This is a genomic window from Gallintestinimicrobium sp. (genome assembly GCF_046968865.1).
Taxonomy (GTDB): Bacteria; Bacillota; Clostridia; order Lachnospirales; family Lachnospiraceae; genus Gallintestinimicrobium; species Gallintestinimicrobium propionicum.
The window spans coordinates 1-57,671 of the sequence record NZ_JBKVPW010000018.1; the positions used below are offsets into that span (position 1 = coordinate 1).

Annotated in this window: 53 protein-coding genes and 1 other annotated feature (1 of these 54 running past the window's edge); of the genes, 35 read left to right on the forward strand and 18 right to left on the reverse strand. The window is 48.8% G+C overall.

Annotated elements, in window-relative coordinates; all coding sequences use genetic code 11:
- Both ACLTOQ_RS13720 and ACLTOQ_RS13725 read left to right on the forward strand, forming a co-directional pair.
- Positions 1-323, forward strand: a 323-nt coding sequence (locus ACLTOQ_RS13720) for a DUF4316 domain-containing protein (protein WP_412319664.1), incomplete at its 5' end; no start/stop codon positions are given.
- A gap of 4 nt (positions 324-327) precedes the next feature.
- Positions 328-537 carry a transposon-transfer assisting family protein gene (locus tag ACLTOQ_RS13725; RefSeq protein WP_257349104.1) on the forward strand — a complete coding sequence of 70 codons (210 nt, stop codon included), beginning with the start codon at positions 328-330 and terminating at the stop codon, positions 535-537.
- 192 nt (positions 538-729) lie between these two features.
- Here ACLTOQ_RS13725 and ACLTOQ_RS13730 read toward each other — a convergent pair whose 3' ends face one another.
- The 4 genes from ACLTOQ_RS13730 to ACLTOQ_RS13745 form a co-directional block, all read right to left on the reverse strand.
- Positions 730-1,125: a hypothetical protein gene (locus ACLTOQ_RS13730; RefSeq protein ID WP_412319666.1), complete on the reverse strand. Its 396-nt coding sequence runs from the start codon at positions 1,123-1,125 to the stop codon at positions 730-732.
- 63 nt (positions 1,126-1,188) lie between these two features.
- Positions 1,189-2,526: a relaxase/mobilization nuclease domain-containing protein gene (locus tag ACLTOQ_RS13735; RefSeq protein WP_412319668.1), complete on the reverse strand. Its 1,338-nt coding sequence runs from the start codon at positions 2,524-2,526 to the stop codon at positions 1,189-1,191.
- Positions 2,487-2,816, reverse strand: a complete 330-nt coding sequence (locus tag ACLTOQ_RS13740; RefSeq protein WP_002584958.1) for a plasmid mobilization protein — start codon at positions 2,814-2,816, stop codon at positions 2,487-2,489. Before ACLTOQ_RS13740 ends, ACLTOQ_RS13735 begins: the two co-directional genes overlap by 40 nt.
- 199 nt (positions 2,817-3,015) lie before the next feature.
- Positions 3,016-3,372, reverse strand: coding sequence for a helix-turn-helix domain-containing protein (locus ACLTOQ_RS13745; RefSeq protein ID WP_412319669.1), 357 nt, complete (start codon positions 3,370-3,372; stop codon positions 3,016-3,018).
- Between the two features lie 173 nt (positions 3,373-3,545).
- Between ACLTOQ_RS13745 and ACLTOQ_RS13750 the strand changes: the two genes are divergently transcribed.
- Genes ACLTOQ_RS13750 through ACLTOQ_RS13760 form a run of 3 tightly spaced genes read left to right on the forward strand, consistent with a single transcriptional unit; the run spans position 3,546 to position 5,615 of the window.
- Positions 3,546-3,731: a helix-turn-helix domain-containing protein gene (locus tag ACLTOQ_RS13750; RefSeq protein WP_412319670.1), complete on the forward strand. Its 186-nt coding sequence runs from the start codon at positions 3,546-3,548 to the stop codon at positions 3,729-3,731.
- 43 nt (positions 3,732-3,774) lie between these two features.
- Positions 3,775-4,449 (forward strand): response regulator transcription factor, encoded by a 675-nt coding sequence (locus ACLTOQ_RS13755; RefSeq protein ID WP_333635347.1) that lies wholly within the window; start codon positions 3,775-3,777, stop codon positions 4,447-4,449.
- Complete coding sequence (locus tag ACLTOQ_RS13760; protein ID WP_412319671.1) at positions 4,425-5,615, forward strand: ATP-binding protein; 1,191 nt, start codon at positions 4,425-4,427, stop codon at positions 5,613-5,615. The genes ACLTOQ_RS13755 and ACLTOQ_RS13760 overlap by 25 nt, the downstream gene beginning before the upstream one ends.
- Positions 5,616-5,699: 84 nt before the next feature.
- Here the strand turns inward: ACLTOQ_RS13760 and tnpC are convergent, their stop codons facing one another.
- The 3 genes from tnpC to tnpA are packed head-to-tail and all read right to left on the reverse strand — an operon-like array spanning position 5,700 to position 8,065.
- On the reverse strand, positions 5,700-7,235 hold the full coding sequence (tnpC, locus tag ACLTOQ_RS13765) for an IS66 family transposase (RefSeq protein WP_412318804.1): 1,536 nt from the start codon (positions 7,233-7,235) through the stop codon (positions 5,700-5,702).
- Positions 7,236-7,283: 48 nt separating this feature from the next.
- Positions 7,284-7,652 (reverse strand): IS66 family insertion sequence element accessory protein TnpB, encoded by a 369-nt coding sequence (tnpB, locus tag ACLTOQ_RS13770; protein WP_412318803.1) that lies wholly within the window; start codon positions 7,650-7,652, stop codon positions 7,284-7,286.
- Between the two features lie 14 nt (positions 7,653-7,666).
- A complete protein-coding gene (gene tnpA / locus ACLTOQ_RS13775) occupies positions 7,667-8,065 on the reverse strand; it encodes an IS66 family insertion sequence element accessory protein TnpA (RefSeq protein ID WP_412318802.1) in 399 nt (132 codons plus the stop codon).
- A gap of 193 nt (positions 8,066-8,258) precedes the next feature.
- Here tnpA and ACLTOQ_RS13780 point away from each other — a divergent pair, with 193 nt between their 5' ends.
- The 7 genes from ACLTOQ_RS13780 (at position 8,259) to ACLTOQ_RS13810 (ending at position 13,987) form a co-directional block, all read left to right on the forward strand.
- The gene (locus tag ACLTOQ_RS13780; protein WP_195998850.1) at positions 8,259-9,134 is read left to right on the forward strand and encodes an ABC transporter ATP-binding protein; all 876 of its coding nucleotides are present in this window, start codon (positions 8,259-8,261) and stop codon (positions 9,132-9,134) included.
- Positions 9,131-10,207 (forward strand): ABC transporter permease, encoded by a 1,077-nt coding sequence (locus ACLTOQ_RS13785; RefSeq protein WP_412319672.1) that lies wholly within the window; start codon positions 9,131-9,133, stop codon positions 10,205-10,207. Before ACLTOQ_RS13780 ends, ACLTOQ_RS13785 begins: the two co-directional genes overlap by 4 nt.
- Positions 10,208-10,665: 458 nt before the next feature.
- Positions 10,666-11,103, forward strand: coding sequence for a sigma-70 family RNA polymerase sigma factor (locus ACLTOQ_RS13790; RefSeq protein WP_178512065.1), 438 nt, complete (start codon positions 10,666-10,668; stop codon positions 11,101-11,103).
- Positions 11,087-11,329, forward strand: coding sequence for a helix-turn-helix domain-containing protein (locus tag ACLTOQ_RS13795; protein WP_002604473.1), 243 nt, complete (start codon positions 11,087-11,089; stop codon positions 11,327-11,329). The genes ACLTOQ_RS13790 and ACLTOQ_RS13795 overlap by 17 nt, the downstream gene beginning before the upstream one ends.
- A 476-nt stretch (positions 11,330-11,805) precedes the next feature.
- Positions 11,806-11,976, forward strand: a complete 171-nt coding sequence (locus ACLTOQ_RS13800) for a transposon-encoded TnpW family protein (RefSeq protein WP_083428149.1) — start codon at positions 11,806-11,808, stop codon at positions 11,974-11,976.
- A 92-nt stretch (positions 11,977-12,068) separates the two neighbouring features.
- Positions 12,069-12,221: a hypothetical protein gene (locus ACLTOQ_RS13805; protein ID WP_195409883.1), complete on the forward strand. Its 153-nt coding sequence runs from the start codon at positions 12,069-12,071 to the stop codon at positions 12,219-12,221.
- Positions 12,218-13,987, forward strand: a complete 1,770-nt coding sequence (locus ACLTOQ_RS13810) for a recombinase family protein (protein WP_195409882.1) — start codon at positions 12,218-12,220, stop codon at positions 13,985-13,987. The genes ACLTOQ_RS13805 and ACLTOQ_RS13810 overlap by 4 nt, the downstream gene beginning before the upstream one ends.
- Before the next feature lie 138 nt (positions 13,988-14,125).
- Here the strand turns inward: ACLTOQ_RS13810 and ACLTOQ_RS13815 are convergent, their stop codons facing one another.
- Positions 14,126-15,508: an MATE family efflux transporter gene (locus ACLTOQ_RS13815; protein ID WP_412319674.1), complete on the reverse strand. Its 1,383-nt coding sequence runs from the start codon at positions 15,506-15,508 to the stop codon at positions 14,126-14,128.
- A gap of 226 nt (positions 15,509-15,734) precedes the next feature.
- Between ACLTOQ_RS13815 and ACLTOQ_RS13820 the strand changes: the two genes are divergently transcribed.
- The gene (locus ACLTOQ_RS13820) at positions 15,735-16,898 is read left to right on the forward strand and encodes an MFS transporter (protein ID WP_349174321.1); all 1,164 of its coding nucleotides are present in this window, start codon (positions 15,735-15,737) and stop codon (positions 16,896-16,898) included.
- Between the two features lie 264 nt (positions 16,899-17,162).
- Complete coding sequence (gene spo0A / locus ACLTOQ_RS13825; RefSeq protein ID WP_021915438.1) at positions 17,163-17,681, forward strand: sporulation transcription factor Spo0A; 519 nt, start codon at positions 17,163-17,165, stop codon at positions 17,679-17,681.
- Between the two features lie 78 nt (positions 17,682-17,759).
- Here spo0A and ACLTOQ_RS13830 read toward each other — a convergent pair whose 3' ends face one another.
- Together ACLTOQ_RS13830 and ACLTOQ_RS13835 are read right to left on the reverse strand one after the other, a co-directional pair.
- Positions 17,760-18,443: a potassium channel family protein gene (locus ACLTOQ_RS13830; RefSeq protein WP_412319676.1), complete on the reverse strand. Its 684-nt coding sequence runs from the start codon at positions 18,441-18,443 to the stop codon at positions 17,760-17,762.
- 127 nt (positions 18,444-18,570) lie between these two features.
- Positions 18,571-19,875 carry a TrkH family potassium uptake protein gene (locus tag ACLTOQ_RS13835; RefSeq protein WP_412319678.1) on the reverse strand — a complete coding sequence of 435 codons (1,305 nt, stop codon included), beginning with the start codon at positions 19,873-19,875 and terminating at the stop codon, positions 18,571-18,573.
- A 188-nt stretch (positions 19,876-20,063) separates the two neighbouring features.
- On the opposite strand from ACLTOQ_RS13835, the gene ACLTOQ_RS13840 reads away from it, so the two are divergent.
- From ACLTOQ_RS13840 to ACLTOQ_RS13850, 3 genes are read left to right on the forward strand one after another with little or no spacing between them, the layout of a single operon-like run.
- On the forward strand, positions 20,064-20,540 hold the full coding sequence (locus ACLTOQ_RS13840) for a MarR family winged helix-turn-helix transcriptional regulator (protein ID WP_118495935.1): 477 nt from the start codon (positions 20,064-20,066) through the stop codon (positions 20,538-20,540).
- A 7-nt stretch (positions 20,541-20,547) separates the two neighbouring features.
- Positions 20,548-22,281 carry an ABC transporter ATP-binding protein gene (locus tag ACLTOQ_RS13845; protein ID WP_412319681.1) on the forward strand — a complete coding sequence of 578 codons (1,734 nt, stop codon included), beginning with the start codon at positions 20,548-20,550 and terminating at the stop codon, positions 22,279-22,281.
- Positions 22,281-24,158, forward strand: a complete 1,878-nt coding sequence (locus tag ACLTOQ_RS13850; protein ID WP_262585821.1) for an ABC transporter ATP-binding protein — start codon at positions 22,281-22,283, stop codon at positions 24,156-24,158. The genes ACLTOQ_RS13845 and ACLTOQ_RS13850 overlap by 1 nt, the downstream gene beginning before the upstream one ends.
- A 120-nt stretch (positions 24,159-24,278) precedes the next feature.
- Here ACLTOQ_RS13850 and ACLTOQ_RS13855 read toward each other — a convergent pair whose 3' ends face one another.
- Entirely contained in the window at positions 24,279-25,718 is a 1,440-nt protein-coding gene (locus ACLTOQ_RS13855; protein ID WP_337562771.1) for a TrkH family potassium uptake protein, read from the reverse strand.
- A 9-nt stretch (positions 25,719-25,727) separates the two neighbouring features.
- On the reverse strand, positions 25,728-27,086 hold the full coding sequence (gene trkA, locus ACLTOQ_RS13860) for a Trk system potassium transporter TrkA (protein ID WP_412319683.1): 1,359 nt from the start codon (positions 27,084-27,086) through the stop codon (positions 25,728-25,730).
- Between the two features lie 163 nt (positions 27,087-27,249).
- Positions 27,250-27,533, forward strand: a binding site (T-box leader).
- A gap of 232 nt (positions 27,534-27,765) precedes the next feature.
- On the opposite strand from trkA, the gene ACLTOQ_RS13865 reads away from it, so the two are divergent.
- The 9 genes from ACLTOQ_RS13865 (at position 27,766) to ACLTOQ_RS13905 (ending at position 35,976) form a co-directional block, all read left to right on the forward strand.
- Positions 27,766-30,429, forward strand: a complete 2,664-nt coding sequence (locus ACLTOQ_RS13865) for a valine--tRNA ligase (RefSeq protein ID WP_412319685.1) — start codon at positions 27,766-27,768, stop codon at positions 30,427-30,429.
- A 297-nt stretch (positions 30,430-30,726) separates the two neighbouring features.
- On the forward strand, positions 30,727-30,894 hold the full coding sequence (locus ACLTOQ_RS13870) for a hypothetical protein (RefSeq protein ID WP_021915429.1): 168 nt from the start codon (positions 30,727-30,729) through the stop codon (positions 30,892-30,894).
- A 12-nt stretch (positions 30,895-30,906) separates the two neighbouring features.
- Positions 30,907-32,316 (forward strand): tetratricopeptide repeat protein, encoded by a 1,410-nt coding sequence (locus tag ACLTOQ_RS13875; RefSeq protein WP_308728077.1) that lies wholly within the window; start codon positions 30,907-30,909, stop codon positions 32,314-32,316.
- Between the two features lie 191 nt (positions 32,317-32,507).
- Positions 32,508-32,840: an anti-sigma factor antagonist gene (locus ACLTOQ_RS13880; protein WP_021915427.1), complete on the forward strand. Its 333-nt coding sequence runs from the start codon at positions 32,508-32,510 to the stop codon at positions 32,838-32,840.
- A 124-nt stretch (positions 32,841-32,964) separates the two neighbouring features.
- Positions 32,965-33,417: an anti-sigma F factor gene (gene spoIIAB, locus ACLTOQ_RS13885; protein WP_262585816.1), complete on the forward strand. Its 453-nt coding sequence runs from the start codon at positions 32,965-32,967 to the stop codon at positions 33,415-33,417.
- Between the two features lie 3 nt (positions 33,418-33,420).
- Complete coding sequence (locus tag ACLTOQ_RS13890; protein WP_021915425.1) at positions 33,421-34,158, forward strand: SigB/SigF/SigG family RNA polymerase sigma factor; 738 nt, start codon at positions 33,421-33,423, stop codon at positions 34,156-34,158.
- A gap of 186 nt (positions 34,159-34,344) precedes the next feature.
- The gene (locus tag ACLTOQ_RS13895; RefSeq protein WP_021915424.1) at positions 34,345-34,971 is read left to right on the forward strand and encodes a stage V sporulation protein AA; all 627 of its coding nucleotides are present in this window, start codon (positions 34,345-34,347) and stop codon (positions 34,969-34,971) included.
- A 14-nt stretch (positions 34,972-34,985) separates the two neighbouring features.
- Positions 34,986-35,462 carry a stage V sporulation protein AB gene (locus tag ACLTOQ_RS13900; protein WP_262585814.1) on the forward strand — a complete coding sequence of 159 codons (477 nt, stop codon included), beginning with the start codon at positions 34,986-34,988 and terminating at the stop codon, positions 35,460-35,462.
- Positions 35,463-35,514: 52 nt separating this feature from the next.
- Entirely contained in the window at positions 35,515-35,976 is a 462-nt protein-coding gene (locus ACLTOQ_RS13905) for a SpoVA/SpoVAEb family sporulation membrane protein (protein ID WP_262585813.1), read from the forward strand.
- Positions 35,977-36,191: 215 nt separating this feature from the next.
- Here ACLTOQ_RS13905 and ACLTOQ_RS13910 read toward each other — a convergent pair whose 3' ends face one another.
- Positions 36,192-37,553 carry an MATE family efflux transporter gene (locus tag ACLTOQ_RS13910; protein WP_412319689.1) on the reverse strand — a complete coding sequence of 454 codons (1,362 nt, stop codon included), beginning with the start codon at positions 37,551-37,553 and terminating at the stop codon, positions 36,192-36,194.
- Between the two features lie 248 nt (positions 37,554-37,801).
- Here ACLTOQ_RS13910 and ACLTOQ_RS13915 point away from each other — a divergent pair, with 248 nt between their 5' ends.
- The 4 genes from ACLTOQ_RS13915 to htpG all read left to right on the forward strand — a co-directional run bounded on the left by ACLTOQ_RS13915 (position 37,802) and on the right by htpG (position 44,891).
- On the forward strand, positions 37,802-38,887 hold the full coding sequence (locus tag ACLTOQ_RS13915) for a PTS transporter subunit IIC (protein WP_412319691.1): 1,086 nt from the start codon (positions 37,802-37,804) through the stop codon (positions 38,885-38,887).
- A gap of 83 nt (positions 38,888-38,970) precedes the next feature.
- On the forward strand, positions 38,971-41,097 hold the full coding sequence (locus ACLTOQ_RS13920) for a hypothetical protein (RefSeq protein WP_412319693.1): 2,127 nt from the start codon (positions 38,971-38,973) through the stop codon (positions 41,095-41,097).
- 429 nt (positions 41,098-41,526) lie between these two features.
- Positions 41,527-42,537, forward strand: a complete 1,011-nt coding sequence (locus ACLTOQ_RS13925) for a peptidyl-prolyl cis-trans isomerase (RefSeq protein WP_262585808.1) — start codon at positions 41,527-41,529, stop codon at positions 42,535-42,537.
- Between the two features lie 308 nt (positions 42,538-42,845).
- Positions 42,846-44,891 carry a molecular chaperone HtpG gene (gene htpG, locus ACLTOQ_RS13930; RefSeq protein ID WP_412319695.1) on the forward strand — a complete coding sequence of 682 codons (2,046 nt, stop codon included), beginning with the start codon at positions 42,846-42,848 and terminating at the stop codon, positions 44,889-44,891.
- A gap of 379 nt (positions 44,892-45,270) precedes the next feature.
- On the opposite strand, the gene ACLTOQ_RS13935 is transcribed toward htpG, so the two are convergent.
- The 4 genes from ACLTOQ_RS13935 to ACLTOQ_RS13950 all read right to left on the reverse strand — a co-directional run bounded on the left by ACLTOQ_RS13935 (position 45,271) and on the right by ACLTOQ_RS13950 (position 48,724).
- Entirely contained in the window at positions 45,271-46,539 is a 1,269-nt protein-coding gene (locus ACLTOQ_RS13935) for a peptidoglycan-binding protein (RefSeq protein ID WP_412270010.1), read from the reverse strand.
- A gap of 291 nt (positions 46,540-46,830) precedes the next feature.
- Positions 46,831-47,655: a hypothetical protein gene (locus tag ACLTOQ_RS13940; RefSeq protein WP_412319697.1), complete on the reverse strand. Its 825-nt coding sequence runs from the start codon at positions 47,653-47,655 to the stop codon at positions 46,831-46,833.
- Complete coding sequence (locus ACLTOQ_RS13945) at positions 47,640-48,359, reverse strand: ABC transporter ATP-binding protein (RefSeq protein WP_262585803.1); 720 nt, start codon at positions 48,357-48,359, stop codon at positions 47,640-47,642. The genes ACLTOQ_RS13940 and ACLTOQ_RS13945 overlap by 16 nt, the downstream gene beginning before the upstream one ends.
- Entirely contained in the window at positions 48,356-48,724 is a 369-nt protein-coding gene (locus ACLTOQ_RS13950) for a GntR family transcriptional regulator (RefSeq protein ID WP_021914612.1), read from the reverse strand. The genes ACLTOQ_RS13945 and ACLTOQ_RS13950 overlap by 4 nt, the downstream gene beginning before the upstream one ends.
- 177 nt (positions 48,725-48,901) lie before the next feature.
- On the opposite strand from ACLTOQ_RS13950, the gene ACLTOQ_RS13955 reads away from it, so the two are divergent.
- Genes ACLTOQ_RS13955 through ACLTOQ_RS13965 form a run of 3 tightly spaced genes read left to right on the forward strand, consistent with a single transcriptional unit; the run spans position 48,902 to position 54,744 of the window.
- Complete coding sequence (locus tag ACLTOQ_RS13955; protein ID WP_412319699.1) at positions 48,902-52,462, forward strand: DUF5717 family protein; 3,561 nt, start codon at positions 48,902-48,904, stop codon at positions 52,460-52,462.
- 12 nt (positions 52,463-52,474) lie between these two features.
- Positions 52,475-53,893, forward strand: a complete 1,419-nt coding sequence (locus tag ACLTOQ_RS13960) for a DUF5716 family protein (RefSeq protein ID WP_412319701.1) — start codon at positions 52,475-52,477, stop codon at positions 53,891-53,893.
- 20 nt (positions 53,894-53,913) lie between these two features.
- Positions 53,914-54,744: a hypothetical protein gene (locus ACLTOQ_RS13965; protein WP_021914615.1), complete on the forward strand. Its 831-nt coding sequence runs from the start codon at positions 53,914-53,916 to the stop codon at positions 54,742-54,744.
- A gap of 97 nt (positions 54,745-54,841) precedes the next feature.
- Here the strand turns inward: ACLTOQ_RS13965 and ACLTOQ_RS13970 are convergent, their stop codons facing one another.
- A complete protein-coding gene (locus ACLTOQ_RS13970; RefSeq protein WP_412319703.1) occupies positions 54,842-55,660 on the reverse strand; it encodes a histidinol-phosphatase HisJ family protein in 819 nt (272 codons plus the stop codon).
- A gap of 215 nt (positions 55,661-55,875) precedes the next feature.
- Here ACLTOQ_RS13970 and gap point away from each other — a divergent pair, with 215 nt between their 5' ends.
- Complete coding sequence (gap, locus tag ACLTOQ_RS13975) at positions 55,876-56,895, forward strand: type I glyceraldehyde-3-phosphate dehydrogenase (protein ID WP_117959476.1); 1,020 nt, start codon at positions 55,876-55,878, stop codon at positions 56,893-56,895.
- A 131-nt stretch (positions 56,896-57,026) separates the two neighbouring features.
- Positions 57,027-57,671, forward strand: partial view of a phosphoglycerate kinase gene (locus tag ACLTOQ_RS13980; protein WP_021914618.1) — the 5' portion only. The gene runs 582 nt beyond the window's last position; only the first 645 of its 1,227 coding nucleotides appear in the window; the start codon lies at positions 57,027-57,029; the stop codon falls past the right edge of the window.

Below are 57,671 nucleotides of genomic sequence, written 5' to 3' on the forward strand. Positions count from 1 at the left end.
AGGCTTATGCCATAGCCGCCGAGCAGCCGCAGCGGGATAATCCCTTAAAGCACGTTGAGGACATTGTAGAGCAGAACGACAACAACTTTGACGGGATTATCAATAATACGCCGCAAACGCCCACCGTCGCGGATTTGGAGCAGCGGGCAAAGGCGGGCGAAGCGATTTCCGTTACCGACCTTGCGAAAGCGGTAAAAGCCGAGAAACGGGAGCAGCCGCAAAAGAAACCGTCCATTTTGAAGAAGCTGGACGAGTACAAGAAACAGGCGGCGCAGCAGCCGAAAGACAAGCAGAAAGAGCAGAAAAAAGATTTGGAGGTTTGATAGTATGAATATCCGCTTTACCATTGAGGAAGAAAACATAATTGCGATTTACGCCGAGGACAGCCGGGAAAGGACGATTGATAATATCAACTCTGCCATGCCCTACATGGACGAGGATATGAGCCAACTTGCCGCCGCAGCAGTAAACAAGCTGCAAGCCATGACGGACAGCGCATTTTCCGAAACTGTCTTTACTCTCACCGACGATGAATAAGCCTTAACGAAACAGGGGCGCGGTTGCCGATTGCCGGCACCGCGCCCCGTTCTTTTTTGCTTTTTCGTGGAACATTAGAGAGGTATTTTTTGAGGTTTGAGTATAAAGTATCGTCCATGCCGCTTTCGCGCTCTGGAAGCCGCAGAAACACAGGCATTTTCAGCCCTTAACGTTCCACTTGCTACCCTTGTTTTATGCCTTATCTCTTGCCTTGATATGGAGAAGCAGCATGACGATAAAAGCAAGCCCGCAGACCACATAAAACCAAAGTTGATCTGCATTGGAGATAATAAACGCCAGCAGCCCGAAAATGACCGCCCAGGCAGCGGACAGCAGCACCCCGATTACCCAAAATCCAAAACGTGTTTTTTGGAGAAACAGCAGCAGCGCGAATACAGCCGCGCCGATCAGCACGCACAAAGCGGGGTGCAGCGTGAGAAAGTGATTGCAGCACACGCCGGATATAATACCGAGGGCGATACTGTCAAAAACAATGATATGCCCGATAAAAAGCCCCACTACCATAAGGATAAAGCTAACTACAAGACCGATTATTAAATAGGCTCCCGCCGCCGCTAAATAGCCCATATATACACTTCCTTTGTTCTTTGAATACAGTTTGATTGTAACAGGTTTTTGTGAAAAAATCTATTAGCCCCGTTCCTGTTCTTTTGCCTTGCTTTGGGACGGATATAGAATACTGTCAACGTTCTTTTTGATAATGCCGTATTCCTGCATTTGCTTCTTGGCTTGCCGATAATCCTCATACAATTTGCTTTTCCTGTCGTTTAAGCTGCTATACTCCTTGCGCAGCGCGGCGAGATCGGGCAGCTTCTTTATCTGCATTTCCTTTAATGCCCTTGCCGCAGCTTCAAACAGGATAATTTCGCTTTCATGCCCCCGCAGATACTTTTCCTTGTCCGGCGATTTTCGGTATTCATCGTAAATCGGTTTTAACTGTCGGTATGTGGTGGTGTGCTTGATAAGCAGCGACAAATCAGACATACGCTGTTCCACTTCCTTAACCGCCTTTGCCGCCGCGTCATGGGCGGTCATAATATCGGCTATCTTGCTTTCAAGTTCGCTATAATACTCAATCTTGTTTTCGGTTAGGAAGTTCATGCTTTTAGCAGCCTGTTTCAGATTATGGATTTTTGCCCACCGTTCATAGCCCGCCGACTGTTGGGCTTTGATACTGTTTTCAAGATCGACGACAAGCCGGATTTTCTTATCTTCCCGCAGCGTTTTTGTTTTGGCAACATACACGCCCTTGATACGCTCCTTTATCGCTTCTTCCGTATAGGCCGCGCCGAGCGTCTTTGTGCGGGTAAACCGTTCCTGTCCGGCAGCGCGAAAGGAAATGTATTTGCCCTGTTTGATTTCATACCCCATTTCCTGCAAGCGGCGCAGCAGTTCGTCAAAATCTTTCACTTGGGGAATGAGAGTATCTATCGCCGTTTTCAGCTTTGCTTTGTAGCTTGTCCCTTGCTTTTCGGCGGTGTATTCTGCATAGCTTTTTCCCTTGTCCTGTCCCGGTACGACGACGGATAGCCCATGCTCTTTACATATCCTGTCGCTGGTGCGCCGGATAAAGTGATAGCTTTGCTTGTTGGAATGGTACTTTTTGTAGTCAACGAAGCTAACCGCGTTGAAAATCAAGTGATTATGCAGATGGTCTTTATCGACGTGAGTTGTCAAAACAAACTCATACTTGCCGCCTAATACCGCCCCGGCAAGTTCCATGCCGATTTTGTGCGCTTCTTCCGGTGTGGTTTCTCCCACCGCAAAGGATTGTATCAAGTGCCGCCCTAAATGTGTGCCGCGATCTCCGGCAGCTTCCCGCGTCCATGCAAACTCAATATCGGCGGTTTCCAGCCCGCAGCCGAAAGAGGACGCAAGCAGCTTCCCGTCTGTCTTTTCGGGATTTAAGATATAGTCTATCGCAGCCTTTAAGGTTGATTTAATAGGGTGCGTCTTTGTAACCGCCATATCTCGTCCACCGCCTTTTTAATGTCCTCTATATCCTGCCTGTAAACCGTCCCCGTCGCATTGGCGCGTTTTGCAATTTGGTTGATGTTCCGGCTCACCGCTTGCAGTTCCCGGATATATGCTTTTGTGTCGCTTCGGTCAACGACAAGAATATACCCGTCTATCGCCATTTTACGGAAGTATGCCCCATACTGCTTTATGGGAAGCTGCTTCATCTTCTCGTCGATCAGCCGCTTTTCTTCTTCCGTAACGTAAAACTTCATCTGTATATTTCTCTTTCGGTTTTCCATTTCCGCACCGCCTTTCGGTATAAGGGTTTGGGATTATCCCAACAAGCACTTTTCGCAAACGGGTACTCGTTTGCTGTGCTTGCTATCTACTCCTTATCCCGTTTCAAAGGCAGCGTTTGTTGCACTCTCTTTCTAATTTGGCGCAAAAAAAGATTGCAGCCCCTATGCGCTGCAATCTCCTGCTTCCCATATTGTGAGGTTAGTCCTCTGCTTGTTCGACTTCTGTTATCTCCCTTGCCGTTGCGGTTACAATCCGTATGCCTTTATCGCTCATACCGTCCAGCAGCGCGTCAAGCTGCCGCCGCCCGGTGGATTTCGCCGCGTTGCTGTTCGGAAAGAAAAATTGATCTACCGAAATATGATACCGCGTTACAAGGTCATAGAACACTTGCAAACTCGGCTGTTGTCCCTTGTTCTCGATATTCGCAAGGTATCGCGGGGAGATATATAACTCGTCGCTTACCTTTTTCCGGCTTTCGCCGTATTCTTTTCTCGCGGCTTTTATGGCTGCCCCGAAAGCCTTAAAATCGTACAATGGTACAGGTCTTTTTGCCATTATTCATTCACCCTATTACATTTTACTGTTCACCTTTCTTTCTGGATATGTCTATATAGTTCCCATAGTTGACTTAAATAATTCCTATTATTCACGTTCAGTCTATTGCTATTGTTCGTTTGACCGTATATAATATATCATGGTAGGTTTTGAACAGAAAGGACGGGTACAAAATGGAATACGCTTCATGCGCGGAAGCAGCGGAAAAGTGGGGGATTTCCCAAAGACGAGTACAGAAACTTTGCGAGGAAAACCGCATACCCGGCGCGGTAAAGTTCAGCCGCATTTGGTTGATACCAAAAGACGCGGAAAAGCCTGTTGATGGGAGAAGAATAGACAGTAAGATAATTGATAAATAGTTGAAAAATGAGCACTACACTTAATTGTTAGGAGGTGTGTAAAGTGGGAGCAAAAATCTTAATCGCTGACGATGAAAGCGACATTGTTTCTATGCTCGGCAGCTTTTTTGAGAGCAAGGGCTTTCGTGTCCTGCCCGCTTTCAATGGTGCAGAAGCACTAAAGCAAGTGGAAAAACAACCGGATATTATTTTGCTTGACATCAATATGCCCGGAACAGACGGGTTAGAAGTTTGCAAGCGTATCCGCGATCACATATCCTGCCCGATCCTTTTTCTGACTGCTCGAATCGAAGATACAGATAAGGTAAAAGGCTTTACTGTTGGCGGCGATGATTACATTGTGAAGCCCTTTTCACTTATGGAACTTGAAGCGCGGGTGCGCGCTCATCTGCGCCGGGAAGCACGACACAATTTTGAAGCACAAGTCAAGTTTTCCGGTGATTTGACGATTGACTATTCAGAACGTTGCTTGTTCTTTGGCGATAAGCGTGTCGGTCTTGCAAAAAAGGAATTTGATATTGTGGAACTGCTTTCTCAAAATCCAGGACAGATCTTTGATAAAGAACGGATTTATGAGCGTATTTGGGGTTATGACAGCGAGGGCGACAGCAGCGTTGTGGCAGAGCATATCCGCAGGATACGGACTAAAATTGCTGCATATACCGACCATATATATGTTGAAACGGTTTGGGGGTGTGGATACAAATGGGTCAAGTAAATTGCCTCAAGCACTATTTATCTCTCCGAAAAAGCCTTGTTCTCTATGTAATTGCCTTTGTTGTGCTCGCAGTCTTTCTATCCGTAACGACTTTTTCGATCTGTGGCAGCATTGCCGAAGGTATCAGAGCATCTTATCCCCCGTTCGGCGAAAAATATTATTTGACGAATGAGCAGGGGGAACAGTTGGGTGACGGCGCTTACATCGGGACAGTGCCCGTCCCGATGTCTAAAGAGGACGAGCGTACCATTGCGCTACTGGAGAAACTTCCCATTGTTGCAACTCCTATCTATTCTGCATTCTGTATTATCGCTGCTGCGCTGCTGTTTTACAGAAACAGGCTGAAAAAGCCGCTTGCGGAACTGCGGACTGCTTCTGAAAAAATAGCGAACAATGACTTGGACTTTTCAATCGGCTATGATAACAACGATGAATTGGGACAGCTTTGCGCGTCCTTTGAAATCATGCGGACAACCCTTGCGGACAATTTCTCTAAAATGTGGCGGCAAGTTGAAGAACGAAAAGCACTCAACGCCGCTTTTGCTCACGATTTGCGTACCCCTCTAACAGTACTAAAAGGCTATAACGAAATGCTGCAAGCCAGCGACAATTCCCAAACGAGGGAAACCGCCGCCACAATGGGAAAGCATATTTCCCGTATGGAAAACTATGTAAGCAGTATGAGCAACATTAGGCGTATGGAAGATACGCAGCCGGAGTACAAGTTGATTGACTTACAACCGTTGGTATCTTCTTTGTATGACAGTGCAAAAATCATTTGTACGAAAAACGGAAAAGAGTTGATTTTACAAAATGACATATCTGTTTTGCAGCTATCTCTTGACAGTGCATTTATCTCACAGGTATGCAACAACTTGATTTCTAACGCTGTGCGGTATGCCCGGACTTTAGTAACAATATCTTTCACCTTGCATGACAACGGTTTGCTGCTTTCCGTATCGGACGATGGGAATGGTTTTGATAAAGACAGCCTACAAAAAGCTGCAAATCCGTACTTCACAGGGGAAAGCAACCATTCCGAGCATTTCGGACTTGGGTTATATATTTGCAAGCTGCTTTGTGAACACCATAACGGCTATTTGCAAATTCGGAATACCGTCAACGGAGCGAATGTATCTGCCTATTTCAAATCTCCCACTTTGTAGATAAAAAGTAGATATTTCGTAAGCGTCAAATAAAACAGTGTATAGAAAAATAACCGTCAGCCTTTTATACTAAAAGGTCAACGGTTATCGACAGAATTCTTTTACCAGAGGATTCCAAGGTAGATAATCATCCAGATATTCAGGATGTTCAAGAAATGCACTCCCCGGCATGTCGGACAGGATATATTTTATATATTTCATCGGGGCAAGCCCGTTCGCTTTTGCTGTCTCTACCAGTGTATAGATTCCTGCACTGGCTTCCGCCCCTTTCGGGCTGCCAGAAAACAGCCAGTTCTTTCTGCCGATTACAAAGGGGCGGATACAGTTTTCTGCAAGAGAATTGCTGATGGAACAGTTTCCGTCCTCCAGATAATGAAAAAATCCTTCACGGTTATTTAAGGCGTAATGAAAAGCTTTTGAAAGTTTGGATTTCGGCAGCTCTCCGATGGCACTTTTTTCTGCCCACGACCAAAAAGCCTCGAGAAGCGGTTTCTCGCGGATAAGACGTTCTTTTTTCTTCTGGTCAGGAAAAAGCGCCTCCAACTCTGACTCTATGCCAAAGACTTGATTCAGACGGAGGATTGCTTCCGCAGGTTTTGATGCTTCCGGAGTATGGATGTCTTTGGGGAGCGCATCCACAAAAGCCCGGCGCAGGTGCGTGTAGCAAAGGCATCTTTTTACTCCTGAAACTGCATTGTATCCGGAATAAGCGTCTGTATGGATATAACCTTCATATCCCTTCAGAAACACTTCCGGATATTTCCCGCCTCGTCCAGGCCGGTACTCGAAGTAGCGGATGGGGGTCACGGCATCCTTGATGCTGCAGTAAACCCACATATAAGAATCTGACGTATTTTTCCGTCCTGGTTCTTTCAGCACTTGTACATGTGTTTCATCGATATGAAGATATCTCTGTTTCAGAAGTTCCTGCTTAAGACGGTGAACGATGTGTATAAGCCAGTCCCGGTAGACAACCAGAAGCCAGTTTGACAGGGTCGCTCTGCTTAAACATAATCCCAAGGCCTCCCATTCTTTTTCCTGCCTGTACAATGGAATGCCTAATTCAAACTTCTGGTGGATGAGCCAAGCGATTGTAGATGCAGATGCCAGAGAATGCAGAACGGGAGGATATGGTACCGGAGCCTTCTCCATATAAGGAGTTCCATTTTTCCGGCATGACCTGCATTCATACGTTTCCCGGTAATGGTCGATTACCTTGAGCTTTGCAGGGATAAACTGAACTTCCGTGCGGACGAATTCTTCCCCGACTTTCACCATCGTACTTCCGCAGTTATCGCAGACCTGTTCCCTTTCATCCAGGGTATGAAGTACTTTTCTGTGAGGGAGATTTTTCACCAGTTCTTCCCGCTGGCCGGCGTATTTCCTTTTGCGGAGATGTTTCTCCACCTCGACAAGATCCGGTTCATGTGCGTCAGAATCCGCACAGGCTTCGATCTCATTAAAAAGAGACATCTGACCCTCGATTTCGAGAGTAGATGCCTTCTCGGATTTTGTTCCATAAAGTTTACGGGTCAGGAAATCAACCTGCTCTTTCAGGAGCCGGATCTGCTGTTTCAGTTCTTTGATATGATCTTTGTACTCCTGTTCCGTAGCTGACATAACCAGAAAACCCTTTCGTTTCGATAGTGTTATTATATCATGAAACCGTCAGATTTCCCAGTATTTCCAGGGATTTTCAGCGTTTCCAGACTTATGCGGAAGCCATTTTTGAACCGCCTTGGGTTGCTCCGGGTTCAAACCTTCCAGAAGCCAGCGGAGCTGCTGGTCAGAGATCTGTTTTGCTTCTTCGCCGGTCCGCGGCCATTGGAGACGTCCGTTTTCGTACCGTTTGTATAAAAGGCAGAAACCGTCTCCCTCGTAATGGACCGCTTTGATCCGGTCAGCCCGCTTTCCACAGAACAGGAATAAGGAATTGCTGTAGGGATCCAGTTTGAAGTTGTACTGGATGATATCAAGTAAGCCATTGAGCTGCTTTCGCATATCGGTGTAGCCGCATCGGATATAAATTTTCTCCACATGGGAAAGATCTCCTAACATGACTGCACGGCTTTCAAAATGTTTTCCAGCATCTGGGCAGATGTGCATTCATAAAGTTCCACTGTTATGGATCCGATATGAAGTATGGCTGCAGGAGTGGAACGGGAAATGCTTCTGTCCGGAAGTGAAAGCTCCGCAAACTCAGCCGAGGATTCCGTTAAAACAGCTGACTGTTGGTCTGTACACATGTGGATGCCGTTTTTCTTGCGGGGCAGTTCTTCCAGGGCGAGCTTTCGAATTTTGGAAAGCCAGTAATAATAACTTTTTAAAGGGATATCATGCTGTTCACACCAGAGCTGATTTGTCAGTCCAGAAGCCCTGCATTGCCGTATCACATCCAGCCAGTATTGAAGTTTCACCTGTTTGTCTGGGGTCAAAGAAGAAAGATCCATAAGCCTGCTCCTTGGATTAGATTTAGAGTTTTTAGAGTCAACTTCCAAAACTCTAATCAATAGTTTACAGGCAATATCCAGAGATTTCGATACACCTTCTTATTTGACGCTTACGATATTTCCCCTTTATACTCTCCATGAAAACATATGGAGAGTATTTTTATTGCTCCCTATGGAGAAAGGAGCGTTTTTTATGGAATTAAAGACAATTGGTCTGACAAAAAAGTTCGGCTCTAAAACGGCTGTGAACGCCTTGAACATCACCTTGACAAATGGCGTTTACGGTTTGCTGGGCGCAAATGGCGCAGGAAAAACAACGCTTATGCGGCTACTCTGCAATATTCAAACGCCTACTTCCGGCAAAATCCTGCTGAATGGCAGGAACATTGTTGAACTGGGTGAGAAATATCGAAACCTCTTAGGCTACTTGCCGCAGCACTTCGGGTATTACCCCGACTTTTCGGCGTATGACTTTTTGATCTACGTTTCGGCTCTGAAAGGATTGGACGAAAAGGCGGCGCGTAAGAAGTCAAAAGAGTTGCTGGAAGCAGTAGACTTATCGAGGGAAAGTAAGCACAAAATCAAAACTTTTTCGGGAGGCATGAAACAGCGTTTAGGAATTGCACAAGCCATGCTCAATGACCCCCGCATTTTGATTTTAGACGAGCCAACGGCAGGGCTTGACCCGAAAGAGCGCGTCCGTTTCCGCAATTTGATCAGCGCCTTTTCCAAAGACCGCATTGTAATTCTGTCTACGCATATTGTTTCCGATGTGGAGTTTATTGCAGAGGAAATCATTATGATGAAATCCGGTCAGATCATTCATTTTGGAAATCCGCAGGAGATTACTTCTGAAATCGACGGTCAAGTATGGGAATGTACGGTTCCGACTGCCTATGCGGAAAAATACGCGGCTGCCTACAATACAAGCAATCTGCGTAACATCAGCGGAAATCAGACAATCTTACGGATTATTGGAGATCGTCCGCCTATGGAAAATGTGGTAAGGGTGCAGCCTACTTTGGAAGATTTGTACCTGTTCTATTTCAAAGGGGGTTGTGAAGAATGAAAAAACTAATTCTTTTTGAACTGCGAAAAGTATTTTCAAAGCGTTTATCTTTGATTGTTCTGGTTGGAATACTTCTGTTTTCTGTCTTGATTTCTTTTTCTACCTATCAAAACAAATATGCTTTTGACGGTGTAAGTGCGGAAGGTTCAGGTAAAACGGCAGTAGAAATCGACAAGGAAATTGCCGCGAAATACGAGGGAATATTGACCGACGAAAAAGTACAGCAAATGATGAATGATTTTGCGCCGACCCATGATCTGCATGGTCTCAATGCGATGTACCTGTATCAAAACGCTACACAATCCGCCGCCTTTTCCCGATTTTCTGATAAAGAGGGAAATTGGAACGGATTAAGTGTTTCTGATGTGTTCGGTAATGAAGAAATCAAAATTGGCTATGTAGATGGTTGGCTTTCAACAAGTAAAAACATGGTGCGGGTTTTTATCGTGCTTGCTCTTGCGGTTATCATCATGCTTGCTCCGATTTTCTCCGGCGAGTATGAAGGCGTTGACAATATCATATTGACAAGCAAATACGGCAAAACCAAATGCGCTACTGCAAAGATAGCAGCAGGTATTCTTACCGCCATTCTCACTACCGCGCTGGTTGCGGCTTTTAACTTGCTTCTTGCTCTTATCTTTTACGGAACGGAAGGGCTGGATTGTAGTATTCTATTCGCTCCCAGCGACTATGCAGAGGGGTTCATTCCTTTCAATATCACTTGTGGAACGTTGCTAAAATATCAAATCCTTTTGGCGTTTACCTGTACTCTCAGCGTAACGGGAATTACGCTGCTTATATCTGCAATCAGTAAAAATCAGATTGTAGCTTTCGTTGCGTCTATGGCAATTTTTCTTTTTCCGGTTTTGCTGCCAATCACAGAAGCAAATCCGTTGTTCCGCTTGATTGGGCTTTTACCTTTGTATCATGTGCAAGCCGTTTCGCTCTTATCAGTGGAGCAAATGAATAACGGTATGCTGTATGCGGTGTGGGCAATCCCGACAGCATTGGTCTTTTTAGGAATTGGCGCAGTTATCTCTCGCCGTGTATTTGCAAAGCACCAAGTTTCATAAATCATTCGCACAGAGCCGCTAACAGCAGATTTGCGCGAAGTTAGAGAACAGCGGCCTTGAAATATCAAAATCAAAGCCGCCGTTTTCCTTTTTGAAAAATGGATTTACGGGGGGTGTATTAAAGTCGCCCTTTTTTAAGGACATGGCGGTATCTTGGAGGTATCGCCGTGTTCCTTTTCTTGCGACACAAATCGACAATTTTTAACTTATCAAAAAAAGCCTTTATCCGCCAGCGGGATATTTTGGCTATGAGTATGAACTGTCAGTACATCTAAATATTGCTCACAATTCCTTTGCGCTCGTCCGCGTCTTGCGGACGGGCGCATTTTGTTTTTTTCAACTTTTTTGTGAAATGCGCACTAAAGAGCCATCTCCCGAACGGGTACGGAGCGAAAGGGGCAGAGAGGACAAGCCTTTAACTCCCGTCCTCTACTCCACGCGGGAAGGAGGTGAACTCTATGGAGCTATCTTCTTCCGACAAGGAAAGAATACAACATCAGTACGACGCATTAGCAAAGAAAACTTTGGTTGGCGAAGCGAAAAGCCACCGCCGCACTCTTGCGAAACGCGCAGCACGCGAAGTACCTTTTTCGGATTTGAGCGAAAGCGAACTCGCGCAGCTTTTCACAACGGACGAATACGAAAGCGATTATTTCCGTTTTCAAGTGTCCGGCTTTGATGTACTCGTCAAAAATGAACTGCTTGCCGAAGCCCTTAACGCTTTGCCCGAAAGGAAACGCGACATTATCCTTTTGTCCTACTTCTTGGATATGAGCGACGCGGAAATTGGCGAACTGCTGAATGTTGTACGCACGACGGTTTTCCGGCACAGGAAATCCGCGCTTGCGAAAATCAAACAGTATTTGGAGGGAAAAGCAGATGATGAATACCGTTAGGAAATCTGAAAATCTGTTGCCGTTCCCTGTCATTTCCGCAGCGGCAAACGGCGACACAACCGCCATGTGCGCGATCTTGAAGCATTACGAGGGTTACATAGCGAAACTTTGTACCCGAACGCTGAAAGACGACGCGGGCAATACTTACTCCTATGTGGACGAAGAAATGCGTAACAGGCTGCAAGTGCGCCTTATTACCCGCACTCTTGCGTTTCATGTAGGCTAACTCTTTAAGCCCATGCGGGGAGCGTGTACCCCTTTCCACGCTTCCCGTTATGGGCTGTTTGTCGTTCCGTAAAAGCATATCGGAAACGGTATGCTTTTACAGGCTGACAAAGCCTTATTGTTCCTTGTCAAAGAAAGCCCGCAAGATAACGGCGGCGCAGAATAACAGGCAAACGAATACATACCGCTTATATCGAGCCGAACAGCGGGTACGCCAGGACAGCTTTTCACACAGGGAAAGCCGAGCGAGAAATACCGCGCTGCAAAACAGGTTTAGCAGCTTGTGGGCGACGACATATAGGCGGGACGAAACGCCTTTATAGCCATAGTCCGAGCGTTAAGAGCGTCGCAGGCATTGGGTAAAGCTGCCTTAAATGAGCAGGGGTGAAACTCCCGCGGTGCTGCCGCTGACAGCCGTTCGTTTCTGCCTTTCGTTTTTAATCTTTTTGTTATCCCACGAAAGGGGGATTTTACATTATGGAACAAATGAAGCAAACAACAAAATCCCCGGTTGTGCGCGAATACAAAATCGGGGATATTACCTATATTGTCAAAGCCGTTGTTAAAGACGGTGTAAAAGAGGACGCCGCGACAAAGGTACGCCGCTTAATCCAAAATGACTTAAACCGGGGAAAAAGCCCGGTATAATGCCGAAAATGTAATCCTATTGCAGACGGACGACGGGTTTTGTGGTATAATATACATAACCTGTTTGTCCGGCTGTCGGAATAGGAGGTAACATGAAACAGTCGGATAAATTAACCGCATACTATGTTCGTGCGGTGCATAAAACAGATATTTTGTACCTTGACAATCAAATGCAAAGACTTCTTTATCACGCAGCCCCCAACGGGTATGCAGCACTTACCGCGAAAGGCGGTGAGCGCAAATGACAAAGACATTTTCTTTTCAGCAGATTGCTGTCCCCAAAGTGTTAAGCGAAGAAGTCCGCGAAGCCATTTCAAATAATGTCTTGCAATTCTATGTGCGCGATCAGCAGCAGGAAGCACAGGACGAGGGCATAACGGCTTTATATGAACGCCTTTCACAAGAGGACAAATTAGAGGGCGAGAGCAACAGTATTGCCAACCAAAAGAAGATTTTGGAACGGTACTGCCGGGAGCATGGAATTACCGCTTATCGACATTATGACGAGGACGACGGGTATTCCGGTACAAACTTCAACCGTCCCGGATTTCAACGTATGCTTGCCGATATAAAAGCTGGAAAAATCAAGCGCGTTATCGTCAAAGATATGTCCCGTTTCGGGCGTGATTATCTGCAAGTCGGTTTCTACACCGATATGCTGTTCCCCGATTTTGGCGTGCATTTTATCGCGGTCAATGACGGAGTTGACAGTACGCGGGGCGAAAACGAGTTTACCGCAATCCGCAACGTGTTCAACGAAATGTATGCCCGCGACACTTCAAAGAAGATACGCGCTACTTGGCAATCAAAGGGAAAATCCGGCGAACACCTTACTACAATCCCGCCTTATGGCTATATGAAAGACCCCAACAACAAAAAGAAGTGGATTATTGACGAGGAAGCCGCAGCCGTTGTGCAGCAGATTTTCGCATTGTGCGTTTCCGGCATGGGACCGACACAAATTGCAAAATGGTTAGAGAAAAGCGAAATCCTCAATCCTACTTTCTATTGGTTGTCAAAGGGTATGAAAGTCGGCAACAAGCCGAAGCCGGGGGCAAACCCGTACAAGTGGACGAATGAAACGGTTTCCCGTATGCTTGAAAAGATAGAGTATTTAGGGCATACTGTAAACTTCAAAACCCGCAAGCAATCCTACAAGAGCAAAAAGAAGTTGTGGAACGACCCGTCCGAATGGGTGATCTTTGAGAACACGCAGCCGCCGATTGTAGAGGAAAGTGTATTTCTCATTGTGCAGAACATACGAAAATCCCGCCGCCGCCCCACCAAAATGGGCGATATGGGTATTTTCTCCGGGCTGCTTTATTGTGCAGAGTGCGGCGGTAAAATGTATCAATGCCGAGCAACGAACTTCACCGAAGAACAGAAATATTTTATCTGTTCAACCTATCGGAAAGGCAAAGACTTGTGTACGACCCATTCAATCAAAAATGTTGTTCTGTATGAAATCGTCTTGAAAAATCTACGGGAAGCAATCGACTATGTAACAGAGTATGAAGCCGAGTTTGTGCAGGAAGCAGCAGACAGCCGTTTGCGAGAGCGCGACGTTGAGTTTTCCCGCAAGCGCGAAACACTTTCCAAAGCCGAAAGCCGTATTGCCGAGTTGGATAATCTGTTTAAGCATTTATATGAGGACAATGTAACCGGGAAATTGTCTGACGAACGGTTTATCAAAATGTCCCATGATTACGAATTGGAACAGAGCAATCTAAAAGCTATGGCAGAAGTGCTACGGGAAGAAATCAAGCAGCAGGAAAAACAAAAGACCAACGTTAAAGCGTTTATCAGCGCGGTAAAGAAGTACACCGATATGCAGCAGCTTGACGCTGCTATGCTACGGGAGTTTATAGATCGTATCGAAGTTTCCCATACCGACAAAAAATCCAAGACAAGGGAAATCACGATTGTATATAACTTCATCGGTGCATTTGATTTTGAACGGGCGAAAGAAAAAGCCCAAAATACAACTCAAAAACAGCAAAGAACGGCATAGCCGTTTGGCTACACCGTTCCTTGCTAAAATGTTTTCTTAATTCACCGCCCCATTATGGTGGCAATTTTTTTTAGAGCAACTGTTATATGAAATTGTTATGCTGCAAAAATGTCTCTGAATGAAACGCAGGTTATAGCTTTACCGGCCCACCGCTGCATTGTCCTGTCCCATCCGTTTTAACTCCGGCAATACAGTGCAGAGCATTGTGATAAAGCAGAAGCTGCCGCCGATGACGTTGGACACCGGTTCGGCAAGGAAAACACCAGCTGTGCCCATGTGGAGTGTATAGGGCATCAGATAGGTTAACGGAACGACAATAAATACCTTTCGGAGCAGGGAGAAAAAAATCGCCTGCTTCTTTTTATTTAAGGATTTAAAGGTTGTCTGACCGATATACTGCAGATCCATGAAAATAAAAGCGGCAAAATATTGTTTCAGCGCAGGGATGGCATCGGCAACCAGCACAGAGTCGGAGCTGAAAATCCGGATCAGCATACCGGGGGCGAGGATGATCAGGCTCCACATGATGGCAGTATAGCCAAAGGCCATGAGTGCCATGACAATACCGGAGTTTTTGACTCGGGACGGACGGCGGGCACCGTAATTATAGCTCAGGATAGGAGAGGTTCCCTCCGTGAGCGCGTAAATCGGCGTTTCCACGAGCTGCCGCACGCTGGAAATGATGGTCATGACGGAAATATAGATATCCCCGCCGGTGACGGAAAGGACGTTGTTACAGCAGATCGTAACAAGGCTGTTGGTCAGCTGCATGACAAAGCCGGATGTACCGAGGCTGACGATATTCTTTGCATAGCCGCTACATTGGGAAAATTCTGTTTTCCGCAGAAAGCGAACCCTCAGCTCCGCCCTTTTCGTCAGGAAAAGCAGGACGAACGAGGCAGAAAGCAGCTGGGAGAGCACGGTTGCAACTGCAGCGCCCTGCACGCCGAGGCCGAAAACAAAAATAAAGAGAGGGTCAAGGAGCAGATTGGCAGCTGCGCCGATGGCGACGGAGCACATACCAACAAGGGAATATCCCTGTGCGTTGATAAAAGGATTCATGCCGACTGCGATCATGGAAGGCAGCGTGCCGATGAGATAGAGCATCATGTATGGATATGCATAGACTAAAGCATCTGCAGACGCGCCGAAGAGCACCAGAAGGGGGCGGGCAAAAACAAGACCAATCGTCATCAAAAAGGTGGCACTGACACATACCATTGTAAAAGATGTGTTCATAATGCGGTTTGCCTGTTCTGTTTCCTTTTTTCCACGGTAAATGGAAAAAAGCGGAGCACCGCCGCTTCCAAAGAGATTGGCGAATGCGCTGAGGATGACGATCAGCGGAAAGCACAGTCCCACTGCGCCGAGGGCGGCTGTGCCGCAGCCAGGGATACGGGCGATATAGATACGGTCTACGATGTTATAGAGCAGGTTCAAAATCTGGGCAACCAGCATGGGGAGGGCCGCTCCTAGAATGTTTCCGGTTACGGTTCCGTTTTCAAAATCAATTCGTTTCATAAGTCGGGAGCTTCCTTTTCTTTCGTATTCGTTTTCCAGTATAGCAAGCTCCGGAGGGAAAGTAAATTCCGAGTTATAGGTTCCCGACCGGAATCTCTTAACACCAGGAATAAAATTTGAAATTTCCGTCATCAGGAAAAGAAAAGGATAGCGGAAAGATCTGGATTGGTGTATGATGAGGAGCGAGTTACTGTTTTTAAATTTTATGACAGGAGAAAGAAGAAAAATGTACTTATTTTTGCTTGCGTTGATTTATATTGCATTTATCAGTCTGGGACTGCCGGATTCGCTGCTTGGCTCCGGCTGGCCGGTCATGCACGCAGAGCTTGGTGTGCCGGTGTCGTATATGGGGATCATTTCAATGATCATTTCCGGTGGGACGGTTGTATCGAGCCTGTTTTCGGACAAAATGACCCGAAAATTTGGAACCAGAATCGTAACGGTTGCCAGCGTATTTCTGACCGTTATTGCACTGTTTGGATTTTCCTTTTCTTCGCAGTTTTGGATGCTGGCCGTTTTTGCAGTGCCCTATGGATTGGGAGCAGGTGCGATCGACTCGGCGTTGAACAACTATGTGGCGCTTCATTATAAAGCGAAGCATATGAGCTGGCTGCACTGCTTCTGGGGTGTGGGCACAATTGTCAGTCCGTTTATCATGGGCTATGCGCTGACGAACCGGACGTGGAACAGCGGCTATCGCATTATTGGATTTTTGCAGCTGGCCATTGCCATTCTTTTACTTTTGACGCTGCCGGTCTGGAATATCAACAAATCTGCAACGGAAACTGCTGGAAAGAGTGTCGGACTGGTAGGTGCGCTGAAAATCAAGGGCGTTCCCTTCCTGTTGCTTGGATTTTTTGCGTATTGTGCACTGGAGGCAACAGCAATGCAGTGGGCGAGCACCTACTTTGTAGAGGTAAAAGGAATTTCTACAGAGCGTGCGGCAACCTTTGCAGCTCTGTTTTACATCGGTATTACTTCCGGAAGATTTGCAAGCGGTTTTATTACGGATAAGCTTGGTGACCAGAAAATGATCCGACTGGGAACCGGAATTTTAATTTGCGGTATCCTGGTGCTGTTTCTTCCGATTGCGTCCTATCAGGCGGCGTTTGCGGCATTCCTTGTGATCGGGTTTGGCTGCGCACCGATTTATCCCTGCATCATTCATTCTACCCCGTCCAATTTTGGAGCAGAGAACTCCGGTGCGATCATCGGCATTCAGATGGCGAGCGCATACATTGGAACGACGTTTATCCCGCCGATTTTCGGTATCCTTGGAAATTCCATCGGATTTTTCATCCTGCCGCTATATCTGCTGGTGTTCGTGGCGCTGATGATTACGATGGTTGAGGTGACCTTCCGGATCACAAAAAACAGAAATTCTCTGTAAAATCGTGGTTTTTCGCCAATTTTTGTAAAAAAAGGAGTCAGAAATTCTCGGAAAGAGGAATTTCTGGCTCTTTTTTTGCGATGACAGTTTCTTGCAGGATCCAGCAGAATCAGCCTATAATGATGCCTGTAAAGAGGAAGCAAACCGGTATTGCGAAAGGAAAAAAGATTGAAAAAAAATTTTTTCAATCGCGAGATTTGTGTCTGTGCGCACTTGATACAAACTCGACCTACGCAAAAAACGTGCGCAGAAATGAGGAAAACTATGGAACAGCTCAGCCTTACAGCAGGAAAAGAAAAAGAAAACGTGGTTCAGATTCTGACCGATTTGATGGAACATAATAGAGAATTTCAGATTATGATTACCGTTCCCGCCAGAGCGGCAGGCGAAGAAAACTCCCTGGAATATGTACAGGCAAAAGAAGTGCCCAAACGGGACCTGGAACGGGATGTCACGAACATGATCCATGACATCGGCGTACCGGCGCATATCCGTGGATATCAGTATCTGCGCGAAGCAATTCAGATGTCAGTCAAGGACATGGATATGCTCGGCTCGATCACAAAGACGTTGTATCCGGAAATTGCGAAAAAGTATGAAACGACACCGAGCAGAGTCGAGCGCGCCATTCGCCATGCGATCGAGGTTGCGTGGAACCGCGGCAGGATGGAGACGTTGGACGCGCTGTTTGGATATACGATTAATACGGGAAAGGGAAAACCGACCAACTCGGAGTTCATCGCGCTGATCGCGGATAAAATCCGGTTGGCGTACCGGGAGTAGATGTCCTCCAGTGTTGGCTGCGTCCCGCGCTGTGTACCGCACTGACGGAGTGCGCTGTCTACATGCAACCTGTACGTGTTACTCCTGCTTATCTATCCAGCGGTCAAATCGGGAAAGACTCTCCTTGCTGCCGGACAGGATCAAAATGTCGCCGGGGCAGAAGCGGTAGTTTGGATCGACGTGCTCGATCACCTGACCGTTATGCTCGATGGCGATGATGTTTAGACCAAACCGGGCTCGCAGATTCAATTCAACGACAGATTTCTGAACGAGGGCATCCGGGACGGACAGCTTGGTGATATTCAATTTTTCACTCAGCTGGATAAAATCCAGGACCCGGGAGTTGGAAAGCCTGGTTGCCAGGCGAATTGCCATATCACGTTCGGGATAAACGACCTGTGCGCCGAGGCGTTTTAAAATCTCGCCATGCTCCGGGCTGGTGGCTTTGGCAATGACAGTCGGAATACCGAGGCTGACGAGATTTAATGTCGTCAGGATAGAGGATTCCATATGCTCGCCGATGCAGACGACCGCAATATCGCAGTTCTGGATACCGGTTTCTGTCAGGGTTTTTTTGTCCAGGGTATTGACAACGAGTGCATTTTCGGTCAGTTCCCGCATCTCACGGACCCGCTCTTCTTCGCGATCCATGACAAGCAGCTCTGCGCCGGAGCGTTCAAGCTCTGTCGCCAGCGCTTCCCCGAAGCGCCCAAGTCCGATAATACCGTATGCAATGGCATTTTTTTTCTTTTTTCCAAACATAATATCCTCATTTCTGAGCGGTTCGCTCGCATATTTTTCCAATAAGTTATGCAAAGATCTGCGCGGTATTCCTGAATTGTGATCTTGCGCAGTGCTGGCAGAGTCTCTGCGTGCCGTGGACGGTCACTCACCCGATGGCAATTGTCCCTTCCGGGTAGCGGACGCGTTCCCCGATCGTAAAGTACCACAGGGATGCAACAGTCAGGGGTCCGAGTCTGCCGATGTACATCATAATAATAGAAAGAATCCGGCTCTGAGCGCTCAACTGTGGTGTGATGCCGGTGGAAAGACCGGAGGTGCTGAAGGCACTGATCATTTCAAACAGTACATCCCGCAGGGAAAGCTGCGGATCAAAGATCAGCATCAGATAGGAGGCTGTCATAACCAAAAAGACAGCGAGCATACTGATGACGGAGGCCTTGCGGAATGCGTCCTTTGGGATCGCGCTGTGGAAGGCTCTTTCGGAATGGTTTGTTGCTGCGGAATAGATGCCGGAGAGCAGGACAAAAAATGTGGTGGTCTTGATGCCGCCGCCGGTGGACGCGGGAGAGGCCCCGATAAACATCAGTCCGGAAACGACCAGCAGACCTGCAGTAGAGAAATCGCCGAGGTTATAAGTGGAAAAACCGGCTGTCCGGGCGGAGACGCTGTAGAAAAAAGCGCCGATCCAACTGATATTCTCTGTGAGTTTTAATAAAAGTGTTCCGAAAAGCAGCAGGGCAAATGTCGTGCTCAGCACAACCCGTGTGTGCATTGACAGGCGTTTCCAGGAAAAGTGTTTCTGGGGCAGCTCAAAAATGACCGGAAAGCCAATGCCGCCGGCGATTACCAGAGCACAGGTCACGAGATTTAGAAGCACATCCTTCTGATATGGAATCAGGCTTGTCCCGTTTCCGAGCACGTCGAAGCCGGAATTGTTAAAGGAAGCAACCGAATGAAACAGGCTTAAGCCTATGGCGCGAGGCAGCGGATAATCCCGGAAAAAGACAGGAAATGAAAGAAACGCGCCCAAAAGCTCAATGAGAAGAGTCGTATAAAAGATTGCTTTGACAAATCGGATCAGGCCTTTGCCGGAATCCAGGTTCATTGCATCACGGATAACACGGCGTTCTTTCAGATTGACCTTTTTGCCCATTGCGAGCATGATCCCGACACCGATGGAAGCGACACCCAGTCCTCCGATCTGGATCAGGCAGCAGAGGACAAACTGACCAAAGGGTGAAAAGGTACTGCCGGGGTCGATGACGTTTAAGCCGGTTACACAGACTGCGCTGGTGGCAGTGTAAAGCGCGTCAAGATAGGGCAGTGCGATACCGGGCTGCAGGCTGCAGGGCAGTATCAGTAAAAGGGAGCCAAGCAGGATGCAGAAAAGAAAACCGAGGGCAATGATACGCCCGGGGGAAAGCTTTTTCAAAAAGGTTGTCAAAGGCATAGGTTAAAAATCTCCGTTAAAATATAAAAATCAAAAAAGACACTGTGGAACCATGGATATCATTATAAGCTATTTCGAAAAAAAGTTACAGTAAGGAAATCGGATTTTTAAGATTTTCTTGACAACAGAGTCAATCATGCATATACTTAACAAGTAAACAATTAACTAGTTAACAAGAGGGAAATGCGATGGAACAAGAACAAAATGCGAAGCACTGCGGGAATCCGACACCGGAAGGCAGGCTGTCATTTCTGTTTCGACGCACGGATCGGCAGCTGCGCCGTTGTATTGAAAAAAAGGTGAATCATACGGGAGTCTATCAGAGTCAGCACCGGCTTTTGATGCACTTAAATCATCATCCGAACTGTTCCCAGATCGAAATTGCGCGTGAAATGGAAATTTCGCCGGCGGCGGTTGCAGTTTCCTTAAAAAAGCTGGAAAGCGGCGGATACATTATGCGGGAAACCACAGAGTCTGACAGCAGGACACACCGGGTGACGATCACCAAAAAAGGACGCAGTGTCATTGAACGGAGTGAGCAGATGTTCTGGGAAACGGAAAAAGCGATGTTTGAAGGATTTTCAGAAGAAGAAATGCAGAGTCTCCAGCAGTTTTTAGAACGAATTTATGAAAATCTGCTGCGGGATCAGCAAAAGGAGGAATAAGGATCAAATGAAACGTTACGGAAAATATATCAGGCCCTACTGGTATGCGTTTATACTGGGACCGCTTCTGATGCTGACGGAGGTAGCAGGAGAAGTACTGCTTCCGTCTTTTATGGCGGATATCATTAATGTCGGGGCAGCCAATCATGATGTAGGCTACATCCTTCAGAAGGGAATGATCATGATCCTGACGGCGTTCATCATGATGGCCGGCGGCGTTGGAGGAGCATGGTTTGCATCGGTTGCGGCGATTAACTTCGGCGCAGGGCTTCGAAAAGATGCGTTCAAAAAAATCCAGACCTTTTCGTTTTCGGAGATCGACCGGTTCTCCACGGGCTCTCTGGTTACGCGTCTGACCAACGATATCACACAGGTGCAGAACCTGATCATGATGGCGCTTCGAATGATGCTTCGCGCCCCCGGCATGCTGATCGGCGCGATTATTATGGCGTTTTTGATGGATCGGGAGCTGGCGGCGGTATTTCTGATCGTTCTGCCGGTTATGACAGTAGTGATCCTTTTGCTTTTACGCATTGCATATCCGAGATTTGAGTTTATGCAGAAAAAGCTGGATGCTCTAAACTCCAATATTCAGGAGGTACTGACGAATGTGCGGGTCATCAAGTCCTTCGTCCGTGAGGATTATGAAAGTGCCCGTTTTGAAAAGTCGAACGCAGAGCTAAAGGAATCCAGCTTAAATGCATTTAAGATCGCAGTTGCACAGATGCCGCTGATGATGCTGTTTATGAACCTGACAACGCTGGTTGTGGTATGGCTTGGAGGCAATCAGATCCTGGGCGGAAAGATGCAGGTCGGTGATCTGACGGCGTTTACAACCTATATTGTGCAGGTGCTGATGTCCCTGATGATGCTGGCAATGGTATTTTTGCAGAGTTCCCGGGCATTCGCGAGCGGACGCAGGATTAACGAAGTGATGGATACACAAGTGAGTCTGACAGACGATCATGCAGCCTATCCGGAAGCAGTTGTAAAAAACGGAAAGATCGAATTCCAGAATGTTTCCTTCCGATATTACAAAGACAGTGCAGAAAAAGTGCTGGATCAGATCAATCTGACGATCGAGCCGGGACAGATGATCGGTATCATCGGATCGACGGGCTGCGGCAAAACAACGCTGGTGTCCATGATTCCGCGTCTGTACGATGTGGATGAGGGAAAGGTTTTGGTGGATGGCATCGACGTTCGGGATTATTCCCTGAATCATCTGCGGGAGGGCGTTGGTATGGTGCTGCAGAAAAATGTACTCTTTTCCGGTACGATCGAAGAAAATCTGCAGTGGGGCGATGAAAATGCTGACAAAGACCAGATTCGGGAAGCTGCAGAAAGTGCACAGGCGGAAGGCTTTATTCAAAAACTGGCAGATGGATATGATACGGAGCTTGGTCAGGGCGGCGTAAACGTTTCCGGCGGTCAGAAGCAGAGACTGTGTATCGCGCGGGCACTTTTAAAACGTCCGAAAATATTGATTCTGGATGACTCCACGAGTGCGGTGGATACAGCGACAGAAGCAAGGATTCGGGAAGCTTTTTCCACGACGCTGAAGGAGACAACAAAGCTGATTATCGCACAGCGGATCGGCTCCGTGATGGAAGCGGATCAGATCATCGTGATGGACGGGGGAAAAATCGTCGGGCTTGGCAAACATGAAGCCCTTCTGGAAACCTGTAAAGCCTATCAGGAAATTTACGACTCCCAGATGAAAAAGGAGGTGATCGCATAATGGACGAGCAGAGAAAGAAAAGACTGATTGCCAAATACAGCAAGAGCAGCGCAAAGAGGCCTGAAGGATTCGGCGGTCCCGGAGGCCCGGGAGGTCCAAGACCTGGTCCTGGCGGTGGAAAAATGAAAGTCAAAAAGCCGCAGAATACCAAAAAAGCGATTGTGCGTCTGATGGGATATCTTTCTGAAGATAAGGGACGGCTGATTTTCGTCTTTTTCTGTGTCATTGCCGGGACGATTGCGAACCTTGCAGGCTCCTATATGCTGCGTCCGATCATCAACGGATTGACCGGGGAGGGCAGCAGTGCGCAGAAGCTTCTGCATTCGCTTCTGACCATGGCAGGAATTTATATCATCGGTGTCACAGCACAGTATCTGCAGCAGCGGATTATGATCGGCGTTTCCCAGGGTGCACTGGAAAAAATCCGAAACGATTTATTTGTGAAAATGCAGCATTTGCCGGTTCGGTTTTATGATACGAACAACCACGGCGACCTGATGAGCCGTTATACGAACGACCTGGATGCGGTCGGAGATATGTTGAACAACACCGTGCTGCAGATCATTTCCAGCGTGATCACTGTAGTCGGAACCCTCGGACTGATGCTCTACACGAACGTGTGGCTGACAATTGTGACGGTTGTGATGGTTCCGCTCATGATGAAAGTAGGCGGAGCAGTGGCAGGAAAGAGCCGGAAATTTTATCAGGCGCAGCAGGCAGCGATCGGTACTTTAAACGGTTATATCGAAGAAACGATGACGGGACAGAAGGTTGTAAAGGTGTTCTGCCATGAAAACGTTGCGGAGGAAGAGTTTGAATACTTAAACGACGATCTTCGCGGAAAACAGATTTTCGCTCAGTTTTTTGGAGGAATCATGGGACCGGTCATGGGCAACTTAAGCCAGGTCAGCTATTCCCTGACTGCGATGATCGGTGGTATATTATGCGTGCTGCAGGGCTTTGATATTGGCGGTCTGACTGTATTTGTCAACTATTCCAGACAGTTCTCCAGACCGATCAATGAGCTGTCCATGCAGATGAATACAATCTTTTCCGCTCTTGCGGGTGCAGAGCGTGTGTTCCAGGTGATGGATGAAGCGCCGGAAACTGCAGACGCAGCGGATGCGGTTGTTTTAAATCCCTGCAAAGGACATGTGGAGTTAAAGGATGTGACGTTTGGCTATGTGCCTGGTCATACGATTTTGAAGCATATTTCCCTGTATGCGAAACCGGGACAGAAGATCGCGTTTGTCGGCAGTACCGGCGCGGGCAAGACGACGATCACGAACCTGATCAACCGGTTTTACGAGATCGACAGCGGAGAAATCCTGATGGATGGCGTGGATATCCGCAAGGTTGGACGAGAAAACCTGCGCAGTAATATCGCAATGGTGCTGCAGGATACGCACCTGTTTACCGGAACGATCCGGGAAAATATCCGCTATGGCAGGCTGGATGCGACCGATGCAGAGGTCGAGCAGGCGGCAAAAATGGCCAGCGCACATTCCTTTATCATGCGTCTGGAAAACGGATATGATACGATGATCGAGGGAGATGGCGCAAACTTAAGCCAGGGACAGAGACAGCTGTTAAACATTGCCCGTGCGGCAATTTCCAAGGCGCCTGTCCTGATCCTGGATGAGGCAACATCCTCTGTCGATACGAGAACCGAGCGACATATTGAGCATGGTATGGATCGCCTGATGGCAGAACGGACAACCCTTGTCATCGCCCACAGGCTTTCCACTGTTCGAAACGCGAATGCGATCATGGTATTGGAAAACGGCGAAATCATCGAGCGCGGCGATCACGATCAACTGCTGGAACAAAAGGGAAGATATTACGAGCTTTATACCGGCAAGAAACAGCTGGCGTAAAAGATTTTAAAACAAAAAAGAACCAGGCTGCAGCCTGGTTCTTTTTTTGTCTGCGTCGCGGCAATGCAAACTCGCTGTGAGTGCGCAGAATAATCTGATTTTATTTCGCCTGGAAGCGGTTTAAAATCGTTTCCAGGTATTCGGTACGAATAACAGCAGCAGCGGGAACAGCTCCAGGCGTCCGGCAAGCATGTCGAAGATCAGGACAAGCTTGGAAAAGTCGGAAAACATGGAAAAGTTTCCGCTCGGACCCACCAGGGAAAGACCGGGACCGATGTTGTTGAGTGTCGCAGCAACTGCAGAAAAGTTGGTGATAAGATCGAAGTTATTCAGCGCGATCAGCAGCATGGAAAAGGCAAAAATAAAAATGTAGACGCCCATGTAAACATTTGTGGAGCGGACAACCTCGTGCTCGATCGCCTTGCCGTCAATCTGGATGCGGCGTACACTCCTGGGATGCAGCAGCTGGATCAGTTCTTTTTTTACCGTTTTCAGTAGGATCAGGATGCGGGAAACCTTAATGCCGCCGCCGGTACTTCCGGCACAGGCACCGACAAACATCAGCAGGACGAGGATGGTGCGGGAAAACTCCGGCCACAGGTCAAAGTTTGTTGTGGCATAGCCGGTTGTTGTAATGATGGAAGCAACCTGGAAAATCGTCTGCTGGAATGCCTGTGCAAAGCTGCTGAAATATCCGCGTACATTGAAGGTGATCGCAAGCGTTGCTGCAGCGATAATCAACAGATAGGCACGAACTTCTTCACTTTCCCATGCCTGTCTGAATTTACGGATCAGGATCAGGAAGTAGGCGTTAAAGTTGATGCCGAACAGGATCATAAAGATCGTGATAATGACCTGACAATAGGTGGAATAGCCTGCAATGCTGTCGTTTTTGATGCCGAAGCCGCCGGTGCCCGCCGTGCCGAGGGAGAGCGTGATGGAATCAAACAGCGGCATGCCGCCAAACAGCAGGAGGAAAATCTCAATAATTGTCAGGACAATGTAAATCATGTACAAAATTTTTGCAGTGGATTTTACCTTCGGAACCAGACGGGTAACGGAGGGACCCGGGCTTTCTGCCTTCATCAGGTTCATATGGCTGCCGCCTGTGAGGGGAATCAAAGTCAGCAAAAAGACCAGAACACCCATACCGCCGATCCAGTGCGTAAAGCTGCGCCAGAACAGCAGACAGTGAGGAAGCGCTTCCACGTCTGTCAGAATGCTTGCACCGGTTGTTGTAAAGCCGGAAACGGTTTCAAACAGCGCATCGACCGGATTGGGAATATAACCGGAAAGTACAAAGGGAAGTGCACCGACACAGCTTAATACGATCCAGCAAAGTGCAGTCGTGGCAAACCCCTCACGCAGGTAGAATACACGGTTTTTCGGCTTCCTTATAACCAAAGGAAGACCGATCAGCAGGCATAACAGGACAGCAGCAACGAGTGACCAGCCGCTGCTTTCCTGATAGATCAGGGCTACCAGACAGGAGGGAAGCATAAAGGCCGCCTCCAGATTTAAAATCCAGCCGATAATATAAAAAATAATAGAATAGTTCATCGGGCGTACCTATTTTCTCAGGATATCCAGGATATCGCCGAGACCTTTCTGAGTGGTAACGATGATGACAGTGTCACCGACCTGGATCGTATCCTGACCACGGGGAATCCAGGTTTTACCCTTTCGGTTGATGCTGCCGATCAGCAGGTTGGATTTTAATTTCAGCTCTGCCAGCGGAATATCCGTGACGGCAGAGGTATCATGGATGGCAAATTCCAGCGCCTCTGCGCGTCCGTCCAGAATTTGATACAGCGTCTCGACGTTACTGCCGATGGAATTGGACATCGCGCGGACATACTGTAAAATATAGTCTGCCGTCAGATGCTTAGGATAAATGACGCTGCCGATATCGAGGTTGTTGATAATCTCGGTAAAGGCGATTTTTGTCACCTTTGTGATGAGTTTTGCGTTGGAGTTTGCCTTGGCGAACAGAGAAAGCAGGATATTCTCCTCATCCAGACCGGTTAAGGTCAAAAAGGATTCCGCTTCGGAAAGACCTTCTTCCAACAGCAGCTGCTTGTCCGTTCCGTCTCCATAGATGATGGTGGAATCAGGTAAAAGCACGCTCAGCTGTTCGCAGCGGTCACGGTTGTTTTCCACGATGCGGACGTTGATATTCATCGCCTGCAGGAGGCTTGCTGTGTAATAGCCGAGCTTTCCGCCGCCGACGATCATCGCGTTTTTGACCTGACCGGTTTTAAAGCCGATGTGTTTGAAAAAGGTGGAGGCATTCTGCGGGGAAGCGATGATGGACAAGAGATCGTTGTCCCGCAGGATAAAATTACCATCCGGGATCGCGATCAAGTCGCCGCGCTCTACGGCGCAGATTAAAATGTCGCTGTTTGTATGGGAGCCGATCTGGCTGACCGGCATGTTATTTAAGTGAAACTCCGGTTTGATGCGGAATTTTAACAGCTCCACGCGTCCTTTTGCAAAGGTGTCGATCTTGATCGCGGAGGGAAAACGCAGCAGACGGGAAATTTCCGTTGCGGCGGTCAGCTCTGGATTGATAATCATGGAGATGCCGAGCTTTTCCTTGATGAATCCGATTTCCTTATTATAAATCGGATTGCGGACGCGGGCAATGGTATGGCAGTTGCCCGCCTTTTTGGCAATCAGGCAGCAGAGCAGGTTTAATTCGTCGGAACCGGTCACTGCAATTAACAGATCGGCTTCTTCAACGCCCGCCTCCTGCTGGATATTGACGCTGGCACCGTTTCCAAGAATGCGCAGAGCATCCAGCTCTTCCGGGATGGAGGAGAGCTTCTGGGAGGATTCATCTATCAGTACGACATCGTGTTTTTCAGCGGAAAGCAGTTCCGCCAGTGTCAGGCCGACCTTGCCGCAGCCAATAATAATAATTTTCATGTTAGCCTCATCTTTTGAACTTGTTATTCGTCGTGTGTAAGGAGCAGATAGGGACTACTCCCACTCACTAGCACTCATTATAGCACGACGCAAATTTATTGCAATTGCAATAAATATTCTTGACAAAAATTTAATTCTTCCCTATAGTGTACATAGTACACGGACAAAGATGAGGAAGAAGAAGAGTACGTTTACCCGGCTGACAGAGAGGGTCCCGGATCGCTGAAAGGAGACCTGAGCAAAGGAGAACGGAATGTGGCTTTGGAATCGGAGAGCTGAATGCGCAGCTGCGTGGTAAGCTTTCACGGTAGTCCCCGTTATCGGACAGCGGTTCTAGAGGAATGACCGCGACAAGATTCCGAAACAGCTGGCGGCGCAGTCTCTGCAGCAGATCAGTTTTTCCGGAAAACAAAGGTGGTACCGCGTTTGGATTCAGACGCCCTTTGACAGAGTTTTCTGTCGAAGGGCGTTTTTTTATCGTATAGGAAACTTCGTTTCCATAAGATAAAAAAAGCTCCGCGAGGATGCGCACTCGGCGCAAGGGTAGATGGTTGCCGAAGCAACCGCGCCTCGGCGCGAGAATGTGCCAAGGCACATTCTTTTTCATTCGCAGGATTTCTGATTTTTTCTCTCGGCGTCCCAAAGCCCTATAGCGGCAAAAATGAAAATGGAGGAAACAATGAGCAAGGAACTGGCAAAAACCTATGATCCCCATGGCATTGAGGATCGTCTGTACCAGAAATGGCTGGATAAGAAATATTTTCATGCGGAAGTAGACGAGAGCAAGAAACCGTTTACCATCGTCATTCCGCCCCCGAATATCACAGGACAGCTGCATATGGGGCACGCGCTGGACAATACCATGCAGGATATTCTGATCCGTTTTAAGAGAATGCAGGGATATAATGCGCTCTGGCAGCCCGGAACAGACCATGCAAGCATTGCAACAGAGGTTAAAATTATCGAGACCCTCAAAAAAGAAGGCATCGATAAGCGTGACCTCGGCAGAGAAGGATTTTTAAAGCGCGCCTGGGAATGGAAAGAGGAATACGGTGGGAGAATCATCAATCAGTTAAAGAAGCTGGGATCCTCCTGTGACTGGGACAGACTCCGTTTCACGATGGACGAAGGCAGCAATCAGGCTGTTACAGAAGTATTCTGCCGCATGCACGAAAAAGGCTGGATTTATAAAGGAAACAGAATCGGCAACTGGTGTCCTGTCTGCAAAACTTCTATTTCTGATGCAGAGGTTGTATACGAAGAACAGGCTGGTCATTTCTGGCATATCAAATATCCGCTGATCGATGAAAACGGAGAGGTAAGCACGACAGAATTTCTGGAATTTGCGACCACCCGTCCGGAAACCATGCTGGGCGACAGTGCGGTTGCAGTTAACCCGTCCGACGAGCGTTATCAGCATCTGGTTGGCAGAAAGGTTCTGCTGCCGATTGTAAACCGTCAGATTCCGATCGTTGCGGATTCCTATGTAGATATGGAATTTGGTACCGGCGTTGTAAAGATCACTCCGGCACATGACCCGAATGACTTTGAGGTAGGAAAACGTCATAACCTGGAGCAGATTAATATCTTAAATGATGATGCAACCATCAATGAAAACGGCGGTAAGTTCGAAGGCATGGATCGCTATGAAGCGAGAAAAGCCATTGTGAAGGAATTAGATGATATGGGTCTGTTAGTCCGGATCGAAGACTACAGCCATAATGTAGGCACCCATGACCGCTGCGGCACGACTATCGAGCCTATGATCAAAAAGCAGTGGTTTGTAAAGATGGACGAGCTGATCAAGCCCGCAGTAAAAGCAGTTCAGGATAAGGAAATCCGTCTGATTCCGGAGCGCATGGAAAAGACTTACTTCAACTGGACGGACAACATCAAAGACTGGTGTATTTCCAGACAGCTGTGGTGGGGACACAGAATTCCGGCTTATTACTGCGATTCCTGCGGCGAAACCGTGGTAGCGCGCACCGAGCCGACTGTTTGCCCGAAGTGCGGCGGCACACATTTTACACAGGATCCCGATACGCTGGATACCTGGTTTTCATCCGCGCTGTGGCCCTTCTCCACTCTCGGTTGGCCGGAAAAGACGAAGGAGCTGGAATATTTCTATCCGACTGATGTGCTTGTAACTGGTTACGATATCATTTTCTTCTGGGTTATCCGTATGATTTTCTCCGGATATGAGCAGATGGGCGAAAAGCCGTTTAAAACAGTACTGTTCCACGGACTTGTAAGAGACTCTCAGGGACGCAAGATGAGCAAATCCCTCGGAAACGGTATCGATCCGCTGGAAATCATCGACAAATACGGTGCGGACGCACTGCGCCTGACGCTGATCACCGGCAATGCGCCCGGCAACGACATGCGTTTCTACATGGAGCGTGTAGAAGCGAACAGAAACTTTGCAAACAAGGTATGGAACGCATCCCGTTTCATCCTGATGAATATGGAAGGCAAAGAAGTTCCTGCGGATGCGTCTGCGCATCTGGAGCCTGCCGATAAGTGGATTCTCTCCCGTTTGAATAACGTCGTAAAAGAAGTGACCGACAACATGGAAAACTTCGAGCTGGGTGTTGCCGTACAGAAGGTTTATGACTTTATCTGGGATGAATTCTGCGACTGGTATATCGAGATGGTAAAACCCCGTCTGTATGCGACGGACGATGCCGACAGCCAGAACGCTGCACTGTGGACGTTAAAAACTGTCCTGATCGACGCTTTAAAACTTCTGCATCCGTATATGCCTTTTATTACCGAAGAAATCTTCTGCACCCTGCAGTCCGAAGAGGAATCCATCATGATTTCCTCCTGGCCGGTTTATCAGCAAGAGAGACACTTCGAGAAAGAAGAGCAGGAGATTGAAATCCTCAAGGAAGCTGTCCGCGGCGTCCGCAACGTCCGTACCAGCATGAACGTTCCGCCTTCCAGAAAAGCCCATGTTTATGTGGTAAGCGACCAGAAAGAGCTGCAAAATACCTTCGAGGAGGGCAAGCTGTTCTTTGCATCCCTGGCGAGCGCATCCGATGTGACCTGTCAGGCGGACAAGACAGGTATCGCAGAGGACGCGGTATCCGTTGTGATCCCGAACGCAACCCTTTATATTCCATTTGCAGAGCTGGTTGATCTTGCAAAAGAGATCGAGCGTCTGGAAAAAGAAGAGAAGCGCCTCGAGGGCGAGCTTTCCAGAGTAAATGGCATGCTGCACAATGAGCGTTTCATGAGCAAGGCACCGGAAAGCAAGATCGCAGAAGAGCGCGGCAAGCTGGAAAAATACACGCAGATGATGGAACAGGTAAAAGAACGGTTAGGTCAGCTGTGCAAGTAAGCGGGAAGATGCATGCTTTCAGCGAAATATGGTTTTCTTATTAAGTTTTTTATTAATAGGAAAGTGCAGGGCGGTTTTGTAACAAAAGCAGAGCCGCTCTGTTTTTGTTCATGCAACGCTGCATTCCTCTAAACCGGACGGGATTGCAGCATGTCCGCAGTTTCTGACGGAAAAACGCGAAAATGCGAAGTGCTTTCCTGAATTTCCGGAAAAATTAGATTGATTTTTTTGTGTGCCCTGCGTATTATAATGGTATTGAATCCATGAGGATAAGAGCAGATAAGCGGGAGGATGCGCATGATCAACTTTGAAGAAGAATTGAAAAAGTTCCATCCCAGCCTTGAAATCGATGAGGCGGAGGATGTGATTATAAACCACAATATGACAGACTTTACGGATATTCTGGTAGACATGGTCAAAGAGCAGGAAAAAGAAATGGCCGATGCCGCCGGGAAGAAAGAGTAAAGGAGCAAATATATGCAGTGCTATAATTGTGGAGCAGATCTGACAGAAAAGAATTTCTGCACGAACTGCGGGGCAGATGTTTCGAGATATAAGAAGCTTCTGAGCATTTCCAATTATTATTATAATGACGGTCTGGATAAAGCCGGTGTCCGGGATCTTTCCGGTGCGATCGAGAGTCTGAAGCTGTCGTTGAAATTCAACAAATATCATATCGAGGCGAGAAACCTCCTGGGATTGATTTATTTTGAAATGGGCGAGACCGTTCCGGCGCTGAGTGAATGGGTCATCAGCAAAAACCTCCGCCCGGAGAAAAATATCGCGGATGATTACATCAACGCCGTACAGAAGAGCCCGACGCAGCTGGAAGAGTTTGCACAGATGAGCCGGAAATATAATCAGGCGCTCAACTACTGTTATCAGGACAGCAAGGATTTGGCGCGGATTCAGTTGAAAAAGGTGCTTTCCGACCATCCGAATTTTGTACAGGCACATCTGCTTTTGGCGCTTTTGTACATGGATGCGGCGGACTGGGAGAAAGCGCGCAAGGAGCTGACCCGCTGCCTGCGGATCGACTGCGCGAATACGACGGCGCTTCGGTATATGCATGAAGTGGACATTGCGTTAAAAACCGATGATGACGGGAAATTTGTCCGCAAACAGGGAAAGGGCGAGGAAGTCGTCAAATACCAGAGCGGCAATGAGACGATTATTCAGCCGATCAGCCAGATAGAACCGAAAAAGAGCTTCGGGTGGCTGTGGGGAACGCTCGCAGGTCTTGCGGTCGGTGTAGCGGTATCCTGGTTTTTGATCCTGCCTGCGCGGGTACAGATCGCACAGACGGAGTTAAACAATAAGCTGACAGCAGTCGGGGAAGAAGCCGACCGCAAAAATGCAGAGATTTCCAGCTTAAATCAGCAGATAGAGACGCTGACTAAGGAAAATGACGAGCTGACGGCGCAGAACGGCAAGCTGTCCGGCGCGGACGGCAGCATGAGCGCGGTAGAAGCGCTGTTGAATGCAGCAAGTGTCTATATGGAGACGCCGGACGATATCGAAGCACTTTCCGAAGCGGTGGACAAGATCAGCCGCGATGCGATGGAGAGCAGCGACACCTCCGAGGCGGCGCGTAAGCTCTATCAACAGCTTTTGCAGGACACTGGCACAGACCTTGCAGCGAACTATTATGACACCGGCTACAAGGCATATCGTTCCGGGGATTATGAGACGGCGATTGAAAACCTGACGAAAGCGGTTTCCTATGATGAGACGAACAGTGAAGCGCTTTATGCGCTGGCAAATTCCTATCGCGACAACGGCAACAAGCGCCAGGCGAAGGAAACCTACCAGAAGGTAATTGAACTGTTCCCGAACACGGAAAAAGCAACCCAGTCCCAGCGCGCGCTGGATCAGCTGGACAATTAAAAGGCGACAATTTAAAAAGGATTTTACAAAAGAGGATGAAAAGCACAATAGCTTTTTGTCCTTTTTTTGCTATCTACGGATTCAGAATGTTTGCAGATTGCCGTGCGGCAATTCGGGGATAGCTATTTCACGGTTAAGGTCCCCAAGCCGTTTGTGCCTGCACGAAATTTATATAGAAAAAGGAGAGTAGCATGGAAGAGGATTATAAAATTATCGATCACTATCTGATGATCCGCCTGCCGGAAGAAATCGACCACCACAGTTGCAGCGTGATCTGCAGGAGGGCGGATCACATGATGTTGGACAACAGCGTCAGCCACATCGTGTTTGATTTTTCCGACACAAAATTTATGGACAGCTCCGGCATCGGCGTACTGGCGGGGCGTTACCGCAAGATTTCCTGTTTTGGAGGCAAGGTGTATGTAATTCACGCCAACCGGCGCATCCGGAAAATTTTGGAAATGTCGGGCATCGGCGATATCGTGGAGATGATAGATCAGGAAGAAAAGATTGAAAAACAATAGAATGTACGCTCTGCGAGCATTCTATTGTCATGAATAAAATTTTTCAATCGCGAGATTTGTGTCTGCGCGCACTTGACACAAACTCGGCATGCGCAAAAAGCGTGCGCAGAAATGAGAGGAAAGCATGAATAACATGAAAGTGGAATTTGAAGCCCTGCCGGAAAACGAAGGCTTTGCGAGGGTTGCTGTAGCGGCGTTTTTGACGCCCTTAAATCCGACACTGGAGGAGATCGAGGACGTCAAAACTGCCGTTTCGGAGGCAGTTACAAACGCAGTCATCCACGGATATAAGGAGCAGGGAGGAACGATTGAAATTTCCTGTGTGCTGGAAAAGGATCTTTTGAAAATGGAAATCACCGATCAGGGCTGCGGGATCGAAAATGTGGAACAGGCGATGGAGCCGATGTTCACGACGCGCCCGGATCTGGAACGTTCCGGTATGGGATTTTCTTTTATGGAAGCGTTTATGGACTGCCTGGAGGTGGAATCGACCGTGGGGAAGGGGACGCGTGTGATTATGGAAAAAAAACTGGGAAATGCGCCGTGGGTCAGTGATCCGGATCAAGAAGAGGAGTAGCACATGGAAATATCAGTATTGATCGAAAAGGCGCAGGCAGGAGATGCGTCTGCCAGAAAAATACTGATAGAAGAAAATCTGGGACTAGTTCACCATATTGTGAAACGGTTTGCAGGGCGGGGATACGAGGTAGAGGATCTGTTCCAGACCGGAACGATCGGACTGATGAAAGCGATTGATCATTTTGATTTAAGCTACGATGTCAAATTTTCTACATATGCGGTTCCTCTGATTGCAGGAGAGATCCGGCGTTTTCTGCGCGATGATGGACCGGTCAAGGTCAGCCGGTCATTAAAGGATGCGAATTATAAGCTGCGGCAGGAGGCTGCGCGCATTCAGACGCAGGAGGGACGCGACCCGACGCTGCGCGAGCTGTGTGAAAAAACAGGAATCGCCTATGAAGACGCGGTCATGGCGGTCGCTGCAGCCGGGGAGGTTGAATCGCTGTCAAAGCCGGTCTATGAGGGGGATGGGAAAGAGATCGCGCTGATGGATCAGCTTGCGGCACGGTCTGCAGACAACACCTGGGAGGACGCAGAAAAGAACCGGCTGGTAGACCGGATGCTGTTAAAACAGCTTATAGACGAGCTTCCCGAACAGGAAAAAATCCTGATCCGGCTGCGCTACTACGAGGATCAGACGCAGGCCCAGATCGCCAAAAAACTCGGTATCAGCCAGGTGCAGGTTAGCCGGATGGAAAAGAAAATCCTGATCCGCATGCGAGAGCGGTCGGGGGTGTAGGACAGCGATGAGGACTGCATAGCTGTAGAAAGCGCTCGGCGGCAGCGATGGCAGCAGGGCAGTGCGTAGAACCAGCTGGCGGCAGATGGTACGATTTTTGCAGACAGCCCGAAAAAGAAAAAACGTCTGATCTGCATAACTTTTTTTGCCCGGGTGCATACTGTGTGAAACAGGAGGAACATACAGATGCCGAAAGAAGTGCTGTATTTAAAGCTTGAGCAAAACGCAGAGCTGTCCGGTGAAAGCGTGCATATCAGCGATCTTGGAAAATTATATTGTAAAACGCAAAGCGTGCAGAATCGATGCAGAACGCTTCCTGTTTTCCGATTTGAGGAAAAAGATAAGGGGCGCCGGGTGGTTAGCGCGCTTTTTGTGATTTCGCTTTTGCAGCAGGACAATCCGAATCTGGAGGTGGAAAGCATCGGCGCGCCGGAAACGGTGGTGGAGCAGGTAAAAGTCAGTCGTTATCCGGGCTTCTGGCAGGTGTGCAAAATCGTCTTTGTCTGCTGCATCTGCTTTTTTGGCGCAGCGTTTACGATCATGGCGTTTCATAACGACATCGGGATTCGCGAGGTGTTCGGGCAAATTTACGAGCTTTTGACCGGACAGGAGCCGCAGTCGGTTACAGCGCTGGAAATCGCGTATTCGATCGGGCTGGCACTTGGCATTTTGGTGTTTTTCAACCATATCGGTGGGAGGAGGATTACGTCCGATCCGACACCGATCGAAGTGGAAATGCGTAAATATGAAACGGACGTCAATCAGGCATTGACAGAAACTGCAGATCGGGAAAAAAAGACGCTGGACGTCTGAAAGGGGGGAAAATTGTGATTTTATCGAAGCTTTTGCCGGTGGTTGTCGGACTGGGCGCAGGCATTCTCGTTTCGGCAGGCGTTTTTACGGTGCTGCTTTCGGTAGGACTTGTGCCACGCTTTGCAGGAAAGACCCACACGGGGGAAAAAATTTTTCTGTACGAGGAAATGGTTGTCTTTGGAACGCTCGTCGGCTGTCTGGCAAGTGTATTTCCGGGTGCAGTAATTTTTGGCAGGGAATGGTTGCAGAAAAGGTTGGAAGCGGGAGCAGCTTTTGAGTGGCTGGTTCTGACGGCGGAAGCCCTGACCGGTCTGTTTGCCGGAATTTTCGTCGGCTGTCTGGCACTTGCAATTGCAGAAATGCTGGACTCCATTCCGATTCTGACGCGTCGGATCGGTTTTCGGCACGGACTCGGGCTGATGGTGATTTCCATTGCGATGGGAAAAGCGGTTGGAAGCCTGTTGTATTTCTGGCATCCTATTTTTCGGTAAAAACTCCGTTACAAACGGTGAATCGTGCAGCAGATTCGGAAAGGAACAGCATATGGAAAAGTATCAGGCAGACCAGTCTTTTCAGAAACAGTATGAAAAATATGTCAAACAGGTGACGCCGACACACAATCTTGCATTGCAGATGCTGCATGCATTTGTGACGGGCGGTATAATCTGCACGGTAGGACAGATTATTTTGAACGTTGCGAAGTCAAACGGATTGGACGATGCGGCAGCAGGAAGCGTGTGCGCGATTCTGCTTGTTCTGGCGAGCGCACTTCTGACCGGCTTTAACATTTATCCGTCTCTGGTAAAGTGGGGCGGGGCGGGGGCGCTGGTTCCGATTACCGGTTTTGCCAATTCCGTAGCCGCCCCGGCGATTGAATTTCAGAAGGAGGGACAGGTATTCGGAATCGGCTGCAAAATTTTTACGATCGCCGGACCGGTTATTTTGTATGGAATTTTTGTCAGCTGGGTGCTTGGACTGATCGGATGGATCGGTTCACTTTTATAATTTTCCTGCGAGCAGGAAATCAGTCTGCAAAAATGCTGCGGGTGAATGTTGTTGAAACGATGCCGTTCACCCGCGCCATTCGCAAAATCGCAGCTTCGCTGCTCCCCGCTGCTTCGCAGCTTCTTTTGCTCATGAAATGGCGCTCCCCTCGTGCCTTCTTACAGACTGATTTTTCTGCGAGCAGGAAATCAGGCTGCAAAAAGGCACGGGTGAACTTAGTCGATCACATGGTGCTGGAGCCACTTGCGGGAGTGGAAGCGGAGCATGAAAACGACCGCACGCACGCTCCAGTCTGCGAACATGCCGATCCAAACCGCGATGGGACCGAAGCCACAGAAGCGGCATAAAAAGATGCATAGGCTTACCCGGCACAGCCACATGCTGGCACAGGAGGTAATCATGGAAAATTTCACATCGCCGGCTGCGCGCATGCCGTAGGCGGGAATAAAGGAAAGCACCCACGAAATCGGTTTGGTGATGGTAATAAATGCGACCATCTGCAGGCAGAGGCGGGCGCTTTCTGCTTCCATGCCGCCGAGGATAGTGATCGGCTTTGCGAGCAGATAGACGACGGCACAGGAGATGAGGATGACGATTTCCGAAAGCCAGGACAGCCTTTTGATGTAATAAATCGCTTCATCTTTCCGTTTTGCACCGATACACTGACCGACGACGGTCATCAGTCCGATGCCGACACCCATGGCGGCGATTCCGTTTAATGCCTCCAGGATACTGGTCATTGCCTGCGCGGCGATGGCAACCGTACCGAGAGTGGAGACGGTTGACTGAATGGCGAGCTTACCGAACTGGAACATGCTGTTCTCAATTCCGGATGGAATGCCGATGAATAAAACGCGTTTGATCAAAGACCAGTCCGGACGGATAGAAAAGTAGTTGCGTACATAAATCTGTTCTGCAGGGTTTCTCAGCTGCCAGATCACGACGATCGCACAGAAAATACGGGAAACCAGGGTGGAAATTGCCGCGCCGGCGACGCCCATGCCAAAGACGAAGATCAGGATCGCATTTCCTCCGATATTTAAGAAGTTGGAAAGGATGGAAATCGTCATAGGACCTTTGGTGTTGTTTTGTGCACGCAAAATGGAAGCACCTGCATCGTATAGACCGATGAATGGGAACGACAAAAGTGTGAAGAAAAAGTAAATCTGGGAGTTTGCCATAACGTCCGTGTCTACAGTGCCGAAAATCAGACGAAGCAGCGGAAAACGGAAGATCAGGCATAAAAGCGACAGCGAACAGGAAAGGACGAGCATAACGAAAAGCACCTGCTCTGCGGAACACTTCGCCTTTTTCAGGTTCTGACTGCCGAGGTACTGGGAGCAGAGGATCGCGCCGCCTGCCGCCAGCGCGGAGAGCGCCTGAATCACTAAAATGTTGATTGCATCAACGAGAGAAACTGCGGAAATTGCAGCGGAGCCGACGTTGCTGACCATCATCGTGTCGGCGGTTCCCATCAGGGAAGACAGAAGCTGCTCGACCATGATGGGGACAAGCAGCGTCCGAAGCTGTTTATTGGTGAAAAGATGTTGTGTTGCTGTTTGTTTTTTTGTGTTCACGAAAAAATCATGCGCCTCCTGAAATATTGGAAAAGTCTGCGGAAAATAAAAACCTTCTGTATCATAGCAGAAAATAAAATGGATGAAAATAGGGAAAACAGCTCATTTTTTACAGAAGAAGAATGCCTTTTATGCTGTTAGAAAAACTACAGATGTGGTAAGATGAAAAAGATACTACTGTGGCACCCTTCCGGGAAAGAGTGCCGGCAGAAATTGGATGAAAAATCCGGAGACATGAGGGATGAGAGATGAATGAGAAAGTACAACAGACAGAAACCGGAAATGCGCTGCAGCGTTTCCTGAAACGGAAAAATATTATTTTTTCGGCAAAACGTTATGGAATCGACGCGTTGGGCGCGATGGCGCAGGGATTGTTTGCATCGCTTTTGATCGGTACAATTATCGGAACGCTGGGAGAGCAGATCGGAAGTCAGGTGCTGGTGGACGCCGGAGGCTTTGCAAAAAGCGTGGCCGGACCGGCGATGGCAATTTCGATCGGCTATGCACTGCAGGCACCGCAGCTGGTGTTATTTTCCCTGCTTGCAGTCGGGGCGGCAGCCAATTCGCTGGGCGGGGCGGGCGGACCGCTTGCAGTTTTGATCGTTGCAATTGTGGCGGCGGAATGCGGCAAGGCGGTTTCCAAGGAAACGAAGATTGATATTTTAGTCACGCCTCTGGTGACAATCCTTTCCGGAGTGCTGCTGTCGATGTGGTGTGCGCCGACAATCGGAGCTGCTGCGAGCGCAGTCGGAAGCCTGATCATGTGGGCGACGGAGCTGCAGCCGTTCTTTATGGGTATTTTGGTATCGGTTATTGTAGGTGTTGCGCTGACGCTGCCGATCAGCTCTGCAGCGATTTGCGCGGCGCTGAACTTAACCGGGCTTGCCGGGGGTGCGGCAGTTGCGGGCTGCTGTGCGCAGATGGTCGGCTTTGCGGCGATGAGTTTCAAAGAAAACAAGTGGAGCGGACTAATTTCCCAGGGATTGGGCACAAGTATGCTGCAGATGGGCAATATCGTAAAAAATCCGCGCATCTGGATTCCACCGACGCTGGCGGCAGCCATCACCGGACCGATTGCGACCTGTCTGTTCCAGCTTCAGATGAACGGACCCGCAGTTTCCTCCGGAATGGGAACCTGCGGACTGGTGGGACAGATCGGCGTTTATACCGGCTGGCTGGAAGAAATTGCAGCGGGCAGTCGGAGTCAGATTACAGCGTTTGACTGGATCGGCATGATCTTGATCTGCTTCGTGCTTCCGGCGGTGCTGAGCCTGGTGTTTGGACAGATTTTAAGAAAAATCGGCTGGATCAAAGAAGATGACCTGAAGCTGTAAAGCATTTGGACAAGAAGGCAGCATTCAGATAAAAGCGTTATCAGAGGAAAGACTGCTGCATTTACGGCAGAAAAGGAGGGTATATGATTTCTGAAAAAAAGAGCGGAGCGCCGTACTTAAACGTCTGGTTTGGTAATTTCTACCGACCGGCGTATGACGATCAGGCGTTTGTCGCAGAGGGGATGGAGCTGTTAAAAAAGTTCGGCTTCAACAGTGTTTTGCTCGATTCCAAGGACTGGGAGGATTTTCGGGAACGCTATGAGGGAAAGCCTGCGAGCCAGTATGTCGGCATGCAGGAGTTTATGATGGAGCAGATCAAAAAGCAGGGGATGAGCCATACATTTCTGGCGATTTATCTGAATGCAGATAACCTGTATCCGAATATTCGTTTTAGCCCGCCGGTGTTCGGGGAATCTGTTGTGACGGCAAAAGGCAATGACGGTCGCTGGTATCGTTATTGGTCGGAGAAAGCGCAGGAGACGATGACGGAGCACGTTTCACAGCTTTTAGAGATGTACGGTGAAAATATGACCCGGATCGAAGTGGACGGAAAAGAAAGGAAACCGCTGTGCAGCATGTGGGACCCGGTCGTTGCACCGAGCTTCGATGAGGATGGAAAAAAGCGCTATCGCAGCTGGCTTGAAAAACGCTATAACGGAGATATTGAAACCTTTAACCGTTTCTATAAAACGGAAGCAAACAGCTTTGAAACGATCGAACCCGAGCAATACTGGTTTGAACTGCGTTATCCTGGAAAAAATGGTTTTTCGGAAAAAGAGCTGGAAGACCGGGATGAAAAATGCCGCGTATGGATGGACAACCAGCGCTGGAAAAGCGACGAGCTGGTGCTTTATTTTGAAGCGATGCAGAAAAAGCTCCATGCACTTGATCCGCAGCTGTATCTGTGCCCGGATTTGAGCCAGTGGGGATATTTTTTGAACGTGGATGGAAGCTTTTTAACCGGTGCAGGGCTTTCTGATCTGTGGGATACGGCGGTGCGAGGCGCTGATTTTTACCGGATTGCCCCGTATGTGGATGCGGCGCATTTTATTTCTGTGCCGGTGCTTCCAAACGGCGACCCGGACTGCTATGTGACAGCATGTCAACACAGCATGATGCGGAATATGAATCGTGGCAGATCCTTTGTCGGCGGCATTTACTGGGGAAGATTTGTTTATAATGACCTATATGCGTGGATTTCTCCGTGTGAGGCGGTCGCCTCGTTGGCGGCGTCCGGCGCTTCCGGATATGCGTCTTACGGCATGTGCGGGTTAGACGACGGCGGCGTGTTACACCGGATGCCGGAAGCGTTCTGCAGGTCTTTAGAAGAAGGCAACCGATGGTGGAAAGAGGTTGTTTCGAGGCTCGGAGGGAGAAAAGCTGCAAAGGCAGCAGTGCTGTTCCCGTCTGCGATGGCGCTTGCAGAGACGTTTGACACGGAGCACAATCATGACAGGCGGCTGGATCTTCTGGGCTGGTATAAGGCTCTGGAGGACTGGCAGATCGACGTTGACGTTGTAGATGGCAGCATTTTCAAGGATCAGACAGCAGATCAGTACGAGGTGCTCGTGCTCGCGGCAAACGACTGCTATGCGCTTGACCCGGATTCTGAACTGGAGCAGGGCATTGCAGCATGGGTAAAAAATGGCGGAATGCTGCTGCACGGACCGATGGATTTGCTTGCACAGGCGAGCGTTGGCAGCCACTGCCTTTCCCATGAAAAGGATTCGTTTGAGTGCAGCGGCGAAAAGGGAATGCTGACCGGAACGCAGTTTGGCAGCTTCGAGGAGGAAAACGCCGACGTGCTCGCAGTCTGGGAAACGGACGAAAAGCCAGCGATTGTCAAGCGCACATTTGGGAAGGGAACCGTTTGCGAAATCGGATTTTTCTACGGCTTTGAATACACCGGCAGAATCGCACCGCACGTTCCGTTGACGCAGCGCAATAACGAGCTGTACCCTTTGACCATGCTGAAAAAAGATCCCGTAGGGATGCTTCTGGAAGAAAAATTCGGCACGACACTGACCCGGAAAAAAGGCGTTGAGCGCGCAGAATTTGAAAACGGTACGGTTATCGTCAACCACAGCTCCTATCCGTGCAGAATCGATGAACCCGGAACACGCTATTTCCAGAATCCCGAGCTATACCAGGATTTGGACAGCAAAATCCTGCTCCCGCATATGGGAGTTTTTATCGAGAGGAAAGTTTGAAAAATGTTTTAAACTTTTCAGAGTGCGCTGTCGCGCGTTGACTTCTCGATGGAAGATCGTTATAATAAAGACCACGGCTTTTGCTGTGGTCTTTATTTATTCATGACAATAGAATGCTCACAGAGCATGCATTCTATTGTTGTATAGGAAACTTCGTTTCCATACGATAAGTAACGCTCTACGAGGATGCGCGCTCGGTGCAAGGGTAGATGGCTGCCAAAGCAACTGCGCCTCGGCGCGAGAATGTGCCAAGGCACATTCTTTTATCGTATAGGAAACTTCGTTTCCATACGATAAGTAACGCTCCGCGAGGATGCGCACTCGGCGCAAGGGTAGATGGTTGCCGGAGCAACTGCGCCTCAGCGCGAGAATGTGCCAAAGCACATTCTTTTTCCTATAAAAATATAAAAATAGAAAGTTGAGAAATTGATGATAAATAAAAAAACAAAATTTTGTAAAGCTGCAGCGCTTCTGGGCGCGGCTGTTATGATGATTTCTGCGCTGGCAGGCTGCGGGAAAAATACGAAGGTCGTTCTGACGGCGGGTCTGAAAAAGAACGAGGTATTCCGGATTTCGAGTGCGTCTTGTGTGCTGCCGGAGGTGATGGTATATCTGACGAACATGCAGAATCAGTATGAATCCGTCTATGGAAGCCAGATCTGGAACGCTTCCGACGGACAGCTTTCGCTGGAGCAGGAGGAACGGGAACAGGTGTTGACACAGCTGGCGAGAATCAAGGTGATGAATCTGCTCGCCCAGAAAAAAGAAGTGACGCTGGATGATAAGGAAAAGGAGCGTGCGGCAGCGGCGGGCAGGGAATATTTTACTTCCTTGAACAGCGCGGAAGTGACGGCACTCAACGTGACGCAGGATCTGATTACGAAGATGTATGAAGAGTATGCGCTTGCAGAAAAGGTTTATCAGACGATTGTAGAAAATGTCAATCCGGAGGTCAGTGACGATGAAGCGCGCACCATCACGGTAGATATGATCAGGGTCAGCGATTCTGCCAAAGCTTCCCAGGTGCTTGGCAAGGCAAAAGAAGAAGGCGTGGATTTTGAGACGCTTGCGCAGGCAGAGAGCGAGGACCAAACGGTGACGCAGTCGTTTGGAAAAGGCGAGGTTTCGGAAGCACTGGAAAAGGCGGCGTTTAACCTCGGCAAGGACGAGATCAGTGACGTGGTGGAATCAGACGGAAGTTACTATATTTTAAAATGTATCAGCACGTTCGACGAGGCGCAGACCAAAGCGAATAAGGAAAAAATAGTAAAACAGCGCCAGAGCGAGGCATTCGATACGGAATATACGGCGTTTGAGCAGACATTGGTACGTCAGCTCAACGAGGAACTCTGGAATTCCGTCACGATGATTCATCAGGACGATGTCAAAACTTCCAGCTTTTTTGAAGTATACCAGATGTATTTCCAGCATCAGGAGTGAGCAGGAATAGCTGGGCATTCCGGCAGGACGTCGTGCTTCCGGCTTATGAAAACTGCCCTGTCGGACGCTGCGTTTCAGCTTATGAAAACTGCCCGACAGTGTGCTGTACCCTGTTTATGAAAAATTTAGAATTGCGGGAAACGCGGCAACCATGCGGGCTTTCAAAGAATTATTAGCACTCAGTCAAAATGAGTGCTAATTTTTTATTGACTTTTTGAAACGACAGGACTACACTATGGATAAAGCTTGGAGGAAAGCTTCTCCAGGCATCTGAAAACGAACTGAGAAAGAAAGGATCGTGATATTTCATGGCTGAAAAGCACGGAGCATTATCAATTAACAGCGACAATATTTTTCCGATTATTAAAAAGTGGTTATATTCGGATCATGACATTTTTTACAGAGAGCTGATTTCCAACGGCTGCGATGCCATTACGAAGTTAAAGAAGCTGGATATGATGGGAGAATACGAGCTTCCGGAAGGCTACAAGCCCAGAGTGGATGTTATCGTTGATCCGGATGCAAAGACCATCCAGTTTATCGATAACGGTGTCGGCATGACTGCGGATGAGGTGGAGGAATACATTAACCAGATCGCATTTTCCGGCGCGACAGATTTTATCGCAAAATATAAAGATAAGACAAACGACGACCAGATCATCGGTCATTTCGGCCTGGGCTTCTATTCCGCATTTATGGTAGCAGATGAGGTGCATATCGATACCCTTTCCTGGCAGAAGGATGCAAAGCCGGTTCACTGGGAGTGCGACGGCGGCACAGAATATGACATGCAGGATGGTACCCGCACAGAAGTCGGTACCTGCATTACCCTGTTCTTAAACGAGGACTGCCTGCAGTTCTGCAACGAGTATAAGGCAACCGAAGTGATCAAAAAGTATTGTTCCTTCATGCCTGTGGAAATTTACGTTTCCAGAGCCAATACACCTGAGACACAGACGATTCTTGCGAGTGAGAAGCTCGACAGCGATCATGTGATCGAAGAAGTGAAGAAAGAAAAGGAAGAAGATCCGGATAAGCTCAAAATTACAAAGCGTCCGGAACTGATCAACGATACTCACCCGCTCTGGACGAAGAACCCCAGTGAATGCACAAAGGAAGAGTACATTGATTTCTACCGCAAGGTATTTATGGATTACAAGGAGCCTCTGTTCTGGATTCATCTGAACATGGATTATCCGTTCAACTTAAAGGGTATCCTTTACTTCCCGAAGATCAACATGGAATACGAATCCATCGAGGGCGTCATCAAGCTGTACAACAATCAGGTATTTATTGCCGATAATATTAAAGAAGTAATTCCGGAATTTTTGCTGCTGTTAAAGGGCGTCATTGATTGTCCTGATCTGCCGCTGAACGTGTCCAGAAGCGCGCTGCAGAACGATGGCTTTGTAAAGAAAATTTCCGATTATATTACCAAAAAGGTTGCGGATAAGCTGTCCGGCATGTGCAAGACCCAGAAGGATGAATACGAGAAATACTGGGATGATATCGCTCCGTTCATCAAATTCGGCTGCTTAAAGGACGAAAAATTCTGCGAGAAGATGACGGATTACATCCTCTTCAAGAACCTGGACGGCAAATATATGACCCTGCCCGAGTGCCTGGAAGTCAATAAGACTGACCCGGATGAGACCCAGGAGGGTGCTGTGGATGAGAACGGCGAAAAGGTAGAAGCAGAAGTCGTAGAGGACAAGAACGAAGATTCCGCTGAGGAAGAGAAGAAAGACAAGACCATCTACTATGTAACAGATGAAAAACAGCAGAGCCAGTATATCAACATGTTCAAGGCTGCCAAAATGGATGCCGTTATGCTGACCGACCGGATCGACCAGCCCTTTATCTCTCAGCTGGAAGCAAAGAATGAGGGGATTCATTTTGCAAGAATCGATGCTGACTTAACCGATGCGTTTAAGGCAAAGACCAGCAAGAAGACGCAGGAAGAATTAAACGCGCAGGCGGAAAAGGTTGAAAAGCTGGTTCAGAAGGCACTGAAAAACGACAAGATCAAGGTAAAGATCGAAAAGCTCAAGAATAAAAAGGTATCCTCTGTTCTGACGGTTTCCGAAGAAAGCAGAAGAATGCAGGATATGATGAAGATGTATGGTGGCGGCATGGATATGAGCATGTTCGGTGCAGAGGGCGAGACGCTGGTATTGAATGCAAACCATCCGCTCGTAACCTACATTACGGAGCACGAAGACGATGCAAACACAAAGATGATCTGCGAACAGCTCTATGATCTGGCGAAGCTCCAGAACGCACCGCTTTCTCCGGAAGCGATGACCAAGTTTGTAGCGCGCTCCAATGACATTATGCTGCTGCTTGCAAAATAAAAGCGCAGGCTGTGAAAATGGCGTTGCTGCAAATAACTCATCAGAGAAAACTAGTACATCGTTATTTACGAAACGCTGTACTAGTAAATGCGAAGACCGCATGCAGGATGAATATACAATTCCTGTCTGCGGTCTTTTTATCGTATGGGAAACTTCGTTTCCATACGATAAAAACGCTCCGCGCGGATGCGCACTCGGCGCAAGGGTAGATGGTTGCTAAAGCAACCGCGCCTCGGCGCGCGAATGTGCCAAGGCACATTCTTTATTATCGTATAGGAAACTTCGTTTTCATACGATAAAAACGCTCCGCGCGGATCGCACTGCAGCCGAATGGAAGAATGTCGCTTGCGCGACCCGCCGCAGGCGGAGAATCCTGCCATTACGTCCCTGGCTCTGCGATACGGCTGACTGCCACATAAATGTTTGAAATCTGATACCAGGTCGGATAATCCACGATTCCGGTTGCCGGGAGGTTGAAGATACGCTGAAAAGCCCGCACCTGTGCAGCGGTCTGGGGACCGAAGATACCGTCGGCAGAGGTTTTCGGGATAGCAGGGTAGTTCTGTGCAATGCGGTTTAACTGCTCCTGCATCTGTCGAACCTTTGTGCCGGATGCACCGATTGTCAGGTCATAACCAGGCCAGGAGGATGGGACGCCGCTGATGGCCTGGGCTGCGTTGATATACATGTCGTTGCCGTAATAGTAGCGGATGATCTCAATCGCGCTGTAGCCCTGATCACCGAGATATTTGGAGCCCCACTGGGAGAGACCCTGACAGCTGACGCGATTTCCGTCGCAATAGCTGGTAAAGATCGGCTGCCGCACGCCGGGTCGGGAGAGATAATTTGCAAAAATGGAGTCCACGAGGCGGTCGATGTTGCTGTAGATATTTCTGCCGTAGATGAATTTCTGGTCGTAGGCGGTGGAAGAGGTGATGGTAAAGGAATAGCCCTTTGCACGATACCATTCTGTGTATACACGATTCAGGGTAAAGGACTGAATGACGAGGATGTTGGCGTAGATAGTGCTCTCCGGCCAGGTTGCATAGATTTCGGAAGAAGCGACGTTTTTGATATAGTCTTTATAGCGGACATAGTAGTTTGGAGCGCTGGAATCGTCGGGAAGACCGTCGTGGACGATGATATATTCCGGGATGACGACGCGGCTTAAGACGATTTCTCCGGTTTCGGCTTCGGTTTTGATCTCAGCTTCCGGGATTTTGGCAGGATATTCACCGTAAAGCGTGTGATCCGGGATGAAAATGTCCTGTTCTTCGGGAGTGTCGGAAACTGCGGTGGGTGTCATGGAAACCGGAAGAATGCTGGATTCGTCCGGCAGAATTTCAGCGCCGTTGATACGGACGGGCTCGTAACCGTCCGCTTGTACTTCGATTATATAATCGGTGTATGGCCGCGGATTGGAAGGACTCTGGGAATAGGCGGGATTGGGCGCAGGCAGCAGGACGGACGTTGTCTGTCCGGATTCATCGGTAGTAAGAGTTTCAAGAATCTGTTCCGGGGAAGCACTGTCGGAGATCGTAACAGCAGCGCCCACAACCGGGAAAAAACCGACAGAAGAAGTTACGCAGATCATCAGGGAGCCGGGATAACCGGTTTCTTCTGCTGCAGCACAGGAAAGCTGTGGCATAAAAGTACCTCTCATATCCAGAATATGTGATAATAAGATATGCCGGAGATAGAAAAAATGATACGATGGTCTGCTCTAAACGTCAGCCGCCGAAAACCTGCCAGCAGCGCTGCGATCGACATATATCGAACGCTGGTTGCAACGGACTCTGATCAAAGCCCGTGCCGAACACCAGCCAAAGCCGAAAGCTGCGCAAACGAAAAAAACAGCGCCCGTCGGTTATACGATAACCTGGCGGGCGTTGTTTTTTCCGGATAACCGGATCTTTTACAAAGCGTACAGTTGATTCGTTTAATCAAGATTCAGACAACGTTTCATTACATAGTTGCAGATCCAGAAAGCAGGAACGCATAGAACCAGATTTGCGAACAGGGAAATCAGCATAATTGACCAGTAAATGGAGGCAAAATCAGTCATCGGATTCGCAGAAGTCGATTGAAGGATGAACACGCCTGCGGTCGTAGGCGTAGTCAGAAGCATCATAGCGGTCGAAAGGATGGTGCTCAGCCCGAGATAGCACAGGATGGATGCGAGCACCTTGTGGATGGAAAACAGCTGTCCCAAAGAGATCGAGGCATAGATGGTAAGCAGGGAAAAGACAGAGCTGATGATCATCACGGGAATTGCCAGGAAGAGTATGGATGGAACAGTGAAAATCGTGTGGTACGACTGGAACATTGTCCGAAGCTCCAACAGATCTTCCGGAGAAAAATATGCCATTGTGGGCAGGGCAATCAAGGTGATCAAGGTAATTGCACCAACCAACAACAAATCGATCAGATAAAACCAGATGGTTCCGATGGTCAGCTTGGAGACAATCAGCATCCAGGGCTTGACAGGGAGCGTGTGCATCAGATAGCCCTCGTCGGTATAGAGATTTTTATAAAAACGGATAGCAAAATAGATTGTCAGGATCATGGAAAGACCGCTGAGAATCAGGATGTATGCGATGTAAAGTACAAAGTTTCGCACATTGAGATCTGTGCCGGCGCTAGCCTGGTCAGCAACGGAGAAGTATACGAGGCTGGCGGCGGAAAGCAGTACCGTGATAGTGAGCAGAAGGGCAGGAACTTTAAACGTATCTTTCCATTCATGGGAAATCAGTTTTGTGAGCATGAGAATACCTCCCGGAAATAAGAGTCTACGGACTGATGGCGGGTGTCCCGGATCTTCTCCACGCTGGAAGAGAGAATGATCTGTCCGTCTTTCAGAAAAATAACATCGTCCAGAAGCTGCTCGACGTCCGCAATCAAGTGTGTGGAGAGCAGAATTGACGCATCCTCGCTGTAATCCTGGATAATGGTCTTTAAAATGTAATCACGCGCGGCGGGATCGACGCCGGCGATCGGCTCGTCCAGAATATAGACCCTGGCGCGGCGGCTCATGACCATGATCAGCTGCACCTTTTCACGGGTTCCCTTCGAGAGCGTCTTTAAGGGGCTGGACGGATCGATGTCGAGCTTTTGCAACATTTCCTCCGCCTTTGCAGCGTCAAAGTCTGTATAAAAATCCCTGAAAAAAGAGAGCAGTCCCTTTACCCGGACAGTATCGGGCAGATAGGTGCGCTCCGGCAGATACGAAACGATCGCCTTGGTTTCGGGACCGGGAGCCTGGCCGCAGATGAAAATTTGTCCGGACGAGGGTACCAAAAGTCCGTTGATGAGTTTGATCAGTGTGGATTTGCCGCTGCCGTTGGAGCCTAAAAGCCCGACCATCCTGCCGGGAGCGATTTCGAGGCTGATATGGTCAAGCGCTGTTTTTTTGCCGAAGCGCTTGCTGACGTCCTGCAGACGGAGCAGGGTATCGGATGTCTGTGTCATGAATTTTCCTCCTTTTTGGCCAAAAGCAGCCGGATACTATCGTCTTTCTGATAGCCGAGATGCTGCATCCGCGTCAGAAACTGACTGATCTGAAGCTCTGCCAGCTCACTGCGCACCTGTTCAATCAAAGCAGTATCTTCGGTGACCGTCCGCCCGCTGGTGCGACGCGTGACAATCAGACCGGTACGCTCCAGCTCGGTGAAGGCTTTCTGCATGGTGTTCGGATTGACGCTTGCCTGTGCAGCGAGGTCGCGGACACTGGGAAGCCGGGAGCCGGGCGGATAGAATCCGGATACGATTTCATGCTTGAGCCGGTCAACAATCTGGGCGTAAATAGGTCTGTCTGAATCAAGTTCCCATGGCATGTGAACACCTCCTTGCTTGTATGATTGATTTAATACAATAATACTTAAGCGGAACCCATTTGTCAATCCCTTGCGCGATATTCGGAAATAGGGTAATATAAAAGGTAAGACTATTGGAAATGACCGCCTGATCGGGAGCGTCCTGGCAGGCAAAATTGTGCAGAAAGGGGAACGCAAGTGAGAAGACTGGAAGAGCAGATTCTGACAGAAAAATACCGCAGAATAGAAGGAAAGCTGACGTTTTCTGTTCGGTTGGCAGCGCTGTCTGTTGCGCCGGGGGAAGCTGCAGAGGGCGCGTTTACCATTTTTGCATCACAGGAAGGAATCCCGGCACAGGGCTATGTCCTGACAAAGGATGAGCGGATGGAGTGTAAAACGGAGTGGTTCAACGGCGTGCAGGAGAAAATCGTGTACCGATTTTGTGCAGACGGGCTGCAGGAGGGCGACAGCCTGCAGGGACAGTTCCTGATCGTATCGGACTACGGGGAATACACGTTGCCGTGGAAGGTGACGGTGCGCAGAGAGGCGGCAGCAGGAATTGCAGGAAAAGTCTCGACGCTTGCCGGATTTACAGAGCTTGCGCGCACGGACTGGAAAACGGCGGTACAGTTTTTTTACAGCAAACCGTTTGCAGAAATCTGTAAAAAAGAAGGCGAAAAGACCTGGCTTTTGTACCGGGGGCTGTCCGCCGGATACTATAACAGCTCCAACGTCGAGACATTTCTGGAGGAAACCGGCTGCAAGCAGGCACTGACCTTTACTGCTGCCAAACCGGAAATTCAGGTCAAAGACGTACAGGAAACGGTACGGGAAGAGCTGCAGATTTTAAAAAATGGCTGGGGACCGGTCAGCCTGAAGGTACAGACAGAGGACGATTTTTTGTTTCTGGAAAAAAACAGAATCGGGGAGGATGACTTTTTAGGCAATCTCTGTCGCCTGCCGGTTTATATATCGGAAGAAAAGCTCCATGACGGGAAAAATTTCGGGACGGTAACGGTTTCGTGGAGCCGGGGCAGCTTTTTGGTCGGTGTCACAGCGACCCGCCGGAAAACGGGATTGTCTGCGGAAACCGAAAAAAAAAGCCGCCAGAAAAAATATACGATCCGTCTGACAGAGCTTTATTTAAAGCTGCGCGCAAAGCAGATCGACCTGGCAGACTGGCAGGAAAAGGTGCGGGAATGTGTGGAAGAGCTGGCTGTCCTGGATCGGAAAAGTATCGTGCCAAAGCTTTTTTCCGCACAGCTGTTATTGACGGAAAACAAAACAGAAGAGGCCGGCTGGATGTTAAAACAGTTGCGCCCGATGCTGGAGGGAGAAAGCCCGGCGGTCGTCAGCTATTATCTGTATCTGACGACACTGTACGATAAGCGCGAGGAGTATGTGAAGCGTGCCGCCGCGCGGGTGGAGGAAATTTATACCCGTTACCCGGAAGAATGGCGGATTGCGTGGCTGATGCTGTTTTTATCCCATGAGATCAACCGGAGCACCTATCGGAAGTGGCAGTTTTTGCAGGAACAGTTCCAGAAAGGCTGCGTAAGCCCGCTGTTGTATCAGGAAGCGGTGCTTTTGCTGAACGCAGATCCGGCGCTTTTGACGGGGCTAGACCCGATTGTGCGCAGGGTTTTAGTTTATGGCGCACGGAAAGGGCTTTTGAATGAAAATCTCTGCGGACAGGCTGCAGAGCTTGCCTGCCGGGAAAAATATTTCGAGCCGGTTTTGTTTGAAATTCTGGAGCGCAGCTGGGAAAAAAAGCAGTCCCCAGCCATTTTGCAGGCGATCTGTTCGTTATTGATCAAAGGAAACAAATGCGAGCAAAAGTGGCATGTCTGGTATGAAAGAGGTGTGGAAAACAAGCTGCGCGTCACGCGTCTGTATGAATATTATCTGTTGAGCACCGATCTGTCGCGGGATATTGAGCCGCCCAAAAGCGTGCTGCTGTATTTTGCCTACCAGTGCAACCTGGACTGGGAATATGCGGCGTGGCTGTATTCGTGCGTGGAGCGATGCAAGACAAAGGACCCGGAGCTTTACATCACCTACAAGCCGGAGATGGACCATTTTCTGCTGGACTGTCTGAATAAGGGAAGAATCAACCGGCATTTGTCTTGGCTGTACAGGGAAAATTTGCCGGCGTTGGCGCTTGACAAAACGCAGGGGGAGACGATTACTTCACTGCTCGGAAGCACTGAAGTTGTATTGAACCGCAAGGAGTGCCGCAAGCTGATCATCGTTCATCGCAGACTGAAAGGCGAAGAGACTTACTGGCTGCAGGATGGAAAAGCCTGCGTGTCTGTTTACGATCCGGAGGATTTGCTTTTTACAGAAGACGAAGAGCAGAACCGCTGTCTGGTGACTGTTGACAGGAAAGAGCTGCTTTCGTTTCAGGATGTGGTTTCTGCCTGGGGAATGGAAGCACTGCGGGAATGGGGCACAGAGAGCATTGCGTTTTTATTGGAAGCGGAAAAAAGAAAGCTTTCGGAACTCGATCAGATCGCCGTCTGGACGAAGCTTTGTACAAACAGACAGCTGGAGGATGTTTACGGGCAGGAGCTTCGCTGCCGGCTGGCGGTGTGGCTGTCCGAACAGGAGAAAAATAAGGAGCTGAACGCCTTTTTGCGGACACTGTCCAAAGAGCAGATTGCGGAAAAGGACAGGCTCTGCATGGCGCGACTGATGATTCTGCACGGTTTTTATGACAAAGCATATGAGTGGCTTGCCGGTCAATGCTTTTGCAAACTTGAGCCGGCGGAGCTGATGCGCCTTTGCAGCAGACTTCTGGCAAAAGAAAGCCATCTCGAAGAAAAGCGCCTGATGCTTCTGTGTGCGCAGGCTGCGCTGAACGGAAAATATGACGATCGGATTTTACAGTATCTGGCGGATGCTTACGAGGGAAGCTGCAGCGAGCTGGAAGTGCTATTGCAGGCGGCAAAAAATTTTGAAATCGACATCTGGAAAATCAACAGGAAGCTGCTGGTTCAGCTATTGTTTACCGGGCAGGATGTGACGGAGCGGATGGATCTTTTGCGGGATTATATCAGTGCGGGCGGCAGTCCGGAGCTGGAAGAGGCATTTTTGTACCGCTGCGCCTATGCAAATGTGATTTTAAAGCAACCGATCCACCGATATATGGTGCAGATGATTTTGCGGCTCTGCAGATGGGGTGCAAAGGTAAGCAGGCTGTGCAAAATTGCGGCGCTGCAGTATTACGCCAAAAACAAAGGCATGTTAGAGGAAAAAAACCGCGGTCAAGTGGCTAAAATTATCAGGGAGCTATTTGAAGAAAACTGCCTGCTTCCGGTGCTGCAGCAGTTTGCAGACCTTGTGCCGGAGGTTTGGGAGATTCTGGACAAAACCTTTGTCGTATATGAGGGAGAACCCGAAAAACAGCTGGTTTTGAACTATCGGAGAGTGGAAGGAGAACTGGCGGAAGCGCAGTATCATGAAATGGAGCTTCCATGCGTCTGCGACGGCATTTATGCGGCGGGATTTATTCTGTTTCCGGGAGAGCGGCTGCAGTATTATATCACAGTGTCCGAAAGGCCGGAGAAAATTTTGGAAAATGGCATGTTGCTTGCGCAGGAGGAAGCCGCAGAGGCAATGCAGGGCAGGTACGCATGGCTTTATGAAATGGCACAGGCACAGCTTTTGCAGGAGGATTTATCGGCGCAGAAGGAGCGGACGCAAAACTACCTGTATACCGCGTTTTGTGCAAAACGGCTGTTTGGAATGCTGAAATAGGGAGAAGGAGATATGTTTTTAGAACACAGGGAAAAAGAAGAAAACAAACGGCAGGCAACGGCAGGCTATGATCTGACGGATGCATATGCGCAAATCAGCTATTGTCTGCCGGGAGAACCCTGTCCAAAGACGATCAGCCTGCAGGCGGATCAGGAGCAGTATCTGATTCCGGCGCTGCTGGGACGGTATACCGATCAAGACCTTTGGGTGTACGGACCGAAAGCGCAGGCAGCGGCAGCGACTGGAGAGGTTTTTCTCGCTGACGGACTGCTGACGAAGGCAGCACACCAGGAAATGGTGGAGGTAGGAGGACAGAACTATAGTTCGATTGCACTGCTTTCTCTGTTTTTAAAACGGACGATGTCGCTGCTTGCACCGATCGTGCGCCCGGAACGCCTGCAGGCGCTCGTCTTTTCTGTACCGGAGGTGTCAGTCCCCGTATTGTCAGCGGTGACGGATGCGGTCGGCATGCTCGGTCTGAAAAATACGAGTCTGTTTCTGATCGGACGCGCGGAGAGTTTTTTCTATTATAATATCTGCCAACCCGAAGAGCTCTGGAAACAGGACGTGCTTCTGTGTGATTTTTCCGGCACGTTTCTGCACACGCTTCTGTTTACGGCAAACCGGAAAACATCTCCGGTTGCCTGCTTTGTGGAGGAAGCGGACTGGAAGGAAGTGGCGGCAGGCAGAGAAGATCTGGATCAGTGCTTTTTAGAGACAATGAAAGCGGTGATCGGCGATAGAAATATTAGTTGTGTCTACCTGATTGGCGAAGGCTTTTTGGGAGAATGGTATCAGGAATCGCTGCGGTTTCTATGCCAGGAACGCCGGGTGTTTCTGGGCAACAACCTTTACAGCAAGGGAGCCTGTTATGCGGCGCGTCAGCGTATGACGCCCGGCAGTGTTTCTGAAGACTATGTGTTCCTCGGAAAAGACATGTTAAAGGCGAACATCAGCCTGTATGTGGAAAAGCGCGGACAGGACAGCTGCCAGCCGCTTCTGGATGCCGGGACAAACTGGTACGATGCAAAGGCGGAGATCGACTTCTTACTGGAAGAGGAGAATCGCTTTTCACTGCGGATTACACCGCTAAACGGCGGCGAGATCCGGGATGTGGAGATCGCGCTGACCGGACTTCCACAGCGTCCGGCGCGCACAACGCGTATCCACCTGCAGATCGACATGGCGGATCTGACGACGCTGCGCCTGAACATGGAAGATTTCGGCTTCGGAGAGTTCTTCCCGGCGACGCACCAGTTCTGGGAGAAGACGATTTCGATCGGGCAGCCGGATACTGCGGCAGGCAGCAGCACTGCAGCCCAGGCGTCAGCAGGTGCCGATACGACAGACACTGCAACTGTGGCGTCAGAACAGAGTGCAGCAGGCGCTGATGCAAAATCCGCTGCGCCGCCGGTTTTGGCAGAATCATAGACGAATTTTAGAGGAAAATCATGGGACGTGTATATCTGTGTCTGGGGCAGAACGCAGAATTGCCCTACTATTTTGAAAAAGCAAAAGTACATATCTGGAATATCGAAGAACTGTGCTATTTTATTCGGGAAAACGCATGGATAATGGAGCCGGAGCTGCTGACAAAAGAGCTGATCGACTGGGTTGCGCAGCAGTGCGGTTTGCCAAAGCTTGCGGTGCTGTTAAATGACAGCCTGAAAGAAGAGGACTGTGTGACGGCGTTTGCGGCATGTCTGTTTTCGTATACCGGATACTGTCCGCAGGAGCAGGCGCTGCAGGTGCAGAAAATCCTGCAGACGAATGCGGGAAACAACGAAACCGACCGGGCGAAGGCACGGGGGGATTATTTCCTCGAATCCGGAAAATATTTCCGCGCGCTGCAGGAATATGAGCCGCTGATGAAACAGCTGACCGGCGCAAAGCCGGAGATCGTCGGGAGTGTGTATCATAATGCGGGCTGCGCTTATGCAGGTCTGTTTTTGTTCGATCGGGCGGCTGCCGCGTATGAAAAAGCGTGGAAGCTTCTGCGGGATAAAAGAAGCGCGGCCGGATTTCTGGCGGCAAAACGGATGGGACTGTCTGAGCAGGAATATGTGGATTTTCTGGCGAAAAATCCAGAGCTGTACCAGATTTCGCTTCTGGTGGAGGAACAGCTAAAGGACTGCAGGCAGAAATGGCAGGGTACGCCAGGACAGGCCTTTTGTGCGTCCATGGAGGGGGCTTTGCAAAATGGTTCCGGAGATATTTGCCAAAAGCAGCTGGCAGATAAAATCAAAGAGCTGGAAAAAGAATACCGGGAAGCGGTTTCGTGATACCGGAGTTGTTATCGTAAGATGAGGCAGCCACACGTCAGTGCAGCTGCCTCATCTTTTCTGTAAAAGGAACATAAAAATTCCTGGCGGCTTGTATTTACAGCTTATGAAAAGCCGGTACCCGTTTCTCAAATGTGCAGTAATAAGAGAATCCGCACGCTTTCAGCACGTCAGCCGCGCGGTCGAAATGGCGTCCAATATCCTCCGGGCGGTGTGCATCGGAGCCGACTGTGATGATCTCACCGCCTTTTTTGCGGTACTGACGGATGAATTCGGTGCAGGGATGCTGTTCCTTTAAGCCTTTATCCAGACCGGCGGTGTTGATTTCGATGCCTTTGCCGTTGGCGATCAGCGTTTCAATGATGGGGTCAAAAATATCTGCATACTGCCCATAGCAGTAGTTTAAATCCTTTGTTTTGCTGTAACGGATCACATAGTCGATATGTCCGTAAATATCGAAATTGGTAAAGGAGCGGATGGATGTCAGGATTTCATTAAAGTAGGCGCGGTAGCCCTCCTCAGTTGAGATTCCTTCATAATAAGAGGGAAAAGCAGGATCCTGATGCTGTACGACATGGGTGGAGCCGATGATAAAGTCAAAATCATAGGATCTTGCGTAGTCGGAAATTTCTTTGAGGTAATCTGGCTGGAGTCCCAGTTCAACGCCGAATTTAATATTAATCTGTTCCCCGAATTTCTCCCTGGCGCGGAGCAGATCATAGAGATAGGAATCGGTATTTAATAAAAACATGTCTTCGGGACACTCTTCGGAAGCAGGATAGTGCAGGTCCATATGCTCGGTAAAGCATATTTCCTGATAACCGAGTGCGATGGCGCGCGCTGCCATGTCCTGCATGGGCGCTCTGGAGTCTCCGGAAAAGCTGGAGTGCATATGATAGTCTGCTAAAATTGGCATGAAAAACTCCTCCTGTTGGTGTTTGTTGATTTTTCATTCCAAAGTATAGCATAAAAACGACGTATGTTTCCAATATTTTTAATTTTACATCTTGATATTTTGAAACAAATTAGGTAGAATAATTGTGCTGATAAAATTTTGTCAAGCACACTGCCCTTTGATCGGACAGCTTGTCTGACAAAAGAATTTCAAAACATTTTTAGGAGGAAACTAAAATGGCAGTAAAAGTAGCAATTAATGGTTTTGGCCGTATCGGTCGTCTGGCTTTCAGACAGATGTTTGGCGCAGAAGGATTTGAGATCGTTGCAATCAACGACCTGACATCTCCCAAGATGCTGGCTCACTTACTGAAATATGATTCCACTCAGGGCAGATATGCACTGGCTGATAAGGTTGAAGCAGGCGAAGATTCCATCATCGTTGATGGCAAAGAGATCAAGATCTACGCTAAGGCTAACGCAGCAGAGCTTCCTTGGGGCGAGATCGGTGTTGACGTAGTTCTGGAGTGCACCGGCTTCTACACCTCTAAGGCTAAGGCTCAGGCTCATATCGATGCAGGCGCTAAGCACGTTGTTATTTCTGCTCCTGCAGGCAACGATCTGCCTACTATCGTTTACAATGTAAACCATGAGTCCCTTACCAACGAAGATACCATCATCTCCGCTGCATCCTGCACAACTAACTGTCTGGCACCTATGGCTAAGGCTCTGAACGACAGCTTCCCGATCCAGTCTGGTATCATGTGCACCATCCACGCTTACACTGGCGATCAGATGACTCTGGATGGCCCTCAGAGAAAAGGCGATCTGAGAAGATCCCGTGCAGCAGCTGTTAACATCGTTCCTAACAGCACTGGCGCAGCTAAGGCAATCGGCCTGGTTATCCCTGAACTGAACGGCAAGCTGATCGGTTCCGCTCAGCGTGTACCTACCCCTACAGGTTCTACCACCATTCTGACTGCAGTTGTTAAGGGCAACCCTACAAAGGAAGCAATCAACGACGCTATGAAGGCTGCTTCTAATGAGTCCTTCGGTTACAACACCGATGAGATCGTATCCAGCGATATCGTTGGCATGAGATATGGTTCTCTGTTCGATGCAACTCAGACCATGGTTCTGCCTATCAACGACGAGCTGTCTGAAGTACAGGTTGTTTCCTGGTACGACAACGAGAACTCCTACACCAGCCAGATGGTTCGTACCATCAAGCACTTCGGCAAACTGCTGAACGCTTAATTGGCGTTAGGCTTTTTCGTATAAGACAAAGGCCATTGGAGGTCCGGTCTGAGAAGGACCGGGCCTCTTTTCATCGTATCGGAAACTTTGTTTCCATACGATAACAGTTAAAATTTCAGGAGGTTCCTATCATGGGCTTAAACAAGAAAACCGTTGATGACATCAACGTAAAAGGCAAAAGAGTTCTGGTAAGATGCGACTTTAACGTTCCGTTAAAGGATGGCGTGATCACAGATGAAACTCGTATCGTTGCAGCGCTTCCTACAATCAAGAAGCTGATCAACGATGGCGGCAAGGTTATCCTTTGCTCTCATCTGGGCAAAGTAAAGAACGGCCCCAACGAAGGCGAGTCTTTAGCTCCTGTAGCAGTAAGACTGTCCGAGAAGCTGGGCAAAGAGGTAAAATTCGTTGCAGATTACAATGTAACCGGCGAAGCAGCTACCAAGGCTGTTGCTGAAATGAAAGACGGCGATGTTGTTCTGCTGCAGAATACCCGTTTCCGCGGCAAAGAAGAGACCAAGAACGGCGAAGAGTTCAGCAAAGAGCTGGCTGATCTGGCTGATGATTATGTATGCGATGCATTCGGTTCTTCTCACAGAGCACATGCATCTGTTGCAGGCGTGACCAAGTTCATCACCGAAAAAGGCGGCTCCAATGTTGTTGGTTATCTGATGCAGAAAGAAATCAACTTCCTGGGCAATGCAGTTGAGAACCCGGTTAGACCTTTCGTAGCGATTCTGGGCGGCGCTAAGGTTGCAGATAAGTTAAACGTTATC

Bases quoted from the DNA above. Each gene is read 5' to 3' on its own strand.
- ACLTOQ_RS13890 (WP_021915425.1), top strand. From the start codon at position 33,421: ATGGAAATATCAGTATTGATCGAAAAGGCGCAGGCAGGAGATGCGTCT.
- ACLTOQ_RS13940 (WP_412319697.1), bottom strand. From the start codon at position 47,655: ATGCTCACAAAACTGATTTCCCATGAATGGAAAGATACGTTTAAAGTT.
- tnpA (WP_412318802.1), bottom strand. From the start codon at position 8,065: ATGGATCTTTCTTCTTTGACCCCAGACAAACAGGTGAAACTTCAATAC.
- ACLTOQ_RS13960 (WP_412319701.1), top strand. From the start codon at position 52,475: ATGTTTTTAGAACACAGGGAAAAAGAAGAAAACAAACGGCAGGCAACG.
- ACLTOQ_RS13735 (WP_412319668.1), bottom strand. From the start codon at position 2,526: ATGGCGGTTACAAAGACGCACCCTATTAAATCAACCTTAAAGGCTGCG.
- ACLTOQ_RS13865 (WP_412319685.1), top strand. From the start codon at position 27,766: ATGAGCAAGGAACTGGCAAAAACCTATGATCCCCATGGCATTGAGGAT.
- htpG (WP_412319695.1), top strand. From the start codon at position 42,846: ATGGCTGAAAAGCACGGAGCATTATCAATTAACAGCGACAATATTTTT.
- ACLTOQ_RS13840 (WP_118495935.1), top strand. From the start codon at position 20,064: ATGGAACAAGAACAAAATGCGAAGCACTGCGGGAATCCGACACCGGAA.
- ACLTOQ_RS13835 (WP_412319678.1), bottom strand. From the start codon at position 19,875: ATGCCTTTGACAACCTTTTTGAAAAAGCTTTCCCCCGGGCGTATCATT.
- ACLTOQ_RS13970 (WP_412319703.1), bottom strand. From the start codon at position 55,660: ATGCCAATTTTAGCAGACTATCATATGCACTCCAGCTTTTCCGGAGAC.
- ACLTOQ_RS13935 (WP_412270010.1), bottom strand. From the start codon at position 46,539: ATGCCACAGCTTTCCTGTGCTGCAGCAGAAGAAACCGGTTATCCCGGC.
- ACLTOQ_RS13740 (WP_002584958.1), bottom strand. From the start codon at position 2,816: ATGGAAAACCGAAAGAGAAATATACAGATGAAGTTTTACGTTACGGAA.
- ACLTOQ_RS13845 (WP_412319681.1), top strand. From the start codon at position 20,548: ATGAAACGTTACGGAAAATATATCAGGCCCTACTGGTATGCGTTTATA.
- ACLTOQ_RS13730 (WP_412319666.1), bottom strand. From the start codon at position 1,125: ATGGGCTATTTAGCGGCGGCGGGAGCCTATTTAATAATCGGTCTTGTA.
- ACLTOQ_RS13855 (WP_337562771.1), bottom strand. From the start codon at position 25,718: ATGAACTATTCTATTATTTTTTATATTATCGGCTGGATTTTAAATCTG.
- ACLTOQ_RS13950 (WP_021914612.1), bottom strand. From the start codon at position 48,724: ATGCCATGGGAACTTGATTCAGACAGACCTATTTACGCCCAGATTGTT.
- ACLTOQ_RS13725 (WP_257349104.1), top strand. From the start codon at position 328: ATGAATATCCGCTTTACCATTGAGGAAGAAAACATAATTGCGATTTAC.
- ACLTOQ_RS13920 (WP_412319693.1), top strand. From the start codon at position 38,971: ATGATTTCTGAAAAAAAGAGCGGAGCGCCGTACTTAAACGTCTGGTTT.
- ACLTOQ_RS13805 (WP_195409883.1), top strand. From the start codon at position 12,069: ATGAAACAGTCGGATAAATTAACCGCATACTATGTTCGTGCGGTGCAT.
- ACLTOQ_RS13895 (WP_021915424.1), top strand. From the start codon at position 34,345: ATGCCGAAAGAAGTGCTGTATTTAAAGCTTGAGCAAAACGCAGAGCTG.
- tnpC (WP_412318804.1), bottom strand. From the start codon at position 7,235: ATGTCAGCTACGGAACAGGAGTACAAAGATCATATCAAAGAACTGAAA.
- spo0A (WP_021915438.1), top strand. From the start codon at position 17,163: ATGGAACAGCTCAGCCTTACAGCAGGAAAAGAAAAAGAAAACGTGGTT.
- ACLTOQ_RS13925 (WP_262585808.1), top strand. From the start codon at position 41,527: ATGATAAATAAAAAAACAAAATTTTGTAAAGCTGCAGCGCTTCTGGGC.
- ACLTOQ_RS13800 (WP_083428149.1), top strand. From the start codon at position 11,806: ATGGAACAAATGAAGCAAACAACAAAATCCCCGGTTGTGCGCGAATAC.
- ACLTOQ_RS13785 (WP_412319672.1), top strand. From the start codon at position 9,131: ATGAAAAAACTAATTCTTTTTGAACTGCGAAAAGTATTTTCAAAGCGT.
- ACLTOQ_RS13795 (WP_002604473.1), top strand. From the start codon at position 11,087: ATGATGAATACCGTTAGGAAATCTGAAAATCTGTTGCCGTTCCCTGTC.
- ACLTOQ_RS13815 (WP_412319674.1), bottom strand. From the start codon at position 15,508: ATGAAACGAATTGATTTTGAAAACGGAACCGTAACCGGAAACATTCTA.
- spoIIAB (WP_262585816.1), top strand. From the start codon at position 32,965: ATGAATAACATGAAAGTGGAATTTGAAGCCCTGCCGGAAAACGAAGGC.
- ACLTOQ_RS13750 (WP_412319670.1), top strand. From the start codon at position 3,546: ATGGAATACGCTTCATGCGCGGAAGCAGCGGAAAAGTGGGGGATTTCC.
- ACLTOQ_RS13820 (WP_349174321.1), top strand. From the start codon at position 15,735: ATGTACTTATTTTTGCTTGCGTTGATTTATATTGCATTTATCAGTCTG.
- gap (WP_117959476.1), top strand. From the start codon at position 55,876: ATGGCAGTAAAAGTAGCAATTAATGGTTTTGGCCGTATCGGTCGTCTG.
- ACLTOQ_RS13745 (WP_412319669.1), bottom strand. From the start codon at position 3,372: ATGGCAAAAAGACCTGTACCATTGTACGATTTTAAGGCTTTCGGGGCA.
- trkA (WP_412319683.1), bottom strand. From the start codon at position 27,086: ATGAAAATTATTATTATTGGCTGCGGCAAGGTCGGCCTGACACTGGCG.
- ACLTOQ_RS13880 (WP_021915427.1), top strand. From the start codon at position 32,508: ATGGAAGAGGATTATAAAATTATCGATCACTATCTGATGATCCGCCTG.
- ACLTOQ_RS13780 (WP_195998850.1), top strand. From the start codon at position 8,259: ATGGAATTAAAGACAATTGGTCTGACAAAAAAGTTCGGCTCTAAAACG.
- ACLTOQ_RS13945 (WP_262585803.1), bottom strand. From the start codon at position 48,359: ATGACACAGACATCCGATACCCTGCTCCGTCTGCAGGACGTCAGCAAG.
- ACLTOQ_RS13875 (WP_308728077.1), top strand. From the start codon at position 30,907: ATGCAGTGCTATAATTGTGGAGCAGATCTGACAGAAAAGAATTTCTGC.
- ACLTOQ_RS13810 (WP_195409882.1), top strand. From the start codon at position 12,218: ATGACAAAGACATTTTCTTTTCAGCAGATTGCTGTCCCCAAAGTGTTA.
- ACLTOQ_RS13850 (WP_262585821.1), top strand. From the start codon at position 22,281: ATGGACGAGCAGAGAAAGAAAAGACTGATTGCCAAATACAGCAAGAGC.
- ACLTOQ_RS13830 (WP_412319676.1), bottom strand. From the start codon at position 18,443: ATGTTTGGAAAAAAGAAAAAAAATGCCATTGCATACGGTATTATCGGA.
- ACLTOQ_RS13905 (WP_262585813.1), top strand. From the start codon at position 35,515: ATGGAAAAGTATCAGGCAGACCAGTCTTTTCAGAAACAGTATGAAAAA.
- ACLTOQ_RS13915 (WP_412319691.1), top strand. From the start codon at position 37,802: ATGAATGAGAAAGTACAACAGACAGAAACCGGAAATGCGCTGCAGCGT.
- ACLTOQ_RS13965 (WP_021914615.1), top strand. From the start codon at position 53,914: ATGGGACGTGTATATCTGTGTCTGGGGCAGAACGCAGAATTGCCCTAC.
- ACLTOQ_RS13790 (WP_178512065.1), top strand. From the start codon at position 10,666: ATGGAGCTATCTTCTTCCGACAAGGAAAGAATACAACATCAGTACGAC.
- ACLTOQ_RS13870 (WP_021915429.1), top strand. From the start codon at position 30,727: ATGATCAACTTTGAAGAAGAATTGAAAAAGTTCCATCCCAGCCTTGAA.